This window comes from Mycobacterium malmoense (assembly GCF_019645855.1).
Taxonomy (GTDB): domain Bacteria; phylum Actinomycetota; class Actinomycetes; order Mycobacteriales; family Mycobacteriaceae; genus Mycobacterium; species Mycobacterium malmoense.
Genome location: NZ_CP080999.1, coordinates 3,944,772 through 4,002,442 on the forward strand (window position 1 = coordinate 3,944,772; position 57,671 = coordinate 4,002,442).

Annotated in this window: 49 protein-coding genes and 1 pseudogene (2 of these 50 cut by a window edge); 24 read left to right on the top strand and 26 right to left on the bottom strand. The window is 66.4% G+C overall.

Features of this window, described 5'->3' with window-relative positions; genetic code table 11:
* Positions 1-109: the beginning of a general stress protein gene (locus K3U93_RS18045; protein WP_083010731.1), read on the bottom strand. 413 nt of this gene lie to the left of the window's left edge; only the first 109 of its 522 coding nucleotides appear in the window; the start codon lies at positions 107-109; its stop codon lies off the left edge, out of view.
* 174 nt (positions 110-283) lie between these two features.
* Here K3U93_RS18045 and K3U93_RS18050 point away from each other — a divergent pair, with 174 nt between their 5' ends.
* The 5 genes from K3U93_RS18050 to K3U93_RS18070 all read left to right on the top strand — a co-directional run bounded on the left by K3U93_RS18050 (position 284) and on the right by K3U93_RS18070 (position 5,278).
* Positions 284-832, top strand: a complete 549-nt coding sequence (locus K3U93_RS18050; protein WP_071511818.1) for a DUF4190 domain-containing protein — start codon at positions 284-286, stop codon at positions 830-832.
* A 69-nt stretch (positions 833-901) separates the two neighbouring features.
* Positions 902-2,209, top strand: a complete 1,308-nt coding sequence (locus K3U93_RS18055; protein WP_083010733.1) for a magnesium transporter MgtE N-terminal domain-containing protein — start codon at positions 902-904, stop codon at positions 2,207-2,209.
* On the top strand, positions 2,206-2,748 hold the full coding sequence (locus K3U93_RS18060; RefSeq protein WP_071511820.1) for a DUF1003 domain-containing protein: 543 nt from the start codon (positions 2,206-2,208) through the stop codon (positions 2,746-2,748). Before K3U93_RS18055 ends, K3U93_RS18060 begins: the two co-directional genes overlap by 4 nt.
* A gap of 112 nt (positions 2,749-2,860) precedes the next feature.
* Positions 2,861-4,081: a lytic transglycosylase domain-containing protein gene (locus tag K3U93_RS18065; protein ID WP_083010734.1), complete on the top strand. Its 1,221-nt coding sequence runs from the start codon at positions 2,861-2,863 to the stop codon at positions 4,079-4,081.
* Between the two features lie 36 nt (positions 4,082-4,117).
* A complete protein-coding gene (locus tag K3U93_RS18070; protein WP_139796966.1) occupies positions 4,118-5,278 on the top strand; it encodes an Mrp/NBP35 family ATP-binding protein in 1,161 nt (386 codons plus the stop codon).
* A gap of 82 nt (positions 5,279-5,360) precedes the next feature.
* Here K3U93_RS18070 and tatB read toward each other — a convergent pair whose 3' ends face one another.
* The 4 genes from tatB to sigE all read right to left on the bottom strand — a co-directional run bounded on the left by tatB (position 5,361) and on the right by sigE (position 8,681).
* On the bottom strand, positions 5,361-5,738 hold the full coding sequence (tatB, locus tag K3U93_RS18075; RefSeq protein WP_071511823.1) for a Sec-independent protein translocase protein TatB: 378 nt from the start codon (positions 5,736-5,738) through the stop codon (positions 5,361-5,363).
* Positions 5,739-7,259, bottom strand: a complete 1,521-nt coding sequence (gene htrA, locus K3U93_RS18080; RefSeq protein ID WP_083010736.1) for a serine protease HtrA — start codon at positions 7,257-7,259, stop codon at positions 5,739-5,741.
* 145 nt (positions 7,260-7,404) lie between these two features.
* A complete protein-coding gene (rseA, locus tag K3U93_RS18085; RefSeq protein ID WP_071511825.1) occupies positions 7,405-7,809 on the bottom strand; it encodes an anti-sigma E factor RseA in 405 nt (134 codons plus the stop codon).
* Between the two features lie 119 nt (positions 7,810-7,928).
* Entirely contained in the window at positions 7,929-8,681 is a 753-nt protein-coding gene (gene sigE / locus K3U93_RS18090) for an RNA polymerase sigma factor SigE (protein ID WP_071511826.1), read from the bottom strand.
* Positions 8,682-8,883: 202 nt separating this feature from the next.
* On the opposite strand from sigE, the gene K3U93_RS18095 reads away from it, so the two are divergent.
* The 6 genes from K3U93_RS18095 (at position 8,884) to K3U93_RS18120 (ending at position 15,254) form a co-directional block, all read left to right on the top strand.
* Positions 8,884-9,552 (top strand): O-methyltransferase, encoded by a 669-nt coding sequence (locus K3U93_RS18095; RefSeq protein WP_071511827.1) that lies wholly within the window; start codon positions 8,884-8,886, stop codon positions 9,550-9,552.
* Positions 9,553-9,656: 104 nt separating this feature from the next.
* Positions 9,657-10,295, top strand: a complete 639-nt coding sequence (locus K3U93_RS18100; RefSeq protein ID WP_083010812.1) for a TetR/AcrR family transcriptional regulator — start codon at positions 9,657-9,659, stop codon at positions 10,293-10,295.
* A complete protein-coding gene (locus K3U93_RS18105) occupies positions 10,285-11,217 on the top strand; it encodes an ABC transporter ATP-binding protein (RefSeq protein ID WP_071511828.1) in 933 nt (310 codons plus the stop codon). The genes K3U93_RS18100 and K3U93_RS18105 overlap by 11 nt, the downstream gene beginning before the upstream one ends.
* Positions 11,214-12,857, top strand: coding sequence for an ABC transporter permease (locus tag K3U93_RS18110; protein WP_139796967.1), 1,644 nt, complete (start codon positions 11,214-11,216; stop codon positions 12,855-12,857). The genes K3U93_RS18105 and K3U93_RS18110 overlap by 4 nt, the downstream gene beginning before the upstream one ends.
* A gap of 7 nt (positions 12,858-12,864) precedes the next feature.
* Positions 12,865-13,539, top strand: coding sequence for a methyltransferase family protein (locus K3U93_RS18115; protein WP_083010737.1), 675 nt, complete (start codon positions 12,865-12,867; stop codon positions 13,537-13,539).
* A 29-nt stretch (positions 13,540-13,568) separates the two neighbouring features.
* Positions 13,569-15,254: a CocE/NonD family hydrolase gene (locus tag K3U93_RS18120; protein ID WP_083010738.1), complete on the top strand. Its 1,686-nt coding sequence runs from the start codon at positions 13,569-13,571 to the stop codon at positions 15,252-15,254.
* A 91-nt stretch (positions 15,255-15,345) separates the two neighbouring features.
* Here the strand turns inward: K3U93_RS18120 and glgC are convergent, their stop codons facing one another.
* On the bottom strand, positions 15,346-16,560 hold the full coding sequence (glgC, locus tag K3U93_RS18125) for a glucose-1-phosphate adenylyltransferase (RefSeq protein ID WP_071511831.1): 1,215 nt from the start codon (positions 16,558-16,560) through the stop codon (positions 15,346-15,348).
* 248 nt (positions 16,561-16,808) lie between these two features.
* Between glgC and glgA the strand changes: the two genes are divergently transcribed.
* Complete coding sequence (gene glgA / locus K3U93_RS18130) at positions 16,809-17,972, top strand: glycogen synthase (RefSeq protein WP_083010739.1); 1,164 nt, start codon at positions 16,809-16,811, stop codon at positions 17,970-17,972.
* Between the two features lie 36 nt (positions 17,973-18,008).
* Here glgA and K3U93_RS18135 read toward each other — a convergent pair whose 3' ends face one another.
* The 7 genes from K3U93_RS18135 to log form a co-directional block, all read right to left on the bottom strand.
* A complete protein-coding gene (locus K3U93_RS18135; protein WP_003406247.1) occupies positions 18,009-18,176 on the bottom strand; it encodes a DUF3117 domain-containing protein in 168 nt (55 codons plus the stop codon).
* Positions 18,177-18,443: 267 nt separating this feature from the next.
* Entirely contained in the window at positions 18,444-19,010 is a 567-nt protein-coding gene (locus K3U93_RS18140) for a DNA-3-methyladenine glycosylase I (protein ID WP_139796991.1), read from the bottom strand.
* Between the two features lie 20 nt (positions 19,011-19,030).
* Positions 19,031-19,390, bottom strand: coding sequence for a DivIVA domain-containing protein (locus K3U93_RS18145; protein WP_071511834.1), 360 nt, complete (start codon positions 19,388-19,390; stop codon positions 19,031-19,033).
* A 49-nt stretch (positions 19,391-19,439) separates the two neighbouring features.
* Complete coding sequence (locus tag K3U93_RS18150) at positions 19,440-20,429, bottom strand: glucosyl-3-phosphoglycerate synthase (protein WP_071511835.1); 990 nt, start codon at positions 20,427-20,429, stop codon at positions 19,440-19,442.
* A complete protein-coding gene (gene folP, locus K3U93_RS18155) occupies positions 20,426-21,250 on the bottom strand; it encodes a dihydropteroate synthase (RefSeq protein ID WP_176219980.1) in 825 nt (274 codons plus the stop codon). The genes K3U93_RS18150 and folP overlap by 4 nt, the downstream gene beginning before the upstream one ends.
* A 181-nt stretch (positions 21,251-21,431) precedes the next feature.
* A complete protein-coding gene (fadD6, locus tag K3U93_RS18160; RefSeq protein ID WP_083010741.1) occupies positions 21,432-23,216 on the bottom strand; it encodes a long-chain-acyl-CoA synthetase FadD6 in 1,785 nt (594 codons plus the stop codon).
* Positions 23,217-23,247: 31 nt separating this feature from the next.
* Entirely contained in the window at positions 23,248-23,811 is a 564-nt protein-coding gene (gene log, locus K3U93_RS18165; protein ID WP_083010742.1) for a cytokinin riboside 5'-monophosphate phosphoribohydrolase, read from the bottom strand.
* A 75-nt stretch (positions 23,812-23,886) separates the two neighbouring features.
* Here log and K3U93_RS18170 point away from each other — a divergent pair, with 75 nt between their 5' ends.
* Positions 23,887-26,013, top strand: coding sequence for an AAA family ATPase (locus K3U93_RS18170; RefSeq protein ID WP_083010743.1), 2,127 nt, complete (start codon positions 23,887-23,889; stop codon positions 26,011-26,013).
* Positions 26,014-26,465: 452 nt separating this feature from the next.
* Here the strand turns inward: K3U93_RS18170 and K3U93_RS18175 are convergent, their stop codons facing one another.
* The 6 genes and pseudogenes from K3U93_RS18175 to dapE all read right to left on the bottom strand — a co-directional run bounded on the left by K3U93_RS18175 (position 26,466) and on the right by dapE (position 37,103).
* Positions 26,466-27,659, bottom strand: a complete 1,194-nt coding sequence (locus K3U93_RS18175) for a hypothetical protein (protein WP_071512226.1) — start codon at positions 27,657-27,659, stop codon at positions 26,466-26,468.
* A gap of 1,548 nt (positions 27,660-29,207) precedes the next feature.
* Positions 29,208-30,425: a hypothetical protein gene (locus K3U93_RS18180; RefSeq protein ID WP_139796970.1), complete on the bottom strand. Its 1,218-nt coding sequence runs from the start codon at positions 30,423-30,425 to the stop codon at positions 29,208-29,210.
* Positions 30,426-30,482: 57 nt separating this feature from the next.
* Positions 30,483-31,763 carry a PGRS repeat-containing protein gene (locus K3U93_RS18185; RefSeq protein ID WP_176219975.1) on the bottom strand — a complete coding sequence of 427 codons (1,281 nt, stop codon included), beginning with the start codon at positions 31,761-31,763 and terminating at the stop codon, positions 30,483-30,485.
* 394 nt (positions 31,764-32,157) lie between these two features.
* Positions 32,158-33,333 carry a hypothetical protein gene (locus tag K3U93_RS18190; protein WP_139796971.1) on the bottom strand — a complete coding sequence of 392 codons (1,176 nt, stop codon included), beginning with the start codon at positions 33,331-33,333 and terminating at the stop codon, positions 32,158-32,160.
* A 225-nt stretch (positions 33,334-33,558) separates the two neighbouring features.
* Positions 33,559-34,137: pseudogene (locus K3U93_RS25730) on the bottom strand (PGRS repeat-containing protein); the annotation flags it as partial.
* 1,901 nt (positions 34,138-36,038) lie between these two features.
* Positions 36,039-37,103: a succinyl-diaminopimelate desuccinylase gene (gene dapE / locus K3U93_RS18200; RefSeq protein WP_083010746.1), complete on the bottom strand. Its 1,065-nt coding sequence runs from the start codon at positions 37,101-37,103 to the stop codon at positions 36,039-36,041.
* A gap of 101 nt (positions 37,104-37,204) precedes the next feature.
* Here dapE and dapD point away from each other — a divergent pair, with 101 nt between their 5' ends.
* The gene (dapD, locus tag K3U93_RS18205; RefSeq protein ID WP_083010747.1) at positions 37,205-38,158 is read left to right on the top strand and encodes a 2,3,4,5-tetrahydropyridine-2,6-dicarboxylate N-succinyltransferase; all 954 of its coding nucleotides are present in this window, start codon (positions 37,205-37,207) and stop codon (positions 38,156-38,158) included.
* A gap of 9 nt (positions 38,159-38,167) precedes the next feature.
* Here dapD and K3U93_RS18210 read toward each other — a convergent pair whose 3' ends face one another.
* Entirely contained in the window at positions 38,168-39,469 is a 1,302-nt protein-coding gene (locus tag K3U93_RS18210; RefSeq protein ID WP_071508941.1) for an MFS transporter, read from the bottom strand.
* A 250-nt stretch (positions 39,470-39,719) separates the two neighbouring features.
* Positions 39,720-41,129, bottom strand: coding sequence for an acyl-CoA synthetase (locus K3U93_RS18215; RefSeq protein WP_083010748.1), 1,410 nt, complete (start codon positions 41,127-41,129; stop codon positions 39,720-39,722).
* An 86-nt stretch (positions 41,130-41,215) separates the two neighbouring features.
* Here K3U93_RS18215 and K3U93_RS18220 point away from each other — a divergent pair, with 86 nt between their 5' ends.
* Together K3U93_RS18220 and K3U93_RS18225 are read left to right on the top strand one after the other, a co-directional pair.
* On the top strand, positions 41,216-41,515 hold the full coding sequence (locus tag K3U93_RS18220) for a helix-turn-helix domain-containing protein (protein ID WP_139796974.1): 300 nt from the start codon (positions 41,216-41,218) through the stop codon (positions 41,513-41,515).
* Positions 41,512-42,747: a type II toxin-antitoxin system HipA family toxin gene (locus K3U93_RS18225; RefSeq protein WP_083010749.1), complete on the top strand. Its 1,236-nt coding sequence runs from the start codon at positions 41,512-41,514 to the stop codon at positions 42,745-42,747. Before K3U93_RS18220 ends, K3U93_RS18225 begins: the two co-directional genes overlap by 4 nt.
* 12 nt (positions 42,748-42,759) lie before the next feature.
* Here the strand turns inward: K3U93_RS18225 and K3U93_RS18230 are convergent, their stop codons facing one another.
* Both K3U93_RS18230 and K3U93_RS18235 read right to left on the bottom strand, forming a co-directional pair.
* Entirely contained in the window at positions 42,760-43,668 is a 909-nt protein-coding gene (locus tag K3U93_RS18230; RefSeq protein ID WP_083010750.1) for an alpha/beta fold hydrolase, read from the bottom strand.
* 680 nt (positions 43,669-44,348) lie between these two features.
* A complete protein-coding gene (locus tag K3U93_RS18235; RefSeq protein WP_071508937.1) occupies positions 44,349-45,818 on the bottom strand; it encodes an aldehyde dehydrogenase family protein in 1,470 nt (489 codons plus the stop codon).
* A gap of 195 nt (positions 45,819-46,013) precedes the next feature.
* Between K3U93_RS18235 and K3U93_RS18240 the strand changes: the two genes are divergently transcribed.
* From K3U93_RS18240 to K3U93_RS18265, 6 genes are read left to right on the top strand one after another with little or no spacing between them, the layout of a single operon-like run.
* On the top strand, positions 46,014-47,198 hold the full coding sequence (locus tag K3U93_RS18240) for a cytochrome P450 (RefSeq protein WP_071508936.1): 1,185 nt from the start codon (positions 46,014-46,016) through the stop codon (positions 47,196-47,198).
* A gap of 16 nt (positions 47,199-47,214) precedes the next feature.
* Positions 47,215-47,763: a MaoC family dehydratase gene (locus K3U93_RS18245; protein ID WP_071508935.1), complete on the top strand. Its 549-nt coding sequence runs from the start codon at positions 47,215-47,217 to the stop codon at positions 47,761-47,763.
* A complete protein-coding gene (locus K3U93_RS18250) occupies positions 47,763-48,170 on the top strand; it encodes a Zn-ribbon domain-containing OB-fold protein (RefSeq protein ID WP_071508934.1) in 408 nt (135 codons plus the stop codon). The genes K3U93_RS18245 and K3U93_RS18250 overlap by 1 nt, the downstream gene beginning before the upstream one ends.
* The gene (locus tag K3U93_RS18255; RefSeq protein WP_071508933.1) at positions 48,167-48,646 is read left to right on the top strand and encodes a MaoC family dehydratase; all 480 of its coding nucleotides are present in this window, start codon (positions 48,167-48,169) and stop codon (positions 48,644-48,646) included. The genes K3U93_RS18250 and K3U93_RS18255 overlap by 4 nt, the downstream gene beginning before the upstream one ends.
* Positions 48,643-49,812: a lipid-transfer protein gene (locus tag K3U93_RS18260; protein ID WP_071508932.1), complete on the top strand. Its 1,170-nt coding sequence runs from the start codon at positions 48,643-48,645 to the stop codon at positions 49,810-49,812. Before K3U93_RS18255 ends, K3U93_RS18260 begins: the two co-directional genes overlap by 4 nt.
* A gap of 9 nt (positions 49,813-49,821) precedes the next feature.
* The gene (locus K3U93_RS18265) at positions 49,822-50,436 is read left to right on the top strand and encodes a TetR/AcrR family transcriptional regulator (protein ID WP_071508931.1); all 615 of its coding nucleotides are present in this window, start codon (positions 49,822-49,824) and stop codon (positions 50,434-50,436) included.
* Between the two features lie 15 nt (positions 50,437-50,451).
* Here the strand turns inward: K3U93_RS18265 and K3U93_RS18270 are convergent, their stop codons facing one another.
* Positions 50,452-51,687, bottom strand: coding sequence for an ATP-binding protein (locus tag K3U93_RS18270; RefSeq protein WP_230981408.1), 1,236 nt, complete (start codon positions 51,685-51,687; stop codon positions 50,452-50,454).
* 312 nt (positions 51,688-51,999) lie between these two features.
* Here K3U93_RS18270 and K3U93_RS25400 point away from each other — a divergent pair, with 312 nt between their 5' ends.
* On the top strand, positions 52,000-53,445 hold the full coding sequence (locus K3U93_RS25400; RefSeq protein ID WP_071508946.1) for a PecA family PE domain-processing aspartic protease: 1,446 nt from the start codon (positions 52,000-52,002) through the stop codon (positions 53,443-53,445).
* Between the two features lie 154 nt (positions 53,446-53,599).
* On the opposite strand, the gene K3U93_RS18280 is transcribed toward K3U93_RS25400, so the two are convergent.
* The gene (locus tag K3U93_RS18280) at positions 53,600-54,559 is read right to left on the bottom strand and encodes a proline dehydrogenase family protein (protein ID WP_071508929.1); all 960 of its coding nucleotides are present in this window, start codon (positions 54,557-54,559) and stop codon (positions 53,600-53,602) included.
* Positions 54,559-56,190 carry an L-glutamate gamma-semialdehyde dehydrogenase gene (gene pruA, locus K3U93_RS18285; RefSeq protein ID WP_071508928.1) on the bottom strand — a complete coding sequence of 544 codons (1,632 nt, stop codon included), beginning with the start codon at positions 56,188-56,190 and terminating at the stop codon, positions 54,559-54,561. The genes K3U93_RS18280 and pruA overlap by 1 nt, the downstream gene beginning before the upstream one ends.
* Positions 56,191-56,273: 83 nt before the next feature.
* On the opposite strand from pruA, the gene K3U93_RS18290 reads away from it, so the two are divergent.
* Positions 56,274-57,671, top strand: partial view of a PucR family transcriptional regulator gene (locus K3U93_RS18290; RefSeq protein ID WP_139796976.1) — the 5' portion only. 195 nt of this gene lie beyond the right edge of the window; 1,398 of the gene's 1,593 nt are visible here — the first part of the coding sequence; it begins with the start codon at positions 56,274-56,276; its stop codon lies beyond the right edge, outside the window.

Genomic DNA, 57,671 nt, shown 5'->3' on the forward strand with positions numbered 1-57,671 from the left:
AGCCGACCGGCCAGCCCTTGGGCGGGGTCGGCAGTCCGGGCACACGCCGGCCGGCCGCCCCGCCGGGGGCAGCGCCGGGAACCCGTCCAGGCTGGAAAGGACTAGTCATCGACGCTCATTCTGCTCTGCCTTGGCCATCGTCTCATCCCCGGCCCTCCCACCCCATCGAGGCGACCTCCCGGCAACGGCGAGCAAACAAGTCGTCCCAGTCTGGTGTGGCCATGCCCGGGCAGGGCTCCGCGGACAAGAGGCGCGCGGGTTTCCATACGCTAGGTTGAACACCATGTCAACTCCCGGCGAGAGCGCCCACGGCGACGAGGCTAACCCGCCGGAAACCGGCGGCGGGGCCCCGGAACGGCCGGCCTGGACACCTCCGTGGAATCCGCCGACAGGGCCGCCGCCGGCCGACTATCCCCCTCATGCGTATTCGCCGGCCAATTTCCCGCCCGGCTATCCGGCCGAATACCCGCCGCCCATTCCGCCACCGCCGGGCTACGGGCCACCGCCGGGCTACGGCCCACCACCCGGCTACGGGCCACCGCCCGGCTACGGCCCACCACTCGGCTACGGGCCACCGCCTGACTATGGACCCCAGGGAGCAATGCCGTCCGGGACGAACCCGCTGGCGATAGCCTCGTTGATCTCGTCGTTCACCGGTTTGCTCTGCTGCATCGGCTCGATCGTGGCCATCGTGCTGGGCGTGGTCGCGCTGAACCAGATCAAGCAGACGCGCCAGGAAGGCTACGGCCTGGCCGTCGCCGGCATTGTGGTCGGTATCGGCAGCCTGCTGGTGTTCTTGATCATCGCGATCTTCAGCATCCATTCGCGTTAGCGACATTCTCGTCAGCGAGACCGACTGGTCGCCTGCCATCCGGCCGGCGGCTGCCTAGGCTCTACTTCCATGGGACCGGTCAACAGGGTCTACGTCGCGCGGCTTCCGCGGATGCTGGTGTTGGGTCCGATGGGCGAATCCTTCGGGCGCGTCCGCGATGTCGTGATCAGCATCAGCATCGTCCGTCAGCAACCGCGCGTCCTGGGACTGGTCGTCGATTTGGCGACCCGCCGCAGCATCTTCATTCCGATGCTGCGGGTTGCCTCGATCGAGCCCGACGCGGTGACGCTCAAGACCGCCAACGTGTCGCTGCGCCGATTCGAGCAGCGGCCGGGCGAGGTGCTGGCGATGGGCCAGGTGCTCGACACCATGGTCAAGGTCAACGACCCCGCGCTGCCGGAGCTGGCCGGCCTTGACGTGGTGATCACCGATCTGGGGATCGAACAAACCCGAAGTCGCGACTGGATGGTGACCCGGGTCGCCGTCCGCACGCCTCGCCGGCTCGGGCGGCGCGGCCCGGTGCACGTCGTCGACTGGCACAACGTGCAGGGCCTCACCCCGTCGGCGCTGGCCTTGCCGGATCAGGGGGTCGCGCAGCTGCTGGACCAGTTCGAAGGGCGCAGGGCCGTCGACGTGGCCGACGCCATCCGCGGCCTGCCGGCCAAGCGGCGCTACGAGGTGCTCAAGGCGCTCGACGACGACCGGTTGGCCGACATTCTGCAGGAGCTGCCCGAGTTGGATCAGGCCGACGTGCTCTCGCAGCTGGGCACCGAACGATCGGCCGACGTGCTGGACGAGATGGATCCCGACGACGCCGCCGACCTGCTCGGCGTGCTGAGCCCGACGGATGCCGAGATCCTGCTGACCCGGATGGACCCCGAGGAGTCCGCCCCGGTGCGCCGGCTATTGACGTATTCCCCCGACACCGCGGGCGGCCTGATGACCTCGAACCCGGTGGTCCTGACCCCGGACACGTCGGTCGCCGAGGCGCTGGCCCGGGTCCGCGACCCCGACCTCACCCCCGCGCTGTCGTCAATAGTGTTTGTGGCACGCCCGCCGACGGCCACCCCCACCGGGCGCTACCTGGGCTGCGTGCCGCTACAGCGACTGCTCCGCGAGGCGCCGGCCGAACTGGTCGGTGGGATCGTCGACAGCGACCTGCTCACCCTGACGCCGGAGACCCCGCTGGCCGCGGTGACCCGCTACCTCGCCGCCTACAACCTGGTCTGTGGACCGGTGCTCGACGACCAAAACCACCTGTTGGGAGCGGTAACCGTGGACGATCTGCTCGATCACCTGCTGCCGCACGACTGGCGCGTCGACGTGGAGGAGCTGGACGCCGCCGGCCGGCTCGAAGGATTGGGAGGATCCGTGTGAGCAAATCCACGGCACCGCGACGGCTGTACACCCCACGGACATCGCGCAGGTACTCGCCACGACTGGACCCCGAGGCCGTTGGGCAGGTTACCGAGTCCATCGCGCGCTTCTTCGGCACCGGCCGCTACCTGTTAATCCAAACGATCGTGGTGCTCGCGTGGATTGCGGTCAACCTGTTCGCGGCCAAGCTGCGCTGGGACCCGTACCCGTTCATCCTGCTCAACCTGGCCTTTTCCACGCAGGCCGCCTACGCGGCACCGCTGATCCTGCTGGCCCAGAACCGTCAGGAGAACCGGGACCGGGTGGCGCTCGACGAGGATCGTCGCCGCGCCGCGCAAACCAAGGCCGACACCGAGTACTTGGCCCGCGAGCTCGCGGCGTTGCGGCTGGCCGTCGGCGAGGTCGTGACGCGTGAATACCTGCGTCACGAGCTGGAGAACCTGCGCGAGTTGGTGACCACCTTGCGGCCGGAAACCCGGGATGCGGGGTCCGTGCAAGCCGGTGACGGTTTGGAGCGGACGGCAAAGAATCCCGGGTGAGAACCGAACTGACCATTGCGCCACTCTGGTCACAAGAGTTATGTATGGTGATCTAGTTCACGAGGCCAAACGGAGACGGTTTCGCGACCAGGTCAATACTGAGGACGGTCGAGTGCGCATTGGGGGACGCAGGGGTCGCCCGGACGACGCCGGGGATACCACCCGCTTGTGGGGGGCGGTGCGGCAACGGGCGCTTCGCGTAAGACGGACGCCGGCATTCGGAGTCGCCCTGATTAGTCCCTTGGTATTGGCCGGAGCGGTCGGGGGCACGGGTCCCTCATTCCGCGGACCAGTAACACCGGTCCACGAGCAGGTGCGCGCCGCCATTACCCCGGTCGCCGCGGTTTCGCCCACCGGCCCCGACAACTCCGGCCCGGCGGTCATCGCCATCGAGCGTGTTCCGACCGCCTTCCACGTCGCCGAGTCCGCTCCGTCCGCGCCGCCGCCACCGATGGTCGTGAATTCGCCTGGCGCGCTGGGTATTCCGTCGATCGCCCTGGCCGCATACCGCAACGCCGAACAAAGGATGGCCGTCGCCGACCCGGGCTGCGGCATCAGCTGGAACTTGCTGGCCGGGATCGGACGCATCGAGTCGGGCCACGCGGGCGGGGGCGCGGTCGACGCGCGCGGCACGGCGGTTGTCCCGATCTACGGCCCCGCGCTGGACGGCACGCTGCCCGGCAACGAGGTGATCATCCAAAGCAGCGTCGGCAATCGCGTCACCTACGCCCGCGCGATGGGGCCCATGCAATTCTTGCCCGGCACCTGGGCGCGATACGCCGTCGACGGCAAAGGTGACGGCACGGCCGATCCGCAGAATCTGTTCGACTCGGCGCTGGCGGCCGCCCGCTACCTGTGCACCGGCGGGCTCAACCTGCGCGACCCGTCGCAGGTCATGGCCGCGATCTTGCGCTACAACAACTCGACGGCCTACGCGCAGAACGTGCTGGGTTGGGCGGCGGCGTACGCCACCGGCGTGGTCCCTGTGGACCTGCCGCCGATGACCGGACCGCCACCGCCGCTTGGCGACGCGCACGACGAGCATCCGGAGGGGCTCGGGCCCAACCTGCCGATGAACGTCATCGGCCTGCCGACGGACGACCCGTTGGCACGCGTGCCGTTGATCGACTTAAGCCAGCCACAGCCCGCCGGTCAGCAGCCGATGTTCCCGTGGATGGCGCCCTCGCCGCAGCAGGCGCCGACCCAACAGCCTGGCTGCACGCTGATCTGCATCGGTCCGCAAAGCCCGGCGCCGCAGGGACCGCAACTGCCGTTTGCTCCGCCTCCTAACGCCGTCCCGCCATGGGCCCCTCCTGCACCGCCGGCCGGCTGACCATCCGGCAACCGCGCACGCCTACACTCGGCGGTGATGTCCAGTCATGACTCCCCTGGTTTGAAAGCCGACCTCGCCACCGCCATCCACACCGCACTGGCGAGGGTGATCGACCCCGAATTGCGGCGTCCCATCACCGAACTCGGGATGGTCAAAAGCGTTGACGTCGAGCCCGGCGGCGGCGTGCACGTGGCGATTTACCTGACCACCGGCGCCTGCCCGAAGAAGGCCGAAATCAGCGAGCGCGTCGCCAACGCGGTCGCTGACATTCCGGGCACCGGGGCGGTGAAAGTCAGCCTGGACGTGATGAGCGACGAGCAGCGCACCGAGCTGCGCAAGCAGTTGCGCGGGGACGCCCGCGAGCCCGTCATCCCGTTCGCCCAGCCCAGCTCGCTGACCCGGGTGTATGCGGTCGCGTCCGGCAAGGGCGGAGTCGGGAAGTCCACCGTCACAGTCAATCTCGCCGCGGCCATGGCCGCGCGCGGCCTGTCGGTCGGCGTGCTGGACGCCGACATTCACGGCCACTCCATCCCGCGCATGATGGGCACCACCGACCGGCCCACGCAGGTCGAGTCGATGATCCTGCCGCCCATCGCGCACGAGGTGAAGGTCATCTCGATCGCCCAGTTCACCGAGGGTAACACCCCGGTGGTGTGGCGCGGGCCGATGCTGCACCGGGCGTTGCAACAGTTCCTGGCCGACGTCTACTGGGGCGATCTGGATGTCCTGCTGCTCGATCTGCCGCCGGGAACCGGCGACATCGCCATCTCGGTGGCGCAGCTGATCCCCAATGCGGAGATCCTGGTGGTGACCACGCCACAGCTGGCCGCGGCCGAGGTCGCCGAGCGGGCCGGCAGCATCGCGCTGCAGACCCGCCAGCGCATCGTCGGCGTGGTGGAGAACATGTCGGGGCTGACGCTGCCGGATGGCTCAACGATGCAGGTGTTCGGCGAGGGCGGCGGCCGGCAGGTCGCCGACCGGTTGTCGCGCGCGGTCGGCGCCGAGGTGCCGCTGCTGGGTCAGATCCCGCTGGACCCGGCGCTGGTGGCCGCCGGCGATTCGGGCACACCGATCGTGCTGAGCGCGCCCGACTCCCCCGTCGGCAAGGAACTGCGGGGCGTGGCCGACAACCTGTCGTCGCGGCGGCGCGGCCTGGCGGGCGTCTCACTGGGCCTCGACCCGAAGGGGCGTCCGTAACTACCGGCGAGCGTGCGTGTTTGTACACCGACACGCCGCAAAACGTGTACAACTGCGCACGCTCGCGGGCAAAAACGGCGAGTCAGGTCGCGTCGGTGTCGAACGGGGTCTGACCCGGGGCCCTCTCGACGCCGGTCGGTTTCACCGGACTTCCGTTCGCCGGCCTGTCGAAGTTCCCGGTGAAGAAGGAGTCGTCGCCGTCCAGCAGGTGTTTGGTCAGGGCGGCGCGCGGCGTCATGCCCCGCAGTTTCTGCAGCTCACTAAGCGGGCCGCGCAGCTCGTCGAACTCGGGCCCGATGTCCTCGCGCAGCTGGCTGGTCACACCGCTGAGGTAGTCGCGCGCCTGCCGCAGCGCGGTCGCCGTCCAGCGGATGGCCCCGGGGAGCCGCTCCGGGCCAAGGATCACCAGCCCGACCACGACGAGCACGAGCATTTCCCCCCAGCCGACGTTGGCGAACATCTAGCCGTTGTCCGGGTCCGGTTTCACCGTCAGGGTGACGTGCCGGCCGTCGCGGACGACCTCCACCGGGGCGTCCTGGCCGATGGTCAACTGCCGCACGGCGACGACGAACTCGTCGGCGTCGGCGACCTTGCGGTTGCCGACCTTGACTATCACGTCGTTCTCCAGGATCCCGCCCTTTTGCGCGGGGCTTCCCGCCTTCACGTTCGCGACCTGCGCGCCGGAGGCGATCGCGTTGCTCACCGAGCGGGTGCTGACCCCCAGCGTCGGGTGCACGATCTTTCCGTCTTTGATCAGGGTTTGGGCGACCTGCTTGGCCTCGTCGATCGGGATCGCAAAGCCAAGCCCGCTCGCGCTGTCGGAGAGCGACTTGCCGGCGGTGTTGATGGCGATCACCTGGGAATCCATGTCGATCAGCGGGCCGCCGGAGTTGCCGTGGTTGATCGAGGCGTCGGTCTGGATGGCGTCGATGACGGTGTCGGTGTCGGAGCCCTCGCCCGACAGCGGGACGGGCCGGTGCAGCGCGCTGACGATGCCGTGCGTCACGGTGCTGCGCAGCCCCAGCGGGGCACCTGCGGCAAGAACCTCGTCACCGACGCGCACCTTGTCGGAATCGCCCAGCTGGGCCACGGTCAGGTTGTCGACGTTGTCGACCTTGAGCACGGCCAGGTCGGTCTTGGGGTCGCGGCCGACCAGGTTGGCGGGCACTTCCTTGCCGTCGTTGAAGACCACGGTCGTCTTGAACTGGCTGGGATTGTTCGCCGCCTCGGAAATGACGTGGTTGTTGGTGACGATGTAGCCGCGGCCGTCGACGACGACGCCGGAGCCCTGCATGCCCTCCTGGTCGCTCTTCGACTCGATGGTCACCACGGCGCCGGCGGTCGCGGCCGCCACCTTGGCGAACCGGCCGGCCGGCAGGTCACCACTGCCGCTGGTCGACAGCGTCACCTTGGAGGTGGTGAACGCCTCGACGACCTCGGCCGTCTTGCGTCCGATCACGCCGCCGATCAAGCCGATCACCAGCGCGATCAGCAGCAGGACGGCCAACGCGAGGTAGGACACCTTGCGTCCGAATAACACGTCGCGCACGCCGAGCTTGCCACCATAGCCCAGCGCGGTCCGCGGCACCGGCGGGACCACCGCCGGGCTGCCCAGGGCCGCGGCGGCCGCGGGGTCGCGCCAGGGATCGTCGGGCTCGTCCGGCTCGGCGCCGTCCCTCTCGGTGGCCAGGGCGCCGGCATCGATCGGATGACGCTGCAACGACTCGGCGCCGACGGGCCGGCTGAAGGCCTCCTCGAGGACCGGATCGGCAGGTTGATCATCGGGCCTGAACTCGGCCTCGTCGCGATACTTTTGCGGGCGCACGCGCTCGGCCACAAAAGAGCCCTGCAGCCCGTCGGGACGGCCGAACGCCTGACGCGATGCGGGGTCGACCGGTGGCCGGGAGATGGGGCGCGGCGCCAGGCGCTGTCCGCCGTTGTTGCCGCTGTCGTTGCCGCTGTTGATGCCGTCGGAGGTCACGTTATCCCTTTTGGATCCTCTTCTTGAGCGCCCGAGACAGGCTTTTTACCCGGCGATATGGGGCACCGGCATTGTCCGTGTCCACCCTAGTATCCACGGTTCGGCGCCGGACGGCATGAACGCGCACAGCGACGAAGGCGTCAAGCTACTGACGCTTACGCTGGTCGCGCACGTCTCGGTCGGCAAAACGGTCTACCGGGGCCCCAGCGTCGTCATCGGACGGGTCGGTTGGATAGTGCGGAATTTCGGACAGCAGTCCCAATAGTTCGCTGGGGATGCGGATCGGGCGGGAGTCGCGCAACGCCGCCCGCGCCCGGCTCTGATCATCGACCGCGGCCGCGCATTCCGGGCACAGCGAGAGGTGGTGCGCGGCGCGCAGGTGTGCGTTCATCCGCAGCTCACCATCGACGAATGCCGCGATCGCCTCGATCGACAGGTGCTCGGTGGAACCGAACCGGCGCGGCGCGCCGACCGGCGCATCGCTCTGGGAGGCGAACTGTGCGGGCAGCCAGGAGAACGCGCGGCGAAACACCTCTCCTCGGTCGACCATCACCAGCTCCTCTCGTCGCCACCCATCCCTCGAATGTAGCGCGACGTGACCCGATACCGCGTCCACTGCCCGCAAAGTAGCTGGGTGAATCGACTGGTGTACGACGCTTCGGCGTGGCGCTACGCCGACTCGGCGCGGACGCCGTGTTCGGCATGCGCGGCCAGATAATCGCGCAACGCCTGACGTCCGCGGTGGATGCGGCTGCGCACGGTGCCCAGCTTCACGCCCAGGGTGGCACCGATCTCCTCGTAGGACAGGCCTTCGATGTCACACAGCACAACGGCGGCGCGAAACTCCGGCGGCAACGAATCCAGGGCGGCCTGCAAGTCGGCACCAAGCCGGGCGTCGTGGTAGATCTGCTCGGGGTTGGGCTCGTCGGCGGGGACCCGGTCGTAATCCTCGGGCAGCGCCTCCATCCGGATGCGGGCGCGGCGGCGCACCATGTCGAGGAACAGATTGGTGGTGATGCGGTGCAGCCACCCCTCAAAAGTTCCGGGTTGGTAGTTCTGGACCGACCGGAAAACCCGAATGAAGGTCTCCTGGGTCAGGTCCTCGGCGTCGTGCTGGTTGCCGGAGAGCCGGTAAGCCAGCCGGTACACCCGGTCGGCGTGCTGACGCACCAGCTCGTCCCACGACGGCATGGTTGCCTTATCCCCGGTCGCGTCGAACACCGCGGTGCCCTGTAGCCCCTCGGACGCCTCCACCCATTGGTCATCGCGGCAGCCGTGGGCATGCGACATGGTGCTCGGGCCTAAAAGCGTAGTGATGATCGGATCCTCCGGGTTTACCCTGCCGTCAAGGTCTGGCAGTTCGTCGTCGGCAACGCGAAGCCGCCATTGTGTATTCCCGGTCCAGTACCCACCCCGTTCCATAGGGAAACGGTCGCGTATCGGCGTATGCGCGGCATAGGAGCAGTCTGAGCTAAGGCTGAGAAACCATATCGTTACATGGGTTACCCAGGGCATATCGATTGCAAAGTGACGTTGATCGCACCGCCTGTTCCGGGCGTGTCGCGACCGTCCCGCTCAGGCGCGCCTGTCGGACCGCGCCGCAAATTGGAATACGCTGCGGGGCATGGACGGCACGGACGCGGAAACCCCCGGCCAGACGGCCCCCAGCCGGGCCGAATCACTCTGCGCGCACGCCGAAGGGTCGATATCGGAGGATGCGCTCATGGCCGCCGCCCGCGAGCGCGCCGTGGAAATCGGCGCCGGGGCGGTCACGCCCGCGGTCGGTGCGTTGTTGAGCCTGTTGGCCAAGCTCAGCGGCGGCAAGGCCGTCGCGGAGGTGGGTACCGGCGCGGGGGTCAGCGGGCTCTGGTTGCTGTCGGGCATGAGCGACGACGGCGTGTTGACGACGATCGATATCGAGCCCGAGTACCTGCGGCTCGCCAAGCAGGCGTTCTCGGAAGCGGGTGTCGGGCCGTCGCGCACCAGGCTGATCAGCGGCCGCGCCCAAGACGTGCTCACCCGGCTCGCCGACGAGTCATATGACCTGGTGTTCATCGACGCCGACCCCATCGACCAACCGGATTACGTCGTCGAGGGCGTGCGGCTGCTGCGCCCCGGCGGCGTCGTCGTGGTGCATCGGTCGGCGCTGGGCGGGCGCGCCGCCGATCCGACGGCGCGCGACGCCGAGGTGGCCGCGGTGCGCGAGGCGGCCCGGCTCATCGCGGAGGACGAGCGGCTCACCCCCGCGCTGGTGCCCCTCGGCGACGGCGTTCTTGCCGCGGTCCGCGACTAGCCGAGCAGACGCAAAACCCCCATTTCCGGTGCGAAATGGGGGTTTTGCGTCTGCTCGGCGTGGGCGCTTGACCCAAGGCTGAACGTGCGTTTAATGTGCTGAACATGCGTTCAGCCGACCTCACTGCCGCGGCCCGGATCCGCGACGCGGCTATCGAGCAGTTCGGCGAGCGCGGGTTCGGGGTCGGGCTGCGCGCGATCGCCGAAGCGGCGGGAGTGAGCGCGGCGTTGGTCATCCACCACTTCGGCTCCAAGGAGGGCCTGCGCAAGGCCTGCGACGACCACATCGCCGAGGAGATCCGCAGCGGCAAGTCGGCAGCGATGCAGTCCAGGGATCCCGCGACCTGGTTCGCGCAGATGGCCGAGATCGAGTCCTACGCGCCGTTGATGGCCTACCTCGTGCGTAGCATGCAGACCGGCGGCGAGCTAGCAACGGCGTTGTGGCACAAGATGATAGACGATGCCGAGGTGTACCTGGACGAAGGGGTGCGGTCGGGCACGCTCAAGCCAAGCCGCGATCCCCGGGCGAGGGCGAAGTACCTGGCCATCACCGGCGGCGGCGGCTTCCTGCTGTATTTGCAAATGCATGAAACCCCAACGGATCTGCGTGCCGTGCTACGCGACTACGCCCGGGAAATGGTGCTGCCCGCCCTCGAGATCTACACCGACGGATTGATGGCGGACAGCACCATGTACCACGCATTCCTCGCCGCCGACGATCAAGGAGAATCCCATGCCGTCTGACAATTTCGCGCCCATCGAAATCCGTAGCTTGAGAAAGAATTACGGTTCCGTGCGCGCGTTGGACGGCCTCGACCTGACGGTGCGTGAGGGCGAAGTGCACGGGTTCCTCGGTCCGAACGGGGCCGGGAAGTCGACGACGATCCGCATCCTGTTGGGCCTGGTGAAAGCCGACAGCGGAACCGTCCGGTTGCTGGGCGGCGACCCGTGGACCGAGGCGGTCGACTTGCACCGCCAAATAGCCTACGTGCCAGGCGATGTGACGCTGTGGCCCTCGCTCACCGGCGGCGAAACCATCGACCTGCTGGCCCGCATGCGCGGCGGCCTCGACCAGAAACGTCGCGCCGAGCTGATCGAGCGATTCGACCTCGACCCGCACAAGAAGGCCCGCACCTACTCGAAAGGCAACCGCCAAAAGGTCTCCCTGATTTCAGCGTTCTCGTCACACGCCAGGCTGCTTCTGTTGGACGAGCCCAGCAGCGGCCTGGACCCCTTGATGGAAAACGTGTTTCAGCAGTGCGTCGGCGAGGCGCGCGACCGTGGCGCGACGGTCTTGCTGTCCAGTCACATCCTGGCCGAAACGGAAGCGTTGTGCGAAAGGGTGACCATCATCCGCGACGGCAAGACCGTCGAAAGCGGCTCGCTGGACTCCATGCGGCACCTCAGCCGCACCTCGATCAAGGCCGAAATAACCGTCGACCCAGGTGATCTCAGCCGCATCAAAGGCGTGGAGGATGTCAGCATCGACGGCACCACGCTGCGCGCCCAAGTCGACGGCGAAAGCCTCGGGGAACTCATCCGGGCGCTCGTCGATGCCGGTATACGCAGCCTCGTGAGCCAGCCGCCAACCCTCGAGGAACTCTTCCTGCGCCACTACGACACGACCGACGGCCGGCGCGAACACAGGCAGGTGTCGGCGCGATGAGCACCGCCACCTTGGACCGGCCGCGCCACCCGGCGCATCCGGCGCCCCGGACCGGTTCGAACTTCTCGGGAACGCTCGGGCTGCTGCGGCTGTATTTGCGCCGCGACCGGATCTCGTTGCCGCTGTGGGTACTACTGCTGTCGGTGCCGCTGGCCACGGTCTACGTCGGCAGCATCGAGAAGGTTTACCCCACCCAGGCCGCCCGCGCCGGATTCGCGGCCTCCATCACGGCCAGCCCGGCCCAGCGTGCGCTCTACGGGCAGATCTACAACGACAGCCTTGGGGCCGTTGGCATTTGGAAGGCCGGGATGTTCCACCTGCTCATCGCGGTGGCCGTCATCCTGACGGTGATCCGGCATACCCGCGCCGACGAGGAGACCGGCCGGACCGAATTGGTCGACTCGACCGCGGTCGGCCGGTATGCCAGTCTCAGTGCGGCGCTGATGTTGTCGTTCGGGGCGTCGATCGCCACCGGCGCGATCGGCGCGGCGGGATTGCTGACAACCGACGTCCCGCCCGGCGGGTCACTCGCTTTTGGGGCGGCGCTGGCCGGCTCCGGCCTGGTCTTCACCGCGGTGGCCGCGGTGGCGGCGCAGCTGTCGCCGAGCGCCAGGTTCGCCCGCGGTGCCGCGTTCGCCGCATTGGGCGTCGCATTCGCGCTGCGGGCCGTCGGTGACGCAGCTGATGGCAAGCTGTCATGGCTCTCGCCGCTGGGGTGGTCACTTCAGGTCAGGCCGTACGCGGGCGATCGCTGGTGGGTCCTGCTGCTGCATCTGGCGACGGCTGCGGCGCTCACGGTGGTGGCGTATCGGCTGCTCGCCGGCCGCGATGTTGGCGCCGGACTGATCGCCGAGCGGGCCGGTCCCGGCGCCGCTGCCCCGTGGCTCGGCAACGTCTTCGGGCTGGCGTGGCGGCTTGACCGCGGCGCGCTGCTCGTGTGGACCGTGGGCCTATGCCTGTACGGCCTGCTGATGGGCAGCGTGGTGAACGGCATCGGCGACGAGCTGGGCGACAGCGGCGTCGCGCGTGACATCGTCGCCCGGATGGGCGGAACCAGCGCCCTGGAGGACGCCTTCATCGCGGTGGCGTTCACCATGATGGGGATGGTGGCCGCCGCGTTCGCCATCTCGCTCACCATGCGACTGCATCAGGAGGAGTCCGGCCAGCGCGCCGAGGCGGCACTGGCCGGCGCGGTTTCCCGAAATCGCTGGCTGGCAAGCCATTTGGTAGCCGCGCTGGTGGGATCCGCGGCCGCGATGCTAATCAGCGGATTCGCGGGCGGGCTGATCTACGGCGTCGCGGCCGGCGACGTCGGCGGCAAGCTGGCCGTCGTCGTCGGTGCCGCGGCCGCACAGCTGCCCGCCGTCTGGCTGCTCGCCGCGGTGACGATCGCAATCTTTGGTCTGACGCCGCGGTTCACACCCTTGGCGTGGGGCGTGCTGGTCGGGTTCATCGCCGTGTACCTGATCGGTGAGCTGGCCCAATTCCCGCAGTGGTTGCTCGATCTCGAACCGTTCGCACACACTCCGCGGGTCGGCGCCGACTTCACCGCCGTGCCACTGCTATGGCTGCTGGCCCTCGACGCGGCGCTGATCGTCCTGGGAGCCATGGCTTTTCGACGTCGTGATCTACGTTGTTAGGAGCGTCATGAAAACCGGTGTTCGGCTGACGACGTCCTCGATTCTCGGGTTGGCCGCATTCGGCCTCGTCCTGTTCGTGCCGGCCGGCACACTGAATTATTGGCAGGCATGGGTTTTCATCGCCGTGTTCACGGCGACATCGGCCATCCCCACGATCTATCTGGCGCGGGCGAACCCGGCGGCCCTGCGGCGACGCATGCATGCCGGGCCACGCGCGGAAACGAGGATGGCTCAAAAGATCATCATCGTCGGCTCGTTTGTGGATCTCTTCGCGATGATGGCGTTCAGCGCGTTCGACCATCGAATGGGCTGGTCGCACACGCCCGTCTGGGTGTGCCTGCTCGGCGATGTGCTGGTCGCGGCCGGGCTCGGCATCGCCATGCTGGTGGTCATACAGAACGGTTACGCGGCCGCCACCGTCACGGTGGAGACGGGCCAGAGGGTGGTCGCCGACGGTGTCTACAAGTTCGTCAGGCACCCGATGTATGTGGGCAACGTGATCATGATGTTGGGCATACCTTTGGCACTCGGGTCTTACTGGGGGCTTCTGTTCGTCATCCCGGGCGTCGTGGTGCTCGTCTTCCGCATCCTCGACGAGGAAAGGCTACTCACCCAGGAGTTGGCCGGGTACCGCGAATACGCGCAGCGGGTGCGGTATCGATTGGTACCCAACGTGTGGTAGCGGCCGGGCCGGCCCCCTAAGGTATTGGCGTGGCCCAAAACCCGGCACCCACCCTGGACCGGCCGTGGCGGCGTCCCGGCGCTCTCCGATACGCACTGGAACGGATTCGCGCCGTCGCCAAGCCCCCGGTGACCGTCACCGATCCGCCGAGCGACATCGTGATCGACCGCGATATCGGCGTGCCGACACGCGATGGAACGGTGTTGCGGATCAATGTCTGCCGGAAGAGCGACGACGTCGCGCGTCCGGTCATCCTGAGCATCCATCCCTACGGCAAGGACAAGCTGCCGAGGCGGCGGGGCAAGAGGTGGACGTTCTCGCCGCAGTACCGCCTGTTGCGCCAGCCGAAACCGGTGGCCTTCTCGGCCCTGACCGGTTGGGAGGCCCCGGACCCGGCCTGGTGGACCGCCCAAGGCTTCACCGTGGTCAACGCCGACTCGCGCGGCTGCGGCCATTCCGACGGCACCGGAAAACTGCTGTCGCGCCAGGAGGCCGAGGACACCTACGACCTGGTGCAGTGGATCGCCGGCCAGCCGTGGTGCGACGGCAATGTCCTCATGCTCGGGGTGTCATACCTGGCCATCAGCCAGTACGCCGCCGCCGCGTTGCAGCCGCCGGCGCTGCGGGCGATCTGCCCGTGGGAGGGCTTCACCGACGCGTATCGCGAGCTGATGTTTCCGGGCGGGATTCGGGAGACCGGCTTCGCGCGGCTGTGGGGCCGCAACGTGTATCGGGCGACACGGCAGAGCTACAACCTCGCCCAGATGCAGGAGGAGCACCCGCTGCGCGACGACTTCTGGCGCTCACTGGTGCCCGACCTGTCGGCGATCAAGGTGCCGATGCTGGTCTGCGGCAGCTTCTCGGACAACAACCTGCACAGCCGGGGTTCGATGCGGGCCTTCACCCGCGGCGGCTCCACCCACGCCCGCCTCTACACCCATCGGGGCGGCAAGTGGGCGACGTTCTACTCCGAGGCGGCGCTGGCCGAGCAGCTCAAGTTCTTCCGCGACGTGCTGGACGGCGCACCCGATTCCCGTAGCGTCCGCCTCGAGGTGCGTGAGGACCGCGACACCATCACCGCGGTGCGCGAAGAGGCCGAGTGGCCGCTCGCCCGAACCCGTTGGCGGCCTTTATATCTGGGTGATGCCGGGGTGCTGGCGCCCGAGCGGCCGTCGGCGGTGGGCAGCGTCGCGTTCGAAACACATTCCCGCGCAGCGGTATTCAGCTGGACGGTGCCCGCGGACGTCGAGCTGACCGGCCCGATGGTGGCCCGGTTGTGGGGCGAGCTGGACGGCTGCGACGACGCCAACCTGTTCGTCGGCGTGGAGAAGTGGCGCGACGGGCGGTTTGTCGGATTCGAGGGCTCATACGGCTACGGCCGCGACCGGGTGACCACCGGCTGGCAGCGGGTCGCGCTGCGCGCGCTGGACCCCGAGCTCTCGCGGCCATGGGAACCCGTCCCGGCATGCACCGAGCCGCGGCCCGTCTCCGCCGGTGAGGTGGTCGCGATCGACGTCGCGCTGGGGCCCTCCGCGACCTTGTTCCGCGCCGGCGAGCAGCTACGCCTGGTGGTGGCCGGACGCTGGCTGTGCCCGCGAAATCCTCTCAGCGGCCAGTTTCCGGCGGCCTACGCCAACCCGCCGCGCGGTCGCGTCACCCTGCATTGGGGCCCGCAATACGACGCGCACCTGCTGATCCCGGCGATCCCCGGGTAGCGCCGAGCAGACGCAGAATCGCCCATTTCGGCACGAAAATGGGCGATTCTGCGTCTGCTCGCGAGCGGGAGGTGCCCCGGCTCGCGAGAGCTTAGATCCAGACGCCCTTGCCGACGGCGACCACACCGCCGGCGCTGATCGCGAAGCGCTCGCGGTCCTTCTCCAGATCCACGCCGACCATCTCGCCGGGCCCGACGACGACGTTCTTGTCCAGGATCGCGTGGCGCACCACCGCGCCGCGGCCGACCCGGGCGCCGGGCATGATCACACTGCCCTCCACGATCGCGCCGTCGTCGACCACGACGTTCGACGAGAGCACCGAGTTGCGCACCGAGGCCGCCGAGATGATGCTGCCGGCACCCACCACCGACTCCTGAGCCGAGCCGCCGTTGACGAATTTGGCCGGCGCCAGGTTCTCCGATTCGCCGCGAATCGGCCATCGCTTGTTGTACAGGTTGAACACCGGGTGCACCGACACCAGGTCCATGTGCGCGTCGTAGAACGCGTCCAGCGTCCCGACGTCACGCCAGTAGCCCCGGTCGCGGTCGGTGGCGCCGGGCACTTCGTTGTCGGAGAAGTCGTAAACGGCGGCCATCCCGTCGTCCACCAGTCGCGGGATGATGTCACCGCCCATGTCGTGATCCGAATGGTCGTCATCGGCGTCGGCGCGGATCGCGTCGATGAGCACCTTGGTGGTGAAGATGTAATTGCCCATCGACACGAACGTCGACTCCGGGTCGTCCGGGGTTCCCGGCGGATCCAGTGGCTTCTCCACGAAACTGCGGATGCGCCCGGACTCGTCGGCGTCGATGCAACCGAACGCGGTGGCCTCGCTGCGCGGAACCTTGATGCCGGCCACGGTCGCGCCGGCCCCGCTATCGATGTGGAACCGGACCATCTGCTCGGGGTCCATGCGGTACACGTGGTCCGCGCCGAAAACCACTATGTAGTCGGGGTCTTCGTCGAAGATCAGGTTGAGCGATTGATAGATCGCGTCGGCGGAGCCGGTGTACCAGCGCGGGCCGAGGCGCTGCTGCGCGGGCACCGGCGTGATGTACTCACCGGCCAGCCCGGACAACCGCCAGTTCTGCGAAATGTGACGGTCGAGTGAATGCGACTTGTATTGGGTGAGAACGCAGATCCTCAGATACCGGGCGTTGACGAGGTTGGAGAGCACGAAGTCGATCAGCCGATAGGCGCCACCGAAGGGAACCGCGGGTTTGGCCCGGTCCGCGGTCAGCGGATACAGCCGCTTGCCCTCACCGCCGGCCAGGACGATGCCCAGCACGTGTGGTGCTTCCCTCATGGCTCCAAACCTATCGGCCGCCGCGGACCGCTGCCAGGGGGAATCCGCGTCTGCCGCTCTGACGGACTGTCTGTCAAGGTATTTGGTGGGCGGCTCGACGCGCGGGCCGCATCCGGCTGAGGTCGAAATTGTCCGGCTCCTCAGCGGCCCAACTCGCGGGCCGCATCGTCGCCGGCTCAGGTCGAAATTGTCCGGCTCCTCAGCGGCCCAACTCGCGGGCCGCATCGTCGCCGAACTACGGTGCGGGTATGCGGGTGGCGATGATGACGCGGGAGTACCCACCAGAGGTCTACGGCGGAGCCGGGGTACACGTCACCGAATTGGTCGCTCAGCTGCGCCGATTGTGCGCAGTGGACGTGCATTGCATGGGCGAGCCGCGTCCGGACGCCTTCGCCCATCAGCCCGACCCACGGATCCACGGTGCCAATGCCGCGCTGTCGACCTTGTCGACGGATTTGATGATGGCCAACGCCGCATCGGCGGCCACCGTCGTGCATTCACACACCTGGTACACCGGCCTGGCCGGGCATCTGACCGCGTTGCTCTACGACATCCCCCACGTCTTGACCGCGCATTCGCTCGAGCCGCTGCGGCCGTGGAAGGCAGAACAGCTCGGCGGCGGCTACCGGGTGTCGACATGGGTGGAGCGCACCGCGGTGCTGGGCGCCGACGCCATCATCGCCGTCAGCTCCGCTATGCGCGAAGACGTACTGCGCGTCTACCCCAGCCTGGACCCGAGCCTGGTGCATGTCATCCGCAACGGGGTCGACACCAATGTCTGGTATCCCGCCGGGCCGGTGCGAACTGGGTCCGTGCTGGCCGAGCTCGGGGTCGATCCACGCCGGCCCACCGTGGCGTTCGTCGGACGGATCACCCGACAGAAGGGCGTCGCCCACTTGGTGGCGGCCGCCCACCGATTCCGCCCCGACGTCCAGTTGGTGCTGTGTGCCGGCGCCCCCGACACCCCGGCGCTGGCCGACGAGGCTCAGGCCGCGGTAACCGCGCTGTCGCGTGATCGCAGCGGGGTGTTCTGGATCCGAGAAATGCTTCCGGTCGGGGAATTACGCGAAATACTTTCGGCGGCAACCGTTTTCGTTTGTCCATCGGTGTACGAGCCGTTGGGCATCGTGAACCTGGAGGCGATGGCGTGCGGGACTCCGGTGGTGGCATCCGACGTTGGTGGGATACCGGAAGTGGTCACCGACGGGATTACCGGGTCGCTGGTGCATTATGAGGCCGACGACCCGACCGGTTACCAGGCCAAACTGGCCGAAGCGGTCAATGAGCTGGTCGCCGACCCTGAAAAAGCGAAACGCTACGGCGAGGCGGGACGCCAGCGCTGCATCGAGGAATTCTCCTGGGCCCACGTCGCCGAGCAGACACTGAACATCTATCGGAAGGTCTGTTCCTAAACTATCGACAGCTTCCGTTCGCGGACTTAGCTGGTCCTAGCTCGTGACGCCCTTGAGCTCGTCACCCAGGGCGGCGGCTTCATCGGGCGTCAGCTCGACGACCAGTCGACCGCCTCCCTCGAGTGGTACCCGCATCACGATGCCGCGCCCCTCCTTGGTTGCTTCCAGAGGACCGTCTCCGGTCCGGGGCTTCATCGCCGCCATCGAGTGCTCCCTCCAGATTCGAGCTGGCCCGCCTTCACAGGCCTGGTCGGCGCCGAGCATGCCCCGCCAGTGGATTTCCAGTCATACCCGACATTGAACTGCCAAATCACTCCCCTATTGTTCCCTATCCCGGTCACCAGTTGCACAAAGACCCGCTTCTCGGGCCTCATTGGGCTCTTGACCATGGTTGCCCGCTCCCCGCAACCGGGGGCACCCCCACGTCAACGGGCCGCATCGTCACCGGACCCAACCCAACCGCCCGTTTCCTCAACGGGCCGAAGGCACCCAGCAAGCGCGAATATGGTCGTCAACCATCCCGGTCGCCTGCATCAGCGCATAGGCGGTGGTTGGCCCGACGAAGCGGAACCCGCGTCGTTTCAGTTCGCGTGCCATCGCTTTCGATTCGGCAGTGGCCGAGGGGATTTCGGATCCGTCGGTCGGGCGCGGCCGGGGTGAGGGCGCAAACGACCACAGCAGCTCGGACAGGTCGTCGGAGGATCCGAGGTCAACGGCGGCGCGCGCGTTGGCGATCGTCGCTTCGATCTTGGCCCGGTTGCGGACGATTCCCTCGTCGGCCATCAGCCGCTGCACATCGGCATCGGTGTAGCCGGCGACCGTCTCGATGTCGAACCCGGCGAAGGCGCGCCGGAAATTCTCCCGCTTGCGCAGGATGATCAGCCACGACAGGCCGCTCTGGAAGGCCTCCAGGCTCATCCGCTCGAACAACGCCACCCCGTCGTGCAACGGGCGGCCCCACTCCTGGTCGTGGTAGTCGCGGTACAGCTCGAAATCGGGTCCGGGCCGAACGCCTCCCGCCCAGCCGCACCGAATCAGCTCTTGGACGCTCGAGTCGCTCACATCTTGTCCTGACGATCCTCGCCGTCCTCAGGTTCCATGGGGGCGCCCTCGCCCTCGGCCTTGGCTGCCGACGAGGCGTGCACCGCGGCCAGCTCGCCCCGCAACGCCTCGAGCTCACGGGCCAGCCGGTCCAGCACCCAGTCCACCTCGGTGGCCTTATATCCGCGCAGCACCTGGGTGAACTTGACGGCGTCGACGTCGGCGCCGGTGACGCCGTAGGCGGGCAGCACGGTTGCCGTCGTCCCCCGCGGCAGGGGCGGCAGCTGCTCACCCCGACCGAACAGCAGGCTGGCCGCGCCGAACAGCACGACCGCCACCAGCACCAGCACCACCAGGTACAGCAACACCAACGCCACGTGATCGATAGTGCCCTATACCGCCGACAACTCGGCGATCAGCGTGGCCTTAAAGCGGCCTGAGACCCTTCATCGGCGGCCGGTCCACCAGCGACACCGGCGACGTGTGCGCGGTGTAGCCCTGCACCTCGGAGCCGTCGGGGCCGTCGGCGAAGAACTGGGTCAACCCCACCCCGGAGTCGGGGATCCCGCAGCGCGAGAGCAGGGTCGCGATGACCTGCCGGCTCATCGCGCCCAGCTCGGCCAGCGGCCGGTTGCGGTGCGCCCGCACGCCGAGGTTGACCTGGGCGATCGCGTCCAGGCCCAGCCGGTCGAAGGTGTCCACCAGCAGGCCGATCTCCACGCCGTAGCCCGGGGCGAACGGCAGCGATGTCAGCAGTTCCCGGCTGGCGGCGTACTCACCGCCAAGCGGCTGCAGCACGCAGCCCAGCTCAGGTCGCAGCGCCGCCAGCAACGGCCGGGCCACCAGCTCGGTGACCCGCCCGCCCCCGGTGGCACCCGCGCCGCCACCCGCGTCGCCGACGTTCAAAGGCCGCCGGTAGAAGCTCTTGACCAGGTGAATGCCTCGGGAGAGCGGGCCGGTGAGCAGCGGGCCGACCAGCCACGGCACGAACATCGGGTGTGGGTTGATCAGGTCGGAGTCGACGAACACCACGATGTCGCCGCTAGTGGCAGCGAGCGAGCGCCACAACGCCTCGCCCTTGCCGGGCCGGATGGGTACCTCGGGCAGTGCCTGTTCACGGCTGACGACGCGGGCGCCGGCGGCGATGGCGCGGATCTCGGTGTCGTCGGTCGAGCCCGAGTCCAACACGATCAGCTCGTCGACCAGCCCATCAACCAGCGGCGAGATGCTTTCGACGACCGATTCGATGGTTTCTTCCTCGTCGAGGGCCGGCAGCACCACCGAGATGGTCCGCCCGGCCTTCGCCTCTTCCAGTTCGGTGACGGTCCAGCTGGGACGGTTCCAGCTGCGGTCGACGAGCCACGCGTCCCCGGGCCGGGCGGCCAGCGCGCCGGCGACCAGCTCCGATGCTGTCATGCGAGTCCCCTCACCGTGCGCGCCGGCGGCCGTATGCCCTGGATCGAGGCCACCATCTCCAGCACCCGCCGGGTGGCCGCGACCTCATGCACCCGGAACATCCGCGCGCCGGCGGCCGCCGCCAGCGCCGTCGCCGCCAGCGTTCCCTCGAGCCGTTCGGTCAATTCCACACCCAAAGTCTCCCCGACGAAGTCCTTGTTGCTCAAAGCCAGGAGCAGCGGCCATCCGGTCTTAACAAGATCGCCGATGTGGCGCAACAGCGCCAGCCCGTGGAAGGTGTTCTTGCCGAAGTCGTGGGCCGGGTCGATCAGCACCCGGTCGCGGGCCACCCCGCACGCGACCGCCCGCTCGGCGGCGGCGGTGACCTGGCGGATCACGTCGTCCACCACACCGCGCGTGGTGGTCCCATAGCTCACCCGGAACGGGCGCGTGCGCGGCAGCGCGCCACCGGTGTGCGAGCACACCAGGCCCGCGCCGAACTCGGCGGCCACCTCGGGCAGGGCGGGGTCGATGCCGCCCCAGGTGTCGTTGATCAGGTCGGCGCCGGCGGCGCAGGCCACCCTGGCCACGCCCGAGCGCCAGGTGTCGACGCTGATCAGCTGCTCGGGGTAAGCGCCGCGCAGCCACTCGATGAACGGCACCAGCCGGGCGATCTCGGTGTCCTCGTCGACGCTCTCGCCGGGGCCCGCCTTGACCCCGCCGACGTCGATGACGTCGGCGCCGTCGGCGATGGCCCGGTGCGCCGCGCGCCGGGCAGCCCCGTCGCTGAAGGTCGCGCCCCGGTCATAGAACGAATCCGGGGTGCGATTGACGATCGCCATGATCAGCGGGCGATCCCCCGCGACCGGTCGGCCGCACAGCGTCGACTGCACCCATCCATGGTGCCCGGTCGCTACGGGCGGCGCCGGGTGGGGACGCTTTCGGCGTGGCTCGCGAGCGTAACGCCACTGCGAAATCCCGCGTCGGGATTCGCAGTGGCGTTACGTTCGCGGACCAAGGCCTTCAGCCTTGCGGTCGCTTACCCTCGGCTACCTCGTCGGGGTATTCGTCGTAATACGGCACGTAGCCCTCGTCGCGGCCGGCCAGCACGTACAGCGGGTCCCTCACGTCGGCGCCGTAGGCCTGCGCGCGCAACTCCACCTTGCGGCTCTTGAACGTCGTGGTGTGCTCCAGCGACTCCACCACCCGAACGAACAAAGGCAGCGCATAGGCGGGCAGCTGGCCGTACACCGCGCGGGCCAGGGACTTGCCGTCGAACTCGGCGCCCTCGCGCAGCTTGACCGCGGCCATCCCGGCGCGCCCGCCGGTGCGGGGGATCTCGACACCGAAGACCGTGCATTCCTCGACGGACTCGTCGGACGCCAGCGCCGCTTCGACCTGTGTAGTGGCGACGTTCTCGCCCTTCCACCGGAAGGTGTCGCCGAGCCGGTCGACGAACGCGGCGTGCCCCAGGCCCTGTGGGCTCATCACGTCGCCCGAGTTGAACCAACAGTCGCCCTCACGAAAAGCGTTGCGCACCAGCTTCTTTTCGGTCGACTCTTTGTCGGTGTAGCCGTCGAATGGCTGCAGCCGGTTGACCGGGCTGAGCAGCAAGCCGGGCTCTCCGGGAGGCACCCGTCGCACCCGTCCATTGTCGTCACGCAGCGGGGTGCCCGTGTCGGGGTCGTATTCCACGTAGGCCAACGGCATCGGAAAAACACCGGTGCTCCTGGGCACGTTGAAGACGTTGATGAAAGCGGTGTTGCCCTCGCTGGAGGCGTAGAACTCGCAGACGCGCGCGATCCCGAATCGGCTCGTGAACTCGTCCCAAATCTCCGGGCGCAGCCCGTTGCCGGCGATCACGCGCACCCGGTGCGCGCGGTCGGTCGGCTTCGGCGGCTGGTTGAGCAGATACCGGCAGATCTCACCGATGTAAATGAACGCCGTGGCCTCGCTGGCGATCACCTCGTCCCAGAACTTCGACGCCGAAAACGCCTTGCCCAACGCCAGCGTCGCCCCGGAATTGATCACCGACGACAACGCCACCGTCAGCGCATTGTTGTGGTACAGCGGCAGGCAGCTGTACAGCGTGTCGGAGCTCTTGAGCCGCAACCCTATGCCGCCGAACGCCGCCAGTGCCTTCAGCCACCGCAGGTGGGTCATCACGCTGGCCTTGGGGAATCCCGTTGTGCCCGAGGTGAAGATGTAGAAGGCGGTGTCCCTGGCCCGCACCGCCGACGCCGTCGCCGGGTTGATCGCCGGAGCGCTCACGGCGAACCGCTCCAGGTCCTCGACGGTCAGCGTCTCGGTGCTGCCCGCGCCGCCGCACTCGGCCACGGCGCTGACCAGGTCGGTCTCCGCGATCAACACCTTGGCGTCGAGCAGGCCAAGGCTGTGCGCCAGCACCTCGCCGCGCTGATGGTAGTTGAGCATGCCGGCGACGGCCCCGCACTTGACCGCGGCCAGCATCGCCAGCACCGCGTTGGGCGAGTTGCGCAGCATGATCGCGACGACGTCGCCGGCGCCGACGCCGCGCGCGGACAGCACCGCGGCGTACCTGTTGGCGGCGGCGTTGGCGTCGCGGTAGGTCAGTTGCTGATCGCCGAACCTCAAAAAGACCCGGTCACCGTAGCGAGCGGCCCGTTCCTGGAACACCGTGCCGATCGATTTGTTGGAGCTCGGCCGGGCCAGCAGCCCGGTGAGCGCGCCGCGCACCATCACCGGCACGTCGGCCAGGACGCCCGGTATCCGAGACGCGATGTCGGTCAGTCTGACTGCCGTGCGAGTTCCCCCGTCGTGATCGGACACGTGATCCCTCGATTCCTCGGCGCAGCCGACCTCAGACCGGGGCGCACGCCTCTATTGCGGCACCCACCTTATCGACCAGCACGAGCCGGTCCATCGCTACTTGCGAGACGTAGCCGCTGTCAAGCAATCCGCACAGCCAAAGCCACAGGCCTTCGTAGTGCCCAAACGGGTCCAGCAGCACGATCGGTTTGCTGTGCACACCGAGATAACCCGTGGTCCACGCGTCGAACAACTCGTCCAGGGTGCCGACGCCGCCGGGCAGCACGATGAACGCGTCGGCGCGGTCTTCCATGATCTGCTTACGCTCGCGCATGGTGTCGCTGACGATCAGCTCGCCGGCTTCGGCGTCGGCGATCTCGCGGCGCATCAAGTTTTGGGGGATGACGCCGACGGTCCGGCCGCCGCGGGCACGTGCCGCGCTCGCCACCGCGCCCATCGCCGAAACTCGGCCGCCGCCCCACACCAGGGTCCAGCCGCGCTCGGCGATCGCCTCGCCGAGTTCCGAAGCCAGCTCGAGCAATTCGGGATGCACCGGGCCGGATGCGCAGTACACACACACCACCCATTCGGGTGGTGCATCGCGTTCCGGCGCCATACCCGCCAAAGGTAGACCAAGCCCGGTGCGGCGCGCACACGGCGCGGCGCGCACCGCGCGCAATAAAATCCGGCGATGCCGATTCGATGGAACGTCCCCCAGCACGCGGCGGCCCTGGAGCGGCTGGACGTTGCGCTGGGCGCCGGCCCGGGGGCCGTCGTACTCGGACCCGACGGCGTCGGCAAATCCACGCTGGCCCGATTGGCCGCGGAGAACTTCGGCCGCCGGCACCCGAACACGCGCATCCGCTGGGTCACCGGCACCCCGACCGAACGCGCCGTCCCGTTCGGGGCGTTCAGCCATCTGGTGGACTTCGCTAGTTTCGGGGCCGACATCGGCAAGCCGGCCGCGCTGTTGCGGGCGGCCCGGGCGTCGCTGGTTCTTGACGGTGATCTGCTGCTCATCGTCGACGACGCCCACGACCTGGACATCCTGTCGGCCACGCTGGTCTATCAGTTGGCGCTGGTCGGCTCGGCCCGGATGATCGTGACGGCGCGCGCGGACGCGGCGCCCGAGGCCATCGCGGCGCTGTGGACCGACGGCCTGCTGGACCGGATCGACATCGAGCCGCCCGGTGGCGCGACGATCGCGGCGGACGTCGACGCGTTCCTCGCCGAGCTGCCCACCGCGGCGCGGTCGGTGCTGGACTATCTCGCCGTACAGGAGCCGCTGTCGGTCGCCGATCTGACCCTCCTCGCCGGCGACGGCGCGGTGACGGAGGCGGTGGACTGGGGCGCGGCGGAAACCCGGGTCCGCGGTGGACGCGGCGACGACCCGGTGGTGTACACGGCGCACCCGCTGTTCGCGCTTCGGGCGCGTGCCGCGCTTGGCGACGACGGTGCGCGACGACTGCGCACCGATTTGGTCAGGCTGCTGTCGCGGCATCCGTCGGACCACCTCAGTGACCGGCTGCGGTTGGCGTCCCTGGCGTTGGAGAGCGACACCCCCCAGCCGGTCGCCGAGGTCGCCGCCGCCGCGCAGCAAGCGCTGCGGCTGGGCGACCTTTCCCTCGGCGAGCGACTGGCCCGGTCGGCGCTGGAGCGCTCCGGCGACCTGGCGGCGCGGCTGGCGCTGGCGCATGCCCTGGCGTGGCAGGGCCGCGGCCGCGCGGCCGACGCGGTGCTGGCCGCGGTCGACCCGGCCGCGTTGCCCGAATCCGACCTGATGGCCTGGACGCTGCTGCGGGCGGCTAATCAGTTCTGGATGCTCAGCGAGCCGGAGCGGGCCACGGCGTTCCTGCGCACGATCCGCAATCGGGTCTCGGACGCGGGCCCACGTATCACTCTGGACGCGCTGAGCGCCACCTTCGCGATGAACGCCGGCAATCTTGGGCATGCCGTCGAAATCGGCCGGGAGGTGCTGGCATCGCCGTCGGCCGATGACCAGGCGGTGGCCTGGGCGGCCAGCGCGGCCGCGCTGTGCGCGGCGCGGCAGGGCCGTTTCGACGACGTCGAGCCGCTGGCGCAGCGCGCCTTGGCCGCCGAACATCCAGGGTTGCTGCGCTTCACGATCGGGCTGGGCCAGACCACCGCGCTGTTGATGGCGGGCCGGCTCGACGCGGCGCGCGAATTGGCGCAGCAGTTCACCGATTTCGCCGAACTGCAGCAGCCGGGACGCGCGATCGGCGAGGTACTGCTGGCGCATGTGCTGATCGCCGACGGCGAATTCGCCCGAGCGGCAACGCTGCTCGGCCCGGCCGCCGCCACCCTGGAACGCACCGGCTACTCGTGGGGACCGCTGTCGCTGATGCTGCTGGCCACAGCGCTGGCGCAGCGGGGCGACACCGCAGCGGCGGCAAAAGCGTTGAGCAGGGCGGAATCTCGACATGGAACCAAGTCCGGGCTATTCACGCCGGAACTCGGTGTGGCGCGGGCTTGGCGGCTGGCCTCGATGCGCGACTCGCACGGGGCGGTGGCCGCCGCGCGTGAGGCCGCTCGCACGGCCGAACGCGGCGGGCAGCCGGCGGTGGCGCTTCGCGCCTGGCACGAGGCCATTAGGCTCGGCGACACCCGGGCGGTGGACCCGCTGACCCGGCTGTGCGGCGAGATTCACTGCGCCGCAGGAGAAATCTCCCTCGCCCACGCGCGGGCGTTGGCGGCCGGCGACGCCGCGGCGCTACAGGTGGTGTCGGACGACCTGGCCGCCCTCGGGATGCGCGCGGCCGCGGCCGATGCCGCCGCGCAGGCGAGATGCGTCCGGTAGGCCGCTCCTGGCGACGACGCGGATAAGACCTTCCAGTCCGGTGAAGTCATCGCCGTTTCGGGTATAGAGATCGAGACGGCTGGCGTGGTGCGGTCGCCCGCGATCAGCAGGTCGGCGAATCGGGTTGTTAGCTCCCATCTTCGCCCCCGGCAATATTTTGCCAGCGACGTGAAATTTCTCATCTACATGGGGTGTCCGCCATTTTCTCCTCTCACCAAAACGATGAATTCCGCCACATGAAATGAGGACCCAAACCGCCCAAAACCCAAGCAGAGAACCACTTTTCACTCCATCGCCGACATCAACCGATGAAACCTGTCGAGTATCATTCCGCTGCCATTGATCACTTCGCCATGCCCAGCTGTAAAGCCCAAACGATTCGGCCCCCTTTTTGCGAAGGGGGCCAATCGCCGTTGGCGGTCACCGGCTCGCATCGGCAACCTCCACCGAACTCAGAGCAGCTTGAGGAGGTCGGAGATCAACAATCCAATATTGCTAGCCAACGCTCCGCCGAAGTTGCCCAACATCGATGGGAGATTCGACAAAACCGATGGGATGCTTTGCAATAGTGACGTCAATTGACCACCAGCGTAGCTGCCGAGACCACTCAGCGATGGCCAGCCATTCATCAGTTGGTTCAAGAAATTCTGGATTCCGGTCGCGAGGCTGCCGCCCTTCAGGATGTTTTGCGCGTCGGTAGCGACGATGTCCTCGGCGAGGCTGTGGGGAATAGTGACTAGCGTCTGGGGAAGGAGGCTATCGAGAAAGCCTGATATGGGTTCTTGGGTGCCGACTACGCTGTTGAGGAACCCGTTCGTTGCGGCGCCGGGGGCGTTGAGGAGATAGGTCAACGCCGCCAGCGGATTCCCCGCGGCCCACGCGTTGACCGCTTCTTGAAGACTATAAGCAAACCCGTCCGAACCTCTAAGCAGTACGTCCGTAGCGGCGAGACCTATTTTGGCAAGGTCGATTCCCGTAAGCTGGGTCGTCGCTATATTGAGGTTGTTGGTCATCGACGCAAGGAGAGCTGGGATCTTTTCCAGGGGCGCTAATACCTCGACCTCCGGATACTGGATCAAAGCGAAATTGAAATAGGATCCAAACGCTTGCGTGACTTTGCCCTGCATGAGTTCAGCCCATCCCGCGGTCATCATCGGCACAAAATCGGTATTCGCAGAACCCGTGTAGTAATTAACGGCCGCTGTCGCGGCCTCTTGGTAGTAGCCGACGTAGTCGGTTGCGTACTGGACCCAGTTCGCGGCGACCTGCTGCGCGAGCGCCGCCGGAATCGCGCTCCACTCGTTGAAAATTTTCTGCAGGTTGCTGCCCGCGTTCTCGAACGTGTCAATCCACGTCTGGACGATCACGTTTTGGGCCGGGTTTATGACGTCGCTGACGAGGCTCGCGGGCACCGCGCTTCCACCGTCTGCCAGCGATCCAAGTTCGTTTTCTACCCCGGCAAACAGGTCGATCATGGTGTCGGCCGCATCAGTGAGGCGAATGTCGGACACGCTCACCTGGCGCAAGTGCTGGGCCAGGTGAAGGTCGGGCAGGCGCTGGGTCGCTGGAGCGACGGTGATGATGCTGGCGGCGGCCAAAGCCACTCCAGCGGTGATGTGGGGGCGGGCTGCGAGATCCACGACCATCTCCTTTGAACGGATATTCGGATGGTCAGAAGATAGCTGAGAGCAACCTTAGTCTCGGGTGGGTTCGGGCGAGATTAGTCAAATCCGTTCCGCAAACATCGAGCACTGCAAACTATGTGAGAAAATGAACTCGGTGTTCATCGATATTTTGAAGAGCCTGGAGTTACCCCCCCCCCCGAATTTTAGTTCAACGCGCAACTACCTGACGGCGACATGTGACATATATTTGCCACACTCATGCGGCCCAACCAGCAAACCCATCCACCACAAGGGCCCACCAGGCCCCCTCACCCGCCGAACCATCGACATGACCACCACACTCCCGCAACGGGCACCATCACTATGACTCACACAATGATCCTCACCACCGCACCGGCGATGGCGTCGGCGCCACCGTGGACCCACGCCTACACGGCACCAATGTGGTTGTGGTGGCACGATATTCGGATAGCAAGGACGCCGCCTTAACTAGTTCGTGGCCGACTTCGCCGACCTCTCTCAGGCGCAAGCCTTAGGGACAAGAGCTGTTCCGACTACCCGCGCCTCGACGTCTTGGACGCGCACGGATCGTCGAACGCCGGCCCGGCCGGTCCGGGACCACCGGTTGGTGAATTGCGTTGTTGCCCAACCGGAACTGACGCTTTCAATCTCGCCGCCGATCACCCACCAATCCATGGGTTGTCAGTTGCCCGGATCGCTTCCGAGGGGTTCCCAGCGGGGACCATCAAATACTTCGAATCGTCCGGGGCTTCGGCAGTGAGGTGAGCAAGCAGTCGAAGATGCCAACCAGCCTCAGGCCCATTGACCACACCAACAGTAGCTTTGACCGTGCTCCGGTTCGGAAGGCGATGAATCTCGTCCGCCAAGAGGACAACGAATGGATCGTATTACTGCATTCAATCCAACCCAAGCTCGGCAGCTACGAGCTGTTCGGCTTGCTCGTGGAAAACGCAAGTTACTCACCATCGCCGGCGACTCCTTAGGCACCGACCCAGGCCTTGCGCTCTTCCGGCGGTGAGCTGGTCGGCCGTTCGCGCCCGACACATCGGGGTTCACCCTGGCTCGATGATCCTCGATCTGCGCCTCCTGTGGGGCCAGGCTGGATTCTAGGCGGGCAATCTATCCTCGCCGGGTAACGATGGGGGTTCGAAGGTGTGCCGGATGGGCTGACGACGGCCCTCGCCCGACGTGATCTTGGCCGTCGGAAACACCGCCTTACGAACTCGCCACCGAACAAAGAGGATTTCGCACATTTAGCGTTGGGCGCAAAAGTGAGGGCGCCCGGCCGACGTGCGAATACATGTCCATGGTGCCGGTAAGATGACACCTCTTGCACGGCAGCACATTTAGCGACTTTTCAGACAATCTGCCGCCGCGCGGCGTGCTGACACGATTGAAACAAACCCACTGTCTACAGGGTAGAGGCGTGTCGACAAGCCCAATCAATTAAACGATCGGCCCCCTTCTTGTGAAAAGGGGGCCGATCGCCGTTAGCAGGTCACCGGCTCGCAGCATCGGTGACCGCCGCCGGACTTAGAGCAATGAGACTCAGAAATGCAAAACGCTCAAGATCATCCCCGGCAGCACCGACGCAAGATCAGCACCCAGGCGACCCGCAATATTGCCGACATCAGCCGACAGGCCGGGCAGCTCGGCCGCCAGACTAGCCATAGCACTGCCGCCATTGAAGACGTCGGCCGGATTGAAGGCACCCACGATACTGCCAACTGCCGGCGACGTGGCGGCGGCCGCGCCGCTAAAGCCGCCCAGTAAATAGGTTTGAACCCAGTTGACCAGGTTGTCGAAGACGGTCTGCGGTGTCGGGAAGCCAGTGGTCAGCAGGTTCAGGAGGTACCCCAAGGCATACGAGAGACTGCCGCCGGTCATGATGTTCTGGGCGCCGGGAGCGACGATTTTTTCAGCAAGCCCCTGGGCGGTCGTTATTCCAATCGCCTTGAAAATACCACTTGCGCCGTCGCTGAGCAGGCCGCCAGAATAGGTGCCGTTTGCTGCCAGACTTCCGTTGAGGAACGCGTTTGTCAGTTCGCCAGGGATATCAACCGCATTGATCACACCCCCCACCGCATCCCCGGCCGCGAATGAATCGTAAACATTTTGCAGACTTGTGCCCAGCGCTACGTCCAACACGCCGGGAAGGCCAAGGGTAACTGCCGCACCGACATTCGTTAGAGCGGTGGTTGTCAGATAATCACTCGTATTCGCGAGGTTCTGCGTGATGGGGTTAAGGATTTGCGGAATCGTTTCGAGTGGATATCCAATGCCTACGAGCGGACTGATCCACAAAGCTTCGTACAAATCGGTAACCGCGCCCTGGGAGCCCGAGAAATTTCCTGCCAATGCCGCAGCGAATGCTTGCTGCATAAACCCTACGAAATCGTGAGGGTTAGTTCCGAGGTAGAAATTGACAGCATTGGTCGCGGCTTTTGTATATGGCTGCACATATTCGTACGCATACTGCAGAAAGTTAGCGGCTAGCTGTTGCGGCACTATCAACGGATGGTTTTGATATTGCGCAGCAAGCGACTGGAGGTTGATCGCCGCCGTCTCGAACGTGTCGATCCAGGTTTGGATGGGGTTGGCGACGTAATCGGTCAGCTCGACCGCGCGCTGCTGGAGAGCGGCAGCGCTGTGCTGCAGGTCGGATGCGAGATCGTTGGAGATCGCCGGTGTCAGGGCGATCACGCTGGCACCTACCGCCGCAACACCTGCGGTGACTAGGGGCCGAAGGGCTGCTAGCTGTTGCATGCTCGGAGTTCCTTTACTGGTCTGTGATCCGGATGTCTGTAAACGAGATCTGCGGAATTAGCCGGTGGGCGTAATGCCGGCCGCACCCTTCGCGCCGAGGATCCCCGTGAGCCCCCCGACACCGCCGTGGCCGCTGTAATTGCCGAGGCCGCCGTTGCCTCCGATACCGCCGTTGCCGGCCAGCATCCCGCCGAAACCGCCAGCACCGCCGTAACCCCCGTATGGACCGGCAGGACCAGCACCACCGGCGCCGCCGTTGCCGACCAGCCAGGCACTGTTACCGCCGGCGCCCCCGGTGCCAGCGCTGGCATAGGATCCGGCTCCAGCACCTACACCGCCACCGGCACCACCGGCGCCCCCGTTACCGAACAGCAAACCGCCGGAACCACCAACACCACCAAAGCCAGCGGTCGAATTACCCGCGGTGAGAGCACCACCGACACCACCAGCGCCGCCGTTGCCCATCAGCAAGCCACCGGCACCACCGGCACCGCCTACACCAATCGTCTGGTAGGTGACGCCGTTGAGACCGGCACCGCCGATGCCACCGTTGCCGATCAACCCGGCAGCGCCGCCGGCATAACCGGCGGGATGAGCGGCGGTACCGGCCGCCCCGGCCCCGCCATCCCCGAACAAGAACCCGCCGGAGCCGAGGTTGCCGAAGAGCCCGGTACTGCCTAACGGTGAAGTATTGGCACCGGTGAAACCGTTGACGCCATTGCCGATCAGGTCGCGCCCGAATAAATCCACGAACGGCGCATTGAGCGCCCCATCCACCTGCTCACCAGTCGGACTGGCAATCCACGACTCACCGGCCGTGTGAATCGTGTTATAGAACGTGTCGAAGGCTCCATACACGAGCTGGTTCAGCGCAGCTCGAGGAGACTCCGCAGCAGAGACAGCAGCACTAAAACCACCAAGATCGACGGCTACAGCACTGGCATGCACACCCTCAAGGGCACTGTTTAGCGCGCCGGCATTAAAAGCGGCGACGCTGGCATTAATGCTATTAGTGATGCCCTCGAGCGCGGCCGTATGAATGCCGCCGAACGCCGCCGCACTCGCACCCACGCTAATCCCGTCGAGGGCGGCCGTGCCGGCGTTGATGCCTTCTTGGGCGGCCGTGCTGGCGGCGGTGATCACGGGTTGCAGCAGGGGGTCGATGATCATGTCGAGCACGCCGGCACGGGCCGCAGGTGCGGGGGTGAGGGGGGTCATTGCGGCGGTCAAAAATGCGCCGGTAGCCGTGCCTACGCCGATGACGCGGCGGCGGCGGTAGCGGGTCTGGGCGTGGTGTGAGCGGTGGTTTCGCCGCATGCGGTGCTGTGCGCGTTTCAACTTGGTGAGCCTTCCGTGACCGACAACAATGACGATGGATCAAAAACATAGCTGAGAATTACGTTGACAAAATCGCGCCAACACGATAAGAAATAAGCCCTCACGAGAGGTATCGACAGCAAAACCCGGCCACAGTGAGAGCGAAATTAATGATCCGACGCCGACCCCATTACACCCCAGCCCCAAAAGGGCCCGATAATCACGGAACGATAATCGAAGCGGATTCGGTCGGGGTGTACCGGGCTGGACTGTGCTGTCTCAAAGGGTAAAGGCGTGTCAACACGCCAACCAATAAACGATCGGCCCCCTTCTTTGAGAAAAGGGGGCCGATCGCCGTTAGCAGGTCACCGGCTCGCAGCATCGGCGACCGCCGCCGGACTCAGAGCAGTGAGACTCAGAACAGCGAGGTGAGCACGTTGACCGCCAGTCTCCCGAGCTCGGGTGCCAGCGTCCCGGCGATGTTCGTCGCAATCGACGGGGCAATGCCCGAAAGATCGGCCGCAATCGACGGAACCGCGCCGGCGATCCCGACTGGTAAAGCCCCAGCGGCGGTCGCACCCCCCAAATTTAATGCGGCCGGTAGCTGGCTGAAGAACATCTGTATGGCATTAACCAAGTTGTCGATCGTTACCTGCGGAGCGGGCCAACCAGTGGTTATCTGGACCATGAGATTCTGGAATGCCGTAAGCAGGCTGCCGCCGTCCATGATATTGACCGCACCAGGGGCGACAATTTTCGCCGCTATTTGTTGGGGGAGAGTCTCAGTGAAAAGTTGCAGGAAACCGGGGGGATTACTAGTGGGGTTAGACCAGAGGAGGCCGTAAGGATGAGCTGAACCAAAGCCATTGACGACACCCTGCGTGAAAAACCCCGGATAATTGAGCAGATTGGTCAGCCCTCCCAATACGTTTCCGGAGGAAAATGAATCATAAATGTTCTGAATACCATGACCAGCAACAATCTCGACCTGGTTAGGCACTTCGAAGATAAACTGGGCCCCAATAGCCGTTATACCCGAGCCGCCGCTAGCACCATCCATAAGTGCGGTGAAATTCGCGAGATTCTGCGTAATATCTGTAGGGATTTCTAGAGCGCTTTCCATGTCCTGCAAAGTGGCAATTGGACTGCTCCAGAGTAAGGACACGAGGTCTGCGATCCCCTCGACGAAGTTAGCCTGCTGGAAATTAGAAATGCCGTTCAATAGCAAGGACCAAAACCGGGGGAACTGGGTGAAGTAGCTCGCAATACCACCCGCGGTTCCTTGGTACGCACCGACGTAGATGCTCGCGTAGTCGATCCAGTTCGCGGCCAGCTGTTGCGCGACCGGGAAAGGAATCTCGCTCGCCGTCTGAAAAATAGTCTGCAGGTTGGCGACCGAGTCCTGGAAGAACTCAAGCCAGGTTTGAATGGGGTTAACGACGTCATCGGTCAGCTCTACCGCGCGGTGCTGAATAGTGACGGTGCTAGCTGCAACATCGTTGGAGACCGTGGGTGTTAGAGCGATCATGCTGGCACCGACGGCCGCGGCACCCGCAGTGACAAGAGGCCGGAGGGCCGCTAGCTGATTCATGCGCTTTGTCCTTTGCTGTCTGTTGTCTGGATTTTCCGTAGATCAGTTGTGCGTGCCGTCAACACATTTACGTCTGGTGGTGCGGGAGTTGGAATGACGCGTGGCGCCACGACATCCGCTGAGGTATTAGTCGATGGACCCCATTGCGCCGGCCACACCGTGCTGGCCGAGGATCCCGCCGTAGCCGCCCGCGCCCCCGGGGACACCGCGGACGCCAACAATGACACCGCCGTTGCCGCCATTACCGCCGTTGCCGGCAAGCGATCCGGCGAAACCACCAGTACCACCCTTGTAGGCGAAGTACCCGCCAGGGCCACCGGCACCACCGTTGCCCCCGTTACCGACCAGCCAACCGGCGTTACCGCCGGCACCAGCCCTACCGCCGTAAGAGTTACCAGCGCTGAGGTTCGTGCCACCGACACCGCCGTTGCCGCCGTTACCGAACAAGATGCCGCCGACACCGCCGGCACCGCCGCCACCGGCATAGGTGTAACCGGCGCCGCCGCTGACGGCGCCACCAGCACCACCGGCACCACCATTACCCATCAGCAACCCACCGGCACCGCCCGCACCACCGTTACCACCGCGGGTAGTAGAGCTAAAACCGACGCCACCGACGCCACCATTGCCGATCAGCCCGGCCGAACCGCCGACACCACCGGTGGGACTAGAGGCAGTACCGGCCGACCCGGCCCCGCCGTTGCCGAATAAGAATCCGCCATCGTGGAGGGTGCCGTTGAGCCCGAACTGGCCGATCGGCGAGGTGTTTTGGCCGGTGAAGCCGTTGACGCCGTTGCCGATCAGGTCGCGTCCGAACAGGGCGACGAACGGCGCGTTGATTACCCCGTCCACGGATTGGCCGGTTGGGCTGGCAATCCATGCCTCACCAGCCCCGTGAATCCCGTTATAGAAGTCGTCGAACACCCCGTACACGAGCTGGTTCAGCGCAGCTCGAGGAGACTCCGCAGCAGAGACCGCCGCACTAAAACCACCAAGATCGACGGCCGCAGCACTGGCATGCACACCCTCGAAGGCACTGTTTAGTGCGCCGGCATTAAAGGCGGCAACACTGGCATTAATGCTATTAGTAATGCCCTCGAGAGTGGCGGTATGAATGCCGTCGAAAGCCGCCGCACCAGCACTCGCACCGGTGCTCACGCTGTCGAGGGCAAGCGTGCCGGCGTTGATGCCTTGTTGGGCGGCCGTGCTGGCGGCGGTGATCACGGGCTGGAGGAGGGGGTCGATGATCATGTCGAGCACCCCGGCACGGGCAGCAGGCGCGGCGGCCATCGGGGTTATTGCGGCGCTCAGGAATGCGCCGGCGGCGGTGCTCATGCCGATCACGCGACCGTGACGGCGTGCCTTGGCGGTGCGGTGGTTTCGCCGCATGCGGTGTTGTGTGCGTTTCATTTGCGAGCCTTCCCTGGACCGACAATGGTGACGATGGATCAAAAACATAGCTGAGAATTACGTTGACAAAATCACGGCAACACACCAGGAAATAAACGCTCACGAGAGGTGTTGGCAGCAAAACCCGGCCACAGTAAGGGCGAAATTAATGACGTGACGGCGACCTTATACATCCCGGCCGGATAGGCCTCAATCATCACGAATAGTCACGTCGCGTGCATAGGGTGCGGCACTTAGGATTGGGGGACTGGTAAAACGACATCACCGTTAACGCGGATGGACGTCGGTGTGGTTGCCGTGCCGGTTCGGCTCGCATCGGAACGGCGGGAAAGGGGTTCGGCGAGGAGCTAAAGCTGATGATCAGTCGGCGGGATTGATTTTTGAGCCGTGGAGTGGTGGCAGCGCCCGACCGATACACACCACGACACCGCGGCCCTGCGCTGCAGATCGCATCTGCCAGAATGACCCGAGCAACAACCCCGCCCGACCCGAGGAATTCGGTGAAGCTGACCATTACTACCGTGACTTGTTGGTGAGGTATTTTTCGGCGTGGGTGATGTCAGCAAAAATAAGGGTATATTGCAGCAAAAACAAAGGGCGTCCTGTATGCGATGGTCGACGATCTTTGTGTTGCGGTGGTAGTTATGTTGAGTAAGGGGGGTGGATGCGGGTCTGCCGCTACCGACGGGTACTTTCAAATTGAACTACCACAGTGGTGGACAGGGTTTGCTGTGATAAGGGTGTATGGCCTGGCTAACAGGAGTTAGTCACGTTCATGAGGATTGCGGAGCCGCACGTTCTGCACGCGACTGCCTAGGCCCGATCGAAAGGCCTGCGAACCTAAGTAATTCTCAGGTATGTCCAGCTCGCCCCCACGTCACCACCGAACAAACGAGCGAAACCATCACCAGCACCGCGTTAACCAGCACCACCGCCATCGCTGCAGGGCCGATGACCCCTCCAACGCGACACTTGGCATACGTTCGCCACACCCATGCGGCACGACCAGCAAACTCCCCCGATACCGGGCCCGCCGACCCGCCACCCCAGCACGGCACCGGCACCAATGTGGTTGTGGTGGAAGGACATTCGGATAGCAAGGCCGCCTTAACTAGTTCGTGGCCGACTTCGCCGACCTCTCCCAGGCGCAAGCCTTGGCGGACAAGAGCTGTTCTGCCGATCAACGTCTTTAGCTGGAATGGATCGCCGAACGCCAGCCACCAAGCACCGCTAGCGCCGCTGCCGGCGCCGAAGAGATCGTGCCGACCCGACTGCCGGGCAATCGGCAACGAAGGCTAGCCGCCCAGGTAGCGGCGCAGCATCTCCACGGCGGCGGCGATAGCAGCGACCGGGACCCGCTCGTCGCGCCGGTGCGCCAGGTTGGGATCGCCCGGGCCGAAATTGACCGCAGGTATGCCCAGCGCGGCGAACCGCGAAACGTCGGTCCAGCCGTATTTCGCCCGGACTTGCCCGCCGGCGGCCTCGACTAGGGACTTGGCGGCGGGCTGTGACAGGCCGGGCAGCGCACCCGCCGCGGCATCGGTCTGCTCGATCGTCACGTCGAGCCCGTCGAACACCTCATGCACATGTCGCAATGCGTCGGCCACCGACCGGTCGGGGGCAAAGCGGTAGTTCACCGTCACCGAGGCCGCGTCGGGAATCACGTTTCCGGCCACACCGCCGCCGATGCGCACGGCCGACAACCCCTCGCGATAGGCGCACCCGTCGATGTCGACGGTGCGCGCCGTGTATCCGGCCAGCCGGTCCAGGACGGCGCCCAGTTTGTGAATCGCGTTGTCGCCCAACCAGGAACGAGCCGAATGCGCACGGGTGCCGGTCGCGCTGATCACCACGCGCAGCGTGCCCTGGCAGCCGGCCTCGATGTACCCGTCGGTGGGCTCGCCCAGGATGGCCACGTCGGCGGCCAGCCAGCCCGGCAGCTCACGCTCGATGCGGCCCAAACCGTTTGCCGCCGAATCGATTTCCTCGCAGTCGTAGAACACCAGCGTCAGGTCATGCATCGGTTCGGCCACGGTGGCGGCCAGATACAAAAAGACCGCGTCACCGGATTTCATGTCTGCGGTGCCGCAACCGTACAGATCGCCGTTCTCGCGGTGGCTGGGCAGGTTTCCGGCCGCCGGCACGGTGTCCAGGTGTCCGGCCAGCAGCACCCGTGACGGCCGCCGGAACCGAGTGCGAGCCAGCACGGCGTTGCCGTTGCGAATGATTTCGAAGCCGGATGTCTGGGCGCGCAGCGCGGCCTCCACCTCGTCGGCGATACGGGCCTCGTCCCTCGACTCGCTGGGGATGTCGACCAGCGCCGCGGTCAACGCGACCGGGTCCCCATGCAAGTCCAGCACGGCCCAAGGGTATCTGCTGCCGAGCAGTCACAGAATCGCACCCGCGGCGGCTTCGGCATGCGATTCTGTGTCTGCTCGGCGGGCCAAGTAACCTGGCCGCCGTGACTGGAGCTGCAGGCGCAGTGGGTATTGGGCTGGCGACGCTGGCCTCCGACGGATCGATCCTCGACACGTGGTTTCCCGCACCGGAACTGACCGAGTCGGGCGCCGGCGCCACGTCGCGTCTGGCGGTCTCTGACGTTCCCCCGGAGCTGGCCGCCCTGATAGGCCGCGACGACGACCGCGGCACCGAGACCATCGCGGTGCGCACGGTCATCGGCTCGCTCGACGATGCCGCCGCCGACGCTTACGACGCCTACCTGCGACTACACCTGCTCTCGCACCGGTTGGTGGCACCGCATGGGCTGAACGCCGGCGGCTTGTTCGGGGTATTGACCAATGTGGTGTGGACTAATCGCGGACCGTGCGCCGTCGACGGGTTCGAGGCCGTCCGGGCGAAGCTGCGCCGAAAGGGACCCGTGACCGTCTACGGCGTCGACAAGTTCCCCCGCATGGTCGACTACGTGCTGCCCACCGGGGTGCGCATCGCCGACGCCGACCGGGTACGGCTGGGCGCGCACCTGGCGCCGGGCACCACGGTGATGCACGAGGGCTTCGTCAACTACAACGCCGGCACACTGGGCGCGTCCATGGTGGAGGGCCGCATCTCGGCCGGCGTGGTGGTCGGCGACGGATCGGACATCGGCGGCGGAGCCTCGATCATGGGGACGCTGTCCGGCGGTGGCACCCAAGTCATTTCGATAGGCAAGCGGTGTCTGCTCGGCGCCAACGCGGGCCTGGGAATCTCACTGGGCGACGACTGTGTCGTCGAGGCCGGCCTGTACGTCACCGCGGGCACCAAGGTCACCACGCCCGACGGCAAAACGGTCAAGGCCGCTGAGCTCTCGGGCGCCAATAACCTGCTGTTCCGCCGCAATTCGGTCACCGGGGCGGTCGAGGTGGTGGCCCGCGACGGTCGGGGCATCGCGCTCAACGAGGACCTGCACGCCAACTGAGCGCTGCGGCTACAACCCGGAAGGCACTTCCTCCAAACCAGCACCTCGAATGGATTGCAGCGCTGTTCCGTTGGTTTCCGGCAGTAGGTAGGTGCACACCAGGCTGGCCAAGACCAGGGCGGCCAGCATGAGACCGATCGCCCAGCTGCCATAGGTGGCCAGCAGCGTCCCGGCGATCAGCGGCGGCACGGCGCCAGCAACCACGCCGGCAAGGTTCACCGCCAGCGCCGATCCGCTGTAGCGGTAGCGGGTGGCGAACAGTTCGGGAATGAAGGCCCCCGTGGGTGCGGAACCGATGGCGGCGCTGGCGAACATGCCGACGATCGCGACCACGTACAAAACGGGCCTGCCGGTGTCCATCAACGGGATCACCACGAAGGACCAGGGCAGACAGCATGACCAGCCCACCAGCATCATGCGACGGCGCCCGACCCGATCGCACAGACTGGCCGAGAGCGAGACGAACGTGATGCTCACCAGCCCGGCCAGCGCGCCGACGGACCAGATGAAGCTGCGCGAATAACCCAGGTGGGAGTGGGCGTAGATGGTCAGGTACGTGTTGCCCATGTAGACGAAGCCAAAACCGCCCACGATGCTCCCGGCGGCCAGGACGATCTCCCGGCGCTGCAGGCGCAGCAGCTCCGCGAGTGGGGCCTTGGGGACCAGGTTGCGGGCCTTCTCCTCGGCGAACACCGGCGTCTCATCGATGTTGAGCCGCACATAAAGGGCGATACCAATCAATGCCGCACTGAACAGGAACGGCAGGCGCCATCCCCACGCCATGAAGGCGGGGCTATTCTCGCCGATGCTGACGTTGACGCCCAGAAACGTCAGGCTGGCTACTACCGCCGCGGTGCCGCCGCCGAGCAGGGTGTACTTGCCGTACCGCCCCCGCTGGCCGGCCGGTGCATATTCGGCGCTCAGCAGCGCCGACCCCGCCCACTCGCCGCCGACGGCGAACCCTTGCAGGATTCGCAGCGCGATCAGGATCAACGGGGCCGCGGCGCCGATGGCTGCCGTGCTGGGCACCAGCCCGACGCTTACCGTTGACACGGCCATGATCAGCAGCGTGGCGATCAGCGTTTTCTTGCGGCCCAACCGGTCGCCGAAGTAGCCGAACACGGCGGCACCCAGCGGCCGGGACAAGAATGCCGTCGCAAAGGTTGCCATCGAGGCGATGGTGGCGACCGTCGGGCTCAGGCGGGGGAAGAACACCGTCGGAAACACCAGCGCCGCCGCGGTGCCGTAGATGAGGAAGTCGTAGAACTCGATTGCCGAGCCGACGAGACAGGCGGCCGCCACCCGCCTCATCGGTGTGGACGGGGGACCCGCCACAACCGTCGCTGCGGCGCCGGCCGTGCGATTGGACTCACCCATGAAGGCCGCCCAGCGATCGGTCGCGTCTATCCACGTTTACGACGGTAGGTCAAGGTTCGCGGTCTCGCTCGATAGACAAGCTGGCAACATCCTGCGTGTCGGCTCGCGAGCGTGCGTGTCTGTACAGCGACACGCCGGATCAGGCGTACAACTGCGCACGCTCGCGAAAGGCAACCGGCGGCGTTCAGCCCTCAGATAGCAGCTGCTTCTTGAGGACCTTGCCCATCGCGTTGCGGGGCAGCGCGTCCACGATGCGCACCTCACGCGGACGCTTGTGCACCGAAAGCTCGCGGGCCACATAGTCAATCAGCTCGCCCGCCCGCAGCTCAGATGAGCCGACGACGAAGGCGACAATGCGCTGGCCCAGGTCCTCGTCGGGCAGCCCGACGACGGCGACCTCCTGCACGCCCGGATGACCGAGCAGCGCCGTTTCGATTTCGCCCGCGCCTATGCGGTATCCACCCGACTTGATCAAGTCGACCGACTCGCGTCCGACGATGCGGTGCATGCCCTCACTGTCGACGACCGCGACATCGCCGGTGCGATACCAGCCGTCGGCGTCGAAGGCCTCGGCGGTGGCCTCCGGCCGGTTCAGGTAGCCGTCGAACATCATCGGGCCCCGAACCTGAAGGCGCCCAACGGTTTCCCCGTCGTGCGGCACCGGATCGCCGTTGTCGTCGAGCAGCCTGGTTTGCACGCCGGCAAGCGGCAGGCCCACCCAACCCGCGCGACGCTCGCCGTCGACCCGCGTCGAAATGGTGATCAGCGATTCCGACGCGCCGTAGCGTTCGACGGGCCGGTGCCCGGTGAGCTCGGCCAGCCGGTCGAACACCGGCACCGGCAGCGGCGCGCTCCCGGACACCAACAGCCGCGCCGGTCTTAACGCCTCGGCCGCCGACGCGTCGGCTGCCACCCGCGACCACACCGTGGGGACCCCGAAGTACAGGGTGCCCCTCGCCGCCGCGTAGGCGTCCGGTGTCGGTTTTCCGGTGTGCACGAAGCGGTTTCCGATCCGCAACGAACCGAGCAAGCCCAGCACCAGCCCGTGCACGTGGAACAGCGGCAGACCATGCACCAGAACGTCGTCGGGCGTCCACTGCCACGCCTGGGCTAGCGCGTCCAGATCGGCGGCGATCGCCCGCCGGCTCAGCACCACGCCCTTCGGCAGCCCGGTGGTGCCCGAGGTGTAGATGACCATGGCGGTGGCATCGGGTGACGGCTCGGGATAGCGATGCCAGGAGCGGGCGTGCACGCGAACCGGGATGTGCGGCAGCCCTTCTGGGTCTTCGGATTCCGGGCCCAGCCAGGCCCGCACCCCGGAGTCGGTGACCATGTGCCGACGCTCGGCCGCGCCGACATCGGCGGGCACCGGGACGAAGGGCACGCCGGCGATCAGGCAGCCGGTGATCGCCAACACCGTCGACGCGGTCGGCGTCGCCAGTATCGCGACCCGCTCCGCGCCGGCGACACGCTCGGCCACCGACGTTGCGGCGCCGACCAAGTCGCCGCGACTCAGCACCGCACCGTCGATGCGCACCGCGTCGGCGATGTCGGTGGTGGTGACGTCGGACGGATTCAACGAGGCCAGCAGCACGTCAGCAGGGTACCCGAGGCGGTTAATGCCTGAAAAATCAGGCATTAACCTTGACAAAGCTGGCCATAAGGGCTCAGTATAAATCTATGCCTGAAAAATCACGCGTAAGGAGCAACGCGCAGGCCCCTCGCAAGACGAAGCCCGCCCCTCGGTCCTCTCTGCCTGAAATAGCGCGCATAGGCCAGGCCTTCGCGGGCAGGCGGCTTCAGCTGGGCCTTACTCAGCAACTGCTGGCCGACCTTTCGGGCGTCTCCAGATACAGCGTCCAAGCGCTCGAATACGGCACCGGATCGGTGAAACTCGCATCGCTCGTCGAAATCGCCGAAACGCTCGGACTTCGGCTGGAGGTCAACAACTTCGGCGACGCCACCCACTCACCGACGTGATCCGACCGCTCGACCTTCGGGAGGTCGATGACGCCGACGTCTATCTCGACGACAAAATCGTCGCCACCCTCACCCGTCTGCCCGGGGACGAGATCCGGTTCGACTACCACGACTTGGGGCCGCCGCCTGAGCCAACCAGCCTGGCCATCCGCACCCGTTCGGTGTCGTGGTCTCTTCCTGTTGACGCGCAATACCCCCTGGTAACGACCGGCGGCGCGGTTCCGCCATTCTTTGCGGGCCTGCTTCCCGAAGGCGTCCGACTGGGGGTGGTGACGTCCTCGACGAAGACGTCGGTGGATGACCATTTCACTCTTCTTCTTGCTATTGGCGCCGACACGATCGGGAACGTTCGGGTTCTGCCCGCGGGAGCCAACCCCCCAGACCACAAGCCCATGTTCGACCCTGCACGCGATACCGACTTTCGGGAGGTTTTCAAACGACTCACCGGTTCTGTCGAAGCCGACCCCGTCGGACTCTCCGGAGTTCAACCCAAAGTCAGCGCCGCGATGTGGTCGGCACACGCGAGAACCGCGACGGGGCCCGCGATCCTCAAACTTAATCCCCTGACGGGATTTCCCCGACTCGTCGAGAACGAACACTTCTTCATGCAAATGGCGGCCGATTGCGGACTGCGCGCGGCCAGGACGCGACTAATCCACGACGCCCACGGGCGAAGCGCGTTGTTGGTCAACCGGTTTGACCGTCAAGGAGATGTCCGAATCGCTCAGGAGGATGCATGCCAGGTCGCAGCCGTCTACCCGGCCGCGAAGTATCGCATCCACGCCCAAGCGGCGATCACCTCTTTGGCCGACGCCTGCGCGCGCGGCGGGGGTTCGCGGGCTGCTGCTGCTCTGGAGCTGCTGCGGGTCGTGGTGTTCTCCTGGCTCATCGGCAATGGCGACTTGCATGGCAAGAATCTGTCGATCTATTGCCCGGACGGCTTCTGGCGGCCAACGCCCGCATACGACTTGCTCACGACTCAGCCCTACACCGGATGGCGCGACCCCATGGCGTTGCCGCTCTTCGGCCGCGCGAATCGCTTGAACCGCAACCACTTCCGGGAAGCGGCGGCCCGACTCGGTCTACGCGGCCGGGCGCTGGCCACCATGATCGACGGCATCGTCGATGCGGCAGCGCGGTGGCCGGACCGCTGCGGCCAGATCGGGTTCGACGAGCGCCAAACCGAATTGTTATCCGGCATGCTTCGTCGACGCATTGCGACCTTGATGTAGCTGGCACGCGGGTCAGGCCCGCTCGTCCCAGACCTTCATCAGGGTGGACAGAATCTCCTCGCCGCGGCCCAGCCCGGCCAGGTGACTTTCCTCTGGCAAATGGAAGAGCTCCGCGTCGGGCAGCCGGGAGACGACGTGCTCGCCGTGCGCGAACGGGATGATGTGGTCGTGGTCGCCGTGCCACCAGCGGACCGGAACCTTCACCTCGTCGAGCCGGAAACCCCAGTCGCGGGCGAACAGCATGATGTCGTTGAACGGCGCGGCCAGCTGCTTGCGGCTGCCGTTGAGCAGGTCGTCGAGGAACATGGCCTTGAACTCGGGGCGGGCCAGCAGGTGCCGGTCGGCCCGCGGTGAGAGCAGGCCATACAGATCCAGCCCTGGGGACGCGACCGGCCGCGCCGCACGGATCAGCAAGCTCGCACCCACCCGCAGCGGGCTACCTCCGAATTTCAGCAGCGGCGCAACCAGCAAACCGAAGTTCATCGCGCCACCACTGATCGCGTCGGGGCCGCGCGTCGGGGCCACGCCACCGAGCACCCCGACGGCCACCACCCGGTCGGGCAGCGCCGCTGCACACGCAAGGGTGTATGGACCGCCGCCGGACAGGCCGATCACGGCCATCTTGTCGATTCCGAGCGTGTCCGCGATGGCGCGCAGGTCGTCGGCGAACGCGGCGATGTTTTCGTATTGATGGGGTGTTGACGCGCCGATGCCGGGCCGGTCGATGCCGATCAGGCGGATGTTGTGGTGTTCGGCGTAGACGCGGGCCTCCGTCGGGATCTGCCGGCGGGCGCCGGGAGTGCCGTGCAACCAGAAGACGGCTCGCCCCTGCGGCGCACCGAACTCCGCAAAGCCGATTTGGCGGTCCTCGTCGACCGCCACGTTTCCTTCGAGCTTGGGGCGAGCGATCGCGACGACCATGTCCAGCAGTTTTGCATGTGACAAGCGGTTTACGAAAGGCTCACGGAGCTTGGCGCCGCAGGCTGTCGACGTTTGCGGCTAAACCGCTATCGCATGTGCAATCACTTTTCGAAATCGGATTATTGTCACGCTTAAAGATATTCAACTTTTATGCAACGCCAGGCTAGTGCTTAGTCATCCCATCGCGCCGACGGTTGCCGATCGCGGTTCGGTATTCCCAGACGACAAGAGGCCATGACGACATGCGGAACGGCTAGGCGAACTCCACACCCCATAACAAAACGGGAATCCGCGACTGGACCGCCCAAAATCCGCGGGAAAAGCCGATTCCACATCAACACGACGTCATGGATGAAATCCTGGTCGAGTGTCATTCGGCTGACATGGGTCGTGTTGTCATGGATCGCTCACGCCCGGCCGAGAAGCACACCATAGACGGATCGGCCCCCTTCTTGCTCGCAAAGGGGGCCGATCGCGTTGGTGGTCACCGGCTTGTCGCCAGCTTCACGAGTTGGCGGCCACGGAGTCGCGGCATCGGGCTGGTGCTGGCAGCGCGGAAAGCAGTTGCCCGAGTGTGAATTTCACGACGCGACACGCCGCGCGGGCGTCGTGGGGATCGAGCAACGCGGCGCTACCACAGGCCCTCGGTCGCGGTGCCCCACCCGCCCCGAAAGCTTCCGTCAGGCGGGCGTCCCGATGGCCTTGGGCTCCATGTACTGATGCAGGCCGGCTATTCCACCGCCCTCGCGACCGAACCCGCTCAACTTGAAGCCGCCGAACGGGGCGTCACCGGGACCGATGCCGTTGACCGCGATCTGGCCGGTGCGGATGCGGCGGGCCACACCGACGGCCCGGTCCACGTCGCCACCCCACACCGCGCCGGAGAGCCCATAGCAAGAGTTGTTCGCGATCGCCACCGCGTCGTCGTCGTCACGGTAGCGCAGCACCGTCAGCACCGGCCCGAACACTTCCTCCTGCGCGATAGCCGAATCCGGTTGCACCCCAGTGAGAATCGTCGGTTCGAAGTAGAAGCCGACATCCAGGCCGGCCGGGCGACCGCCGCCGGTCGCCAGCTTCGCGCCGTCACTAACGGCACGAGAGACGTGGCCCTCTACACGCTCTCGTTGGTCCGAACTGATCAGCGGCCCCATCTGCACGTCCGGATCGATGGGGTCGCCGACCTTCACGTCACGGGCCAGCGCGACGAGCCGGTCGACGACGTCGTCGTGCAACGAATCGGGCAGCAGCAGCCGGCTGTGCAGGATGCAGGCCTGACCGGCGTGCAGCGAACAGCAATCGAACAGCATCTGCCGCAGCATCTCGTCGGTCACCTGCGCGTCGTCGAGGACGATGCTTGCCGACTTCCCGCCGCACTCCAACAGGATTCGCTTCATGGTGGCGCCCGCGGCGGACATGACCTGGCAGCCGACGGCCGAGCTGCCGGTGAAGCTGACCATGTCGATGCGCGGATCGGTGGTAAGCAGCTTGGCGCCCTCGACACCCGACGGCGTGACGACGTTGACCACGCCGGGCGGAATGTCGGTGTACTCGTCGATCATCCGCGCGAGCGCAAGGCCGGCGAGCGGCGTCAGCGGCGAGGGCTTGAGCACGACGGTATTGCCCGCGGCCAGAGCGTTGTTCACCTTCATGACGTTGAGGCAGTGCGGGAAGTTCCACGGCGTCAGGATCGACACGACGCCGAGGGGCTCGCGACGCAGCAGCGTCGTTCCGGCGCCGGTGCCGGTGACCGGCTCGTCGACCAACTGCGCGGCGAGCTGGGCCGCGCGCATGGACATGAAAGCGGCGCCGTCGATTTGCATCACGCGCTCGTTGGCGATGCAGCCCCACTCCGCCTGCGACAGCGCGAAGAACTCGTCCGCGTGCTTGCCCAGCGCGTCGCCCAGCTGATTGAGGCAGCCCGCCCGGTCCTCGAGGCTCAACGAAGTCCACGGCCCGTCGTCGAAAGCCCTACGCGCGGCCGCGATCGCCTCGCCGACCTGCGCGACGCTCGCGTCGGGCGCGGTGGCGATGGTCTGCTCGGTGGCCGGTGAGACGTCGTCGTAGCGGCCGTCCTCCGGTTCGACCCATCTGCCGTCGATGTAGAGCCGATAGGTGTCGACAAGAGGTCCCGGAGGTGGTAGCTCGGCCATCTGATTCCTCACCGAAGGTCGGTCATCTAGGGACTCAGTGTTCACCCATGGACCCGCCCCGTCAATCACTAATGACGCGAAATCCAGCCCAATTCAACGTGCTGACGCCGTATTGACAGCAATAGCCGCGGCGGAGTAGACACATTCTCGCTAGACAGATTGGGCCGATCTGTCGGATCTCCCGGGAGGCTTACCGTGCAGACCACTTTTCCACTGCACTCCCCCGACTTCTACGCGGGCGATCCCTACCCCGCGTACCGGGAGCTGCGCGCCAGCTCGCCGGTGTGTTGGAACGACGTCACCAACTTCTGGGCGCTGCTGAAGTACGAGGACATTCGCTTCGTGTCGAGCAACCCAGCGATGTTCTCCTCGACCAAGGGCGTCACCATTCCGGACCCGGCGATGGACAACCCGGTTGTCGAGAACAGCCTCATCTTCACCGACCCGCCGCGGCACCGGCAGCTGCGCAGGCTGATCAACGCGGGCTTCACCCGGCGGCGCGTGGCCGTGCTCGAACCGAAAATCCGCGAAATCGTGCGGGGAATCCTCGACGGCCTGGAGCCCGATTCCGTTCACGAGTTCGCCGAAGAGATCGCCGCTCCACTGCCCACCCGGATGATCGCCGAGCTGATCGGTGCCCCGCCCGACGACTGGGAGCAGTTCCGGGCGTGGTCGGACGCGGCCACCGGAATCGCCGACCCGGAAATCGAACTCGACCCGCTGGTGGCCATGGGGCAGCTTTTCGAGTACTTCCAAAAGCTGATCGCGGCCAGGCGCGTCGAAGCGCGCGACGACTTGTTGTCGGTTCTAGCCGGCGCCGAGATCGACGGCCACCGGCTCACCGACGAAGACCTGCTCAACTTCGCGTTCCTGCTGTTGGTCGCCGGCAACGAAACCACCCGTAATCTGATCGCGCTGGGCACGCTGGCGCTGATCGCGCATCCCGACCAATGCCGGCTGCTGGTCGAGGATCGGTCGCTGATCCCGGGCGCCGTCGAGGAGATGTTGCGCTGGAACAGCCCGGTGGTCCACATGGCGCGCACCGCGACGGCCGACGTCGAAATCCGCGGGCAGCGCATCGCGGAGGGCGACACGGTGGTGATGCTCTACGGCTCGGCCAACCGGGACGAGGACATCTTCGGTTGTGACGCAGAAGAATTCAGGGTGACCCGCCACCCCAACCCGCACATCGCGTTCGGGTGCGGGGAACATTCCTGCGTGGGTGCGCAATTGGCGCGCCTGGAAGCCTGCGTTATGTTCGACGAGCTGCTGCGCCGCTTCCCCAGCCTGAAACTGGCCGGCGAGGTGGACCGGATGCGGGCCACCATGGTGCCCGGGGTGAAGCGGATGCCGGTACGGCTCGGCACCGCGGCCGGATAGAAGGAGGACCAAGTTAGTGACCGACCAAAAGGCCGCGTTCCAAGCTAAGCTGCAGGCGCTCGTCGGCCAGCCGACCGGTGGTACCGGAAAGCCTTCGGTGGCACCGGATCCGGTCAATCAGCCGATGATCCGGCACTGGGCGCATGCGCTCGACGACATGAACCCGGTCTACCTCGATCCGGAGTTTGCGTCGTCGTCCCGGTTCGGTGGCATCGTGTCGCCTCCCGTCATGCTGCAAACCTGGACGATGCCGGCGCCGAAACTGGAAGGGATCGGGGACCGTGGTGGCGTTCCCGTCGAGATCACCAGCAGCCCAACGGCATTTCTCGATGAGGCCGGTTTCACCAGCACGGTGGCGGTCAACTCGGAGTTCGAGATCGACCGCTATCCCCGGCTGGGTGACGTCATCAGCGCAACGTCGATCTTCGAGGAGGTCTCCGACGAAAAGAAGACGGCGCTGGGCACCGGCTACTTCCTGACCTGGGTGATCACCTACACCGACCAGAACGGTGAGGTGCTGGGCCGCCAGCGATTCCGGGTGCTGCGCTTCAGGCCGAAACGCTGATGGCGTCCCGACTGCCACCGGCGATCAGCCCGGACACCGAGTTCTTCTGGAACGGGCTGCGCGAGCGCAAGCTGCTGATCCAGCGCTGTGGCGGCTGCAAAGCGCTGCGTCACCCGCCGCGCCCCATGTGCCCCAAATGCCGCTCCCTGGACTGGGATCCGATCGAGTCGTCGGGCCGGGGCACCGTCTACAGCTACGTGATGCCGCACCAACCCCGATTCCCGTTCTTCGACTATCCGTACATCGTCGTGTTGGTGGAGCTCGACGAAGGGGTGCGGCTGGTTTCGAACCTGTCCGACATCGATCCGGCCGACGTCACGGTCGGGATGCCGGTCGAGGTCTACTACCAGACCTTTGATGACGACCTTGTGCTGCACCAGTTCCGGCCGACAGAAGGAAACCGATGACGACCGCCAAGAGCCGCACCGCGACGCTGCAGTGGGCCGACATCGAAGTCGGCGACGAGGTTACCCCGCTCGAAATCCCGATCACCACAACAATGATCGTCGCCGGCGCGATCGCCTCGCGTGACTTCATGCCGGTGCACCACGACCGCGACTACGCCAACAAGCAGGGCTCGCCCAACCTGTTCATGAACATCCTGACCACCAACGGCTACTGCGTGCGTTTCCTCACCGACTGGGCCGGACCCGAGGCGATGGTCAAGAACCTGTCGATTCGCCTTGGTGTGCCATGCTTTCCCGACGATCCGCTGCGCTTCACCGGCAGCGTGACGGGCAAAACTAGGGGTTCAGGGGGCGAGAACTTCGTCGAAGTCACCTTCAAGGGCGCCAACAGCCTCGGCGATCATGTCTCCGGCACCGCGGTGCTGAGCCTGCTCGACGGGGCCGCCGAAAGCGACCTCCAAAGAGTCCAAGCATGAGAAGCTCGCTGCCCGGCAGCTGCGCCATTGTCGGCATCGGCCAGACCGAGTTCTCCAAGGAGTCGGGGCGCAGCGAGCTGCAATTGGCCTGTGAGGCAGTCAGTTCCGCGCTCGACGACGCCGGCCTGGCACCTGGCGACGTCGACGGCATGGTCACCTTCACCATGGACTCCAGCGACGAGATCGACGTGGCGCGCAGCGTGGGCATCGGCGACCTGAGCTTCTTTTCCCGCGTGCCGCACGGCGGCGGGGCGGCGGCCGGCACCGTCGTGCACGCGGCGATGGCCGTCGCGACCGGCGTCGCCGACGTGGTGGTGTGCTGGCGCGCGTTCAACGAGCGGTCCGGCTTCCGGTTCGGCGGCAGCGGACGCACCAGCGCCGAGACCCCGCTGTTCATGGCGCACTACGCGCCCTTCGGATTGCTCACTCCCGCGGCGTGGGTCGCGCTGCACGCCCAGCGCTACATGTCGACGTACGGGGTGACCAACGAGGACTTCGGTCGCATCGCCGTGGTCGATCGCGCGCACGCCGCCAGCAATCCCGACGCCTGGTTCTACCAGCGCCCGATCACACTGGAGGACCACCAGAATTCCCGCTGGATCGTCGAACCCGTGCTGCGGCTACTGGATTGCTGCCAGGAAAGCGACGGCGGGGTGGCGCTGGTGGTGACCAGCGCCGAACGCGCCCGCGACCTGCGCCAGCCGCCGGCGGTGATCACCGCGGCCGCCCAGGGCGCGGCCTACGAGGGCGAGATGATGACCAGTTACTACCGCGAGGACATCACCGGCCTGCCCGAGATGGGAGTGGTCGCCGACCGGCTGTGGCGCGACTCGGGCCTCAAGCCGCAAGACATCCAAACCGCCTTCATCTACGACCATTTCACGCCGTTCGTCTTCACGCAGCTCGAGGAGCTCGGCTTCTGCGGGCGCGGCGAAGCCAAGGACTTCGCCACCATCGAACGGCTGTCGCTCGGTGGCGAGCTGCCGATCAACACCAACGGCGGGCTGCTCGGCGAGGCCTACATCCACGGCATGAACGGCATCACCGAGGGCGTGCGCCAGGTGCGCGGCACCTCCTACAACCAAGTCGACAACGTCGAGCACGTGCTGGTCACCTCGGGGACCGGCGTGCCCACCAGCGGGCTGATTCTCGCGCCGGCCGACTGAGGGAGCGGAATGACCCAGGCTTCCGCGTTGACCCAGGCAACGGATACCCGCGAGCTCATCGTCGAGTCCGCGTACGCGTGTTTCCGCAGGCAAGGGCTGCAGAAGACGACGATCGTCGATATCGCGAGAACGGCCAACGTATCCCGGAGCACCGTTTACGAGTACTTCAGCGACAAGGGCGCCATTCTCGAAGCCTGCGCCGAGCACGCGTCCGAGCAGTTCTACCGCGAGATGTCCCAAGCGATGAACCGGGGCGTCTCACTGGAGGAAAAGCTAAGCCACGCCGCGGTATTCGTGACCCAGGCGCGAAAGGCCATCGCTTCCGGGAAGTACTTCGACGAAGACGCGATCAGCCTGCTGCTGACCAAGGACGCCGCCGTCCTGCTGCGCGAATGCGTCGAATTCTTCGCACCGTATCTGTCCGCCGCCAAGCTCACCGGTGAGGTCCGCAAGGACCTCGACGTGGAGGCCGCCGGCGAATGGTTCGCGCGCATACTGTTTTCGCTCTTCAGCACGCCGTCATCGACTTTGGACATGGACGACCCCGATGCCGTCGCCGAGTTCGTGCGCGCGCACGTGGTGCGTGGCTTCGCCGGCGATCGCCCGCGGCCGAGGCGGGCATAAAGCCGGTTGAGACCGTCAGGCCGTGGATGTCAACCATAGGGCACTCACCGGTACGGCGAGCATCTTTGGCCCAAAGGACAGGGTTTGCGGCCCGGTATGCATGACGATGCCGGCGCGGAAATCGTCGCCGATCCGCTGGGCGAGGTGCCGCAGTCCGCGGAAGTCGTTGGGCCCGACGGTAGATGCTGCTTTGACCTCGATGCCCACGACGTCACCCCGCCGATTTTCGAGTACGGCATCGACCTCAACTTGATCCCTGGTTCGGTAGTGGAAGAGCGCAACTTCTTCCTCGCACCAGGTCAGCTGGCGTGCCAGTTCCATCAGAACGAATCCCTCGAGGAGCGGCCCGAACTGACCAGTAGGCCGCAAGATGCTGCGAGTATCCGCACCGATCTGGTGTGCCGCGATGCCGGAGTCGACGAACGCGAGCTTGGGGGTTGTGGTTGCTCGGCTGCTGATGTTTCGGGACCACGCCGGTATCCGCTTGACGAGAAAGACCTCTTCGAGCAGTGCGACATACTTCTTCACCGTCGTGGCGCCGAGTCCGAGTTCGTTGCTCAATGTGGCGATGGACAGCAGCTGCCCCGATCGAGCGGCCAGCATCTGGACAAGCGCGCGCATCTCGGTTGTTCGCTCAATCTCCGACAATTGCTGCACGTCGCGCGCGATGAGGTCGCCGACGTAGGAATTGAAAAAGTTGCGGCGTCGGCGCTCGTCGGTTCGCGCAACTGCCTCAGGAAAGCCTCCACGAACAAGTCGGTCGGCGTACTCCGCACGTGAAACCGTGGAGCCGTGGCGCAGTCCCCCGTAAGCGGAGGGTGCCTCCAGGTCGCCCTGGGTGAACACGGCGTCGACGAATCCGTCAGGGGCGCTGTCGATCTCGCCCTGAGAGAAGGGCCAGAGCTCAATAGTCTCCATTCGGCCCACGAGAGTGTCGGGCAGGGATCGCAAGCCGAGCACGCGCGCCGATCCCGTCAGCAGGAAGCGCCCGGGCGTGGGGTCTGCATCCACTTGCGCCTTGATCGACAGCAGCAGATCGGGTGCTCGTTGGACCTCGTCGATGACCATCGGGCCGGGCTGGTCGACGAAGCCGTCCGGATCCTCAAGCGCAGCCTGGCGGGTCAAGGCGGTATCGAGATCACGCCATTCGGCGTCGCGGCCCTTTGCGACGAGGCGAACCAGAGTGCTCTTGCCGCTTTGCCGGGCACCGTTGACGAGCACCACCCGGGTGTCCTCCAGCGCCGCGTTCACAGCGGCCTCGGCGTGTCTAGGCAAGGCCGGGCCAAGTATGGTTCGCATCCACGCTCCCGCCGTCTAGTCCACCGTCGCATGTGGATCTGCCACCATCTTACGCGTGGATCTGCCGCAAGGTAGCGCGTGGATCTGCCGCAAAGACTCGCTGCCAATTGGCACGTGGATAACCGGAGGGATCGCTCACGCGGCCGCGCCGAGCATGTTCCTATGTAGACCTCCTAGACAAACAGCCAGTGAGCTGGTAATACCTCACCGACGCCCCTGTACCTGGGGAATTAGATGACGGGCGAGACGACCGCGGAGGCTGGCGTGCCACTTCTAGTTGCAGCCCCTGAGCTGTTGGCTTCGGCGGCAACGAATTTGGAAAGCATAGGTTCGGCACTGGATGCGGCCCACGCGGCGGTTGCCGTTCCGACCACCGAGCTTGTGGCCGCCGGCGCCGATGAGGTCTCGACGGCCGTGGCTGCGCTATTCGCCGGGTACGGGCAGCAGTATCAGGCGCTTGCCGGGCAGGTCGCGGCCTTTCATGGTTGGTTCACGGGCACCCTGGCCACGAACGCGAATTCGTATGCGTCCACCGAGGCCGCCAACATCGGTCAGCTGCTGTCGGGCGTGGTCAGTGGGCCCGTCCGGGAACTGACCGGGCGCCCGCTGATCGGCAACGGCGCCAACGGATACACCAATTCTCAAGGTGTAGGGACGCCCGGCGGTGCCGGCGGATGGTTGTACGGCAACGGTGGTAACGGTGGCAATAGCACCTATGGTGGAGCGGCCGGGGGCGCTGGCGGCGCCGGCGGGTGGCTGTTGGGCAACGGCGGCACGGGCGGGGCCAGCGGGCCCGGCGGTGTCGGCGGCGCGGGAGGAGCCGCCGGCTTGCTGTCGGGCGTAGCCGGGGCAACCGGCGTGAGCACACCTTTGGCAGCCAACGAAACCGTCATCTCTGTAGATCAATACGGCAACGCGATAGTAAACATCTCCGTCGGCGGCGGACCGAGCGTGGGCGCGATAGTTGACACCGGGTCCACCGGTCTTCTGCTCCCGCGCCAAGACGTCAACATAGCCAGCCTCGGCACGCCCACCGGGTCGGGCACCGTTATTTACGGCAACAGCACCAACTATGAAACCGTCCACTACGAGACGTACCAAACAACGGTAAATCTTGGGAATGGCATCGTCACGACGTCGACCGGCGTCGACGTCGCCACCTCCGCGACCGAGACGATCAATGGTGTGACAAATCCTGTTCAGCTCTCCTCGATACCCGCCATTCTGGGTATCGGGCCCAACGACGGGTACCCGCTCTCTACCCCGGTGACCTCGGCGTTGCCGGGCACCCTCGACGAGGGTGTGCTCATCAACGAACCCCAAGGTCTGCTGGAGTTCGGCTCCAACCCGCTGACCCCCCTTGCCTCGCTTACCGGATCGCCGATGACCAACCTGGAAATACAGATCAATGGCGGTTCTCTGCAAAGCGCTACCGGCGCGTTCATCGATTCCGGCGGCTTGACCGGAGCCATCCCGTCAAACCTGATTTCGGGTGTTTCGGCCGGCAATACGGTGCCGACCGGAACGACGCTTACGGTCTATACCAGCGGCGGTCAGGAGCTGTACTCGGAAATGGTCACCAGTGCCGACGCGCCCTATGTCGTGTCATCAAGCGACCCGTTCAATACCGGGAATTACCTCTTCTCGCTGGACCCGATCTACATTTCGAACAGCCCCAGCGGTGTGGGAATGACCGTCATCGACGCATGACGCTTAGCGCCCCGTGCGTTCGCATAGCGCCCCGTGCGTTGAGTGTGAAGCGTGGGCTTTCAGTGTGACGCTAGGGCGTCGATCCGGGCCTCGAAGCGTCCCTGGGCTCACGCGCGAATCCCTGAGCGCACACTCGACGGGTCGACCAGTCGGCCTACCGCCGCCGCGCCAGTGCCCGCAGGAAGAACGTCAGGTTGGCCGGCCGCTCGGCGAGCCGCCGCATGAAGTATCCATACCACTGGGTCCCGAACGGCACATACACCCGGACCTGGTTGCCGGAGCCCGCCAGCCGCCGCTGTTCGCCGTCGCGGATGCCGTACAGCATCTGGTATTCGAAATCCGCAACGCCGCGGCCCGATTCGCGAGCCATGCCGGGAACCGCAGCGATGATCGCCGGGTCATGGGAGGCCACCATCGGATAGCCCGACCCGGCCATCAGCACCCGAAGGCAGGCCAGATAGGACTCGGTGGCCTCGGCGCGGTCTCGGTAGGCCACCGACGCCGGCTCGTCGTAGGCGCCCTTGCAGAGCCGGATCCGAGCCCCGGACACGGCAAATTCCTGGCAGTCGTCGAGGGTACGCCGCAGATAGGCCTGCAAAACCGTGCCCAGCCAAGGGAAATCGGTCCGCAGGTCGCGGACGATGGACAGCGTCGACTCGGTCGTGGTGTGGTCCTCGGCATCCACCGTCACCCACAGGCCGGCACGCTGCGCCGCCTCACAGATCGACCAGGCGTTCTCCCGGGCGATCTTCTCTCCGTCGCGCTGGAGCGACTGCCCCAGCGCCGACAACTTGACCGAGACCTCCAGCGGTCGGACGCCCGCGAAATCGCCAGGGCGGCCCAGTTTTTCGATGAGATCCAGGTAAACCCGCACGGCCGCGTCGGCGTCGTCGACGTCGGAGACGCCCTCGCCCAGATAGTCGATGCTGACGTAGCGGCCCGACTCACGCAGGGCGGCAACGACATCCATCGCGGACTCGATCGTCTCCCCCGGCACGAACCGGTGCACGACCTTGCGGGCGACCGGCAGCCGTTCGGCGGTCCGGCGCAATCCCTCCCTTCGGCCGGCGGCCATGATCGCCGGCCGAAGGGTGTTGGCGAACACCCCGGCCATCACTCGGCCGCCATGTGCGGGTACGCGTGGTCGGTGGCCGGGACGAACGTCTCCTTGATGGTGCGGGCCGACGTCCAGCGCAACAGGTTCAGCACCGATCCGGCCTTGTCGTTGGTGCCCGAGCCGCGCGAACCGCCGAACGGTTGGCGCCCGACCACCGCGCCGGTCGGTTTGTCGTTGACGTAGAAATTTCCGGCCGCGAACCGCAGCCGGTCCTGCGCGGTCAGCACGGCCCGGCGGTCGTCGGCGATCACCGCGCCGGTCAGCGCGTAACGGGATCCGGTGTCGATGACGTCGAGGATTCGTTCGTACTGGTCGTCGGGGTAGACGTGCACCGACAGCAACGGACCGAAGTACTCGGTCGCGAACGATTCGTCGGTCGGGTCGTCGGACAGCAACACGGTCGGACACACGAAATAGCCGACGCTGTCGTCGTATTCGCCTCCCACCGCGATGGTGACGCCGGGTGCGCCCTTCGCCCGCTCGATGGCGTTGACGTTCTTGGCGAAGGCGCGCCGGTCGATCAGCGCGCCGCCGTAGTTGGTCAGGTCGGTGATGTCGCCGTAGCGCAGGGCGGCGGTCGCGCCCAGGAAGTCGTCGCCCATGCGTCGCCACAGCGAGCGCGGGATAAACGCCCGCGACGCCGCCGAGCATTTCTGGCCCTGGTAGTCGAACGCGCCGCGAATCAGCGCCGTGCGCAGCACATCCGGCCGCGCCGAGGCGTGCGCGACGACGAAGTCCTTGCCTCCGGTCTCGCCGACCAGCCGCGGATAGCTGTGGTAGCGGCCGATATTGGCGCCCACCCGCTGCCAGAGCTGCTGGAAGGTGGCCGTCGACCCGGTGAAGTGAATGCCGGCCAGCCGCGGATCGGCCAGTGCCACATCGGAAACCGCGAAGCCGTCGCCGGTGACCAGGTTGATGACGCCGGGCGGCAACCCCGCGGCCTCCAGCAATTGCATGGTCAGATACGCCGACGGGGTTTGGGCGATCGACGGCTTCCACACCACGGTGTTGCCCATCAGCGCCGGCGCGGTCGGCAGGTTGCCGGCGATCGAGGTGAAGTTGAACGGCGTGATCGCGTAGACGAAGCCGTCCAGCGGGCGGTAGTCGCTGCGGTTCCACTCGCCGGGTCCGCTGATCGGCTGCTGCGCCAGGATCTGGCGGGCGAACGCGACGTTGAACCGCCAGAAGTCGATGAGCTCGCACGGCGCGTCGATCTCGGCCTGGTAGGCGGACTTGGATTGGCCGAGCATCGTGGCGGCGGCGATCCTCTCTCGCCACGGCCCGGCCAGCAGGTCGGCGGCGCGCAGGAACACCGCGGCACGTTCGTCAAAAGGCATTGCTGCCCAAGCATTCTTGGCGGCCGCCGCGGCCTCGACGGCCGCCGTCGCGTCGTCGTGCACGGCGTTGGTCAGCGTGCCCAGCCTCGCGGCGTGCCGGTGCGGCTGGACGACATCGATCCGCTCGCCGTCGCCCATGCGGTGCTTGCCGCCGACGACATGCGGGAGGTCGATCGGGTGGTCGGCCTGCGCGGCGAGTTCGTTGAGCAGCCGGGCGCGCTCCGGGGAGCGCGGCGCATAGTCGTGGACCGGCTCGTTGGCCGGCATCGGCACCTGGGTGATCGCGTCCATGCTGCCAGGATCCCCGGCACAGCACCCCATCCTGTTAGCCGATCGGACAAGATTTAGTGGGCGAAGTAGTACGATCAGACAATATGGGAGTGGCTGGCGTCGGGTTGGGTCAACTGGTGCTGGCGCTGGACGCGACGCTGGTCAGCCTGGTGGACGCGCCCCGCGGCCTGGACCTGCCGGTGGGCTCGGCGGCGTTGATCGATTCCGACGACGTGCGGCTCGGCCTGGCGGCGGCAGCGGGCTCGGCCGACGTGTTCTTCCTGCTGGGCGTCGCCGACGACGAGGCGCTGCAGTGGATGGACAGGCAGGCGAGCGAGCGCGCGCCGGTGGCGATCTTCGCCAAGGAGCCGTCGGACGCGCTGGTGGCCAGGGCGGTCGCGGCCGGGTCGGCGGTGGTAGCCGTCGACCCACGGGCCCGGTGGGAGCGCCTCTACCAGTTGGTCAACCACGTCCTGGAGCACCACAGGGACCGCGCCGACCCGACGGACGACTCGGGCACCGACCTATTCGGTTTGGCGCAGTCGCTGGCCGACCGCATCCACGGCATGGTGAGCATCGAAAACGCCCAGTCGCAGGTGCTTGCCTATTCGGCCTCCAACGACGAGGCCGACGAGCTGCGGCGCCTTTCCATCCTGGGCCGCGCCGGTCCGCCCGAGCATCTGAAGTGGATCGGCCAATGGGGCATCTTCGACGCGCTGCGATCCGGCGACCAGGTGGTGCGCGTCGCCGAGCGCCCGGAGTTGGGTCTGCGCCCGCGGCTCGCGATCGGGATCCATCAGCCGCCGGCCGGTGGCCACCGACCACCGGTGTTCGCCGGCGCTATCTGGGTTCAGCAGGGCTCGCAACCGCTGGCCGACGACGCCGAGGAGATGCTGCGGGGCGCGGCGGTGCTGGCCGCCCGGATCATGTCACGGCTGGCGGCCCGGCCGTCCACGCACGCGCGGCGGGTGCAACAACTTCTGAGCCTGACGGACGGCGAGCCCGCCGACGTGGCCGCCATCGCCCGCGAACTTGGCCTCGCCGCCGACGGCACGGCCGCGCTGATCGGCTGGGACTCCGCCGACACCGGGGCCCGCCCTGCGCGGCTGGCCGACGTTTTGGCGTTGAGCGCCAGCGCTTTTCGCCGCGATGCTCAGGTCGCGTCGCGGGGGTCGCGAATCTATGTGCTGCTGCCGCAGACTCGCACCCGGCCGGTCACCTCGTGGGTCCGCGGCACGATCGACGCGCTGCGCACCGAACTTGGCGTCGAGCTGCGGGCCGCCATCGCCGCGCCGGTCGCCGGCCTGGCGGGGGTCGCGGATGCGCGTACCGAGGTGGATCGTGTGCTGGATAGTGCTGAGCGGCACCCGGTTTTAGGGCAGGTGACATCGCTGGCCGAGGCGCGCACCACCGTCCTGCTCGATGAGATCGTCACCCTGGTCGGCGCCGACGAGCGGCTGGTCGATCCGCGGATCCGCGAGCTGCGCGCGCGGGACCCGGTG

Coding starts and splice junctions, on each gene's coding strand:
- folP (WP_176219980.1), bottom strand. CDS start 21,250: ATGGCGATCGTCAATCGCACCCCGGATTCGTTCTATGACCGGGGCGCG.
- K3U93_RS18230 (WP_083010750.1), bottom strand. CDS start 43,668: ATGGTCGTCGCGATCGCTCGCCCCAAGCTCGAAGGAAACGTGGCGGTC.
- K3U93_RS18055 (WP_083010733.1), top strand. CDS start 902: ATGGGACCGGTCAACAGGGTCTACGTCGCGCGGCTTCCGCGGATGCTG.
- K3U93_RS18175 (WP_071512226.1), bottom strand. CDS start 27,659: ATGGTCGTGGATCTCGCAGCCCGCCCCCACATCACCGCTGGAGTGGCT.
- K3U93_RS18170 (WP_083010743.1), top strand. CDS start 23,887: ATGCCGATTCGATGGAACGTCCCCCAGCACGCGGCGGCCCTGGAGCGG.
- K3U93_RS18220 (WP_139796974.1), top strand. CDS start 41,216: ATGCCTGAAAAATCACGCGTAAGGAGCAACGCGCAGGCCCCTCGCAAG.
- log (WP_083010742.1), bottom strand. CDS start 23,811: ATGGCGCCGGAACGCGATGCACCACCCGAATGGGTGGTGTGTGTGTAC.
- K3U93_RS18100 (WP_083010812.1), top strand. CDS start 9,657: ATGCGTTCAGCCGACCTCACTGCCGCGGCCCGGATCCGCGACGCGGCT.
- K3U93_RS18255 (WP_071508933.1), top strand. CDS start 48,167: ATGACGACCGCCAAGAGCCGCACCGCGACGCTGCAGTGGGCCGACATC.
- K3U93_RS18110 (WP_139796967.1), top strand. CDS start 11,214: ATGAGCACCGCCACCTTGGACCGGCCGCGCCACCCGGCGCATCCGGCG.
- K3U93_RS18105 (WP_071511828.1), top strand. CDS start 10,285: ATGCCGTCTGACAATTTCGCGCCCATCGAAATCCGTAGCTTGAGAAAG.
- K3U93_RS18050 (WP_071511818.1), top strand. CDS start 284: ATGTCAACTCCCGGCGAGAGCGCCCACGGCGACGAGGCTAACCCGCCG.
- tatB (WP_071511823.1), bottom strand. CDS start 5,738: ATGTTCGCCAACGTCGGCTGGGGGGAAATGCTCGTGCTCGTCGTGGTC.
- K3U93_RS18150 (WP_071511835.1), bottom strand. CDS start 20,429: ATGACAGCATCGGAGCTGGTCGCCGGCGCGCTGGCCGCCCGGCCCGGG.
- K3U93_RS18250 (WP_071508934.1), top strand. CDS start 47,763: ATGGCGTCCCGACTGCCACCGGCGATCAGCCCGGACACCGAGTTCTTC.
- K3U93_RS18280 (WP_071508929.1), bottom strand. CDS start 54,559: ATGGCCGGGGTGTTCGCCAACACCCTTCGGCCGGCGATCATGGCCGCC.
- glgA (WP_083010739.1), top strand. CDS start 16,809: ATGCGGGTGGCGATGATGACGCGGGAGTACCCACCAGAGGTCTACGGC.
- K3U93_RS18235 (WP_071508937.1), bottom strand. CDS start 45,818: ATGGCCGAGCTACCACCTCCGGGACCTCTTGTCGACACCTATCGGCTC.
- pruA (WP_071508928.1), bottom strand. CDS start 56,190: ATGGACGCGATCACCCAGGTGCCGATGCCGGCCAACGAGCCGGTCCAC.
- K3U93_RS18070 (WP_139796966.1), top strand. CDS start 4,118: ATGTCCAGTCATGACTCCCCTGGTTTGAAAGCCGACCTCGCCACCGCC.
- K3U93_RS18115 (WP_083010737.1), top strand. CDS start 12,865: ATGAAAACCGGTGTTCGGCTGACGACGTCCTCGATTCTCGGGTTGGCC.
- K3U93_RS18210 (WP_071508941.1), bottom strand. CDS start 39,469: ATGAGGCGGGTGGCGGCCGCCTGTCTCGTCGGCTCGGCAATCGAGTTC.
- K3U93_RS18190 (WP_139796971.1), bottom strand. CDS start 33,333: ATGAATCAGCTAGCGGCCCTCCGGCCTCTTGTCACTGCGGGTGCCGCG.
- K3U93_RS18095 (WP_071511827.1), top strand. CDS start 8,884: ATGGACGGCACGGACGCGGAAACCCCCGGCCAGACGGCCCCCAGCCGG.
- sigE (WP_071511826.1), bottom strand. CDS start 8,681: ATGGAACGGGGTGGGTACTGGACCGGGAATACACAATGGCGGCTTCGC.
- rseA (WP_071511825.1), bottom strand. CDS start 7,809: ATGGTCGACCGAGGAGAGGTGTTTCGCCGCGCGTTCTCCTGGCTGCCC.
- K3U93_RS18265 (WP_071508931.1), top strand. CDS start 49,822: ATGACCCAGGCTTCCGCGTTGACCCAGGCAACGGATACCCGCGAGCTC.
- glgC (WP_071511831.1), bottom strand. CDS start 16,560: ATGAGGGAAGCACCACACGTGCTGGGCATCGTCCTGGCCGGCGGTGAG.
- K3U93_RS18260 (WP_071508932.1), top strand. CDS start 48,643: ATGAGAAGCTCGCTGCCCGGCAGCTGCGCCATTGTCGGCATCGGCCAG.
- K3U93_RS18135 (WP_003406247.1), bottom strand. CDS start 18,176: ATGGCGGCGATGAAGCCCCGGACCGGAGACGGTCCTCTGGAAGCAACC.
- K3U93_RS18180 (WP_139796970.1), bottom strand. CDS start 30,425: ATGCAACAGCTAGCAGCCCTTCGGCCCCTAGTCACCGCAGGTGTTGCG.